At 72.1% G+C, this 56,444-nt stretch carries 48 protein-coding genes, 3 tRNA genes and 2 pseudogenes (2 of these 53 cut by a window edge); 24 read left to right on the top strand and 29 right to left on the bottom strand.

Annotation, left to right across the window (positions count from 1 at the left end):
- Together ACZ5C2_RS03160 and ACZ5C2_RS03165 are read left to right on the top strand one after the other, a co-directional pair.
- On the top strand, positions 1-369 hold the end of the coding sequence (locus ACZ5C2_RS03160; RefSeq protein WP_468785958.1) for an isoprenyl transferase. 471 nt of this gene lie to the left of the window's left edge; the window shows 369 of its 840 coding nt (coding positions 472-840); its start codon lies beyond the left edge, outside the window; its stop codon occupies positions 367-369.
- A gap of 32 nt (positions 370-401) precedes the next feature.
- Positions 402-932: a YcxB family protein gene (locus ACZ5C2_RS03165; RefSeq protein WP_468785960.1), complete on the top strand. Its 531-nt coding sequence runs from the start codon at positions 402-404 to the stop codon at positions 930-932.
- A 297-nt stretch (positions 933-1,229) separates the two neighbouring features.
- Here ACZ5C2_RS03165 and ACZ5C2_RS03170 read toward each other — a convergent pair whose 3' ends face one another.
- From ACZ5C2_RS03170 to ACZ5C2_RS03185, 4 genes are all read right to left on the bottom strand, one after another.
- Entirely contained in the window at positions 1,230-1,640 is a 411-nt protein-coding gene (locus tag ACZ5C2_RS03170; protein ID WP_468785962.1) for a Fur family transcriptional regulator, read from the bottom strand.
- Positions 1,641-1,702: 62 nt separating this feature from the next.
- On the bottom strand, positions 1,703-2,605 hold the full coding sequence (locus ACZ5C2_RS03175; RefSeq protein ID WP_468785964.1) for a metal ABC transporter permease: 903 nt from the start codon (positions 2,603-2,605) through the stop codon (positions 1,703-1,705).
- Positions 2,605-3,375 (bottom strand): metal ABC transporter ATP-binding protein, encoded by a 771-nt coding sequence (locus ACZ5C2_RS03180; protein WP_468785966.1) that lies wholly within the window; start codon positions 3,373-3,375, stop codon positions 2,605-2,607. The genes ACZ5C2_RS03175 and ACZ5C2_RS03180 overlap by 1 nt, the downstream gene beginning before the upstream one ends.
- Before the next feature lie 23 nt (positions 3,376-3,398).
- A complete protein-coding gene (locus ACZ5C2_RS03185; protein ID WP_468785968.1) occupies positions 3,399-4,397 on the bottom strand; it encodes a metal ABC transporter substrate-binding protein in 999 nt (332 codons plus the stop codon).
- A gap of 161 nt (positions 4,398-4,558) precedes the next feature.
- Between ACZ5C2_RS03185 and ACZ5C2_RS03190 the strand changes: the two genes are divergently transcribed.
- Complete coding sequence (locus tag ACZ5C2_RS03190) at positions 4,559-5,941, top strand: glycine--tRNA ligase (protein WP_468785970.1); 1,383 nt, start codon at positions 4,559-4,561, stop codon at positions 5,939-5,941.
- A gap of 359 nt (positions 5,942-6,300) precedes the next feature.
- Here ACZ5C2_RS03190 and ACZ5C2_RS03195 read toward each other — a convergent pair whose 3' ends face one another.
- Complete coding sequence (locus ACZ5C2_RS03195; protein WP_468785972.1) at positions 6,301-6,507, bottom strand: hypothetical protein; 207 nt, start codon at positions 6,505-6,507, stop codon at positions 6,301-6,303.
- A 166-nt stretch (positions 6,508-6,673) separates the two neighbouring features.
- Between ACZ5C2_RS03195 and ACZ5C2_RS03200 the strand changes: the two genes are divergently transcribed.
- Both ACZ5C2_RS03200 and dusB read left to right on the top strand, forming a co-directional pair.
- Positions 6,674-7,147, top strand: a complete 474-nt coding sequence (locus ACZ5C2_RS03200; protein WP_468785974.1) for a hypothetical protein — start codon at positions 6,674-6,676, stop codon at positions 7,145-7,147.
- A gap of 62 nt (positions 7,148-7,209) precedes the next feature.
- Positions 7,210-8,385: a tRNA dihydrouridine synthase DusB gene (dusB, locus tag ACZ5C2_RS03205; RefSeq protein ID WP_468785976.1), complete on the top strand. Its 1,176-nt coding sequence runs from the start codon at positions 7,210-7,212 to the stop codon at positions 8,383-8,385.
- Positions 8,386-8,469: 84 nt separating this feature from the next.
- On the opposite strand, the gene ACZ5C2_RS03210 is transcribed toward dusB, so the two are convergent.
- Positions 8,470-10,230, bottom strand: a complete 1,761-nt coding sequence (locus tag ACZ5C2_RS03210; RefSeq protein ID WP_468785978.1) for an alkaline phosphatase family protein — start codon at positions 10,228-10,230, stop codon at positions 8,470-8,472.
- 597 nt (positions 10,231-10,827) lie between these two features.
- Here ACZ5C2_RS03210 and ppdK point away from each other — a divergent pair.
- The gene (gene ppdK, locus ACZ5C2_RS03215) at positions 10,828-13,590 is read left to right on the top strand and encodes a pyruvate, phosphate dikinase (RefSeq protein WP_468785980.1); all 2,763 of its coding nucleotides are present in this window, start codon (positions 10,828-10,830) and stop codon (positions 13,588-13,590) included.
- 467 nt (positions 13,591-14,057) lie between these two features.
- A complete protein-coding gene (locus tag ACZ5C2_RS03220) occupies positions 14,058-14,678 on the top strand; it encodes a hypothetical protein (RefSeq protein WP_468785982.1) in 621 nt (206 codons plus the stop codon).
- A gap of 31 nt (positions 14,679-14,709) precedes the next feature.
- Here the strand turns inward: ACZ5C2_RS03220 and ACZ5C2_RS03225 are convergent, their stop codons facing one another.
- A complete protein-coding gene (locus tag ACZ5C2_RS03225) occupies positions 14,710-15,150 on the bottom strand; it encodes an excalibur calcium-binding domain-containing protein (protein WP_468785984.1) in 441 nt (146 codons plus the stop codon).
- A 182-nt stretch (positions 15,151-15,332) separates the two neighbouring features.
- Here ACZ5C2_RS03225 and ACZ5C2_RS03230 point away from each other — a divergent pair, with 182 nt between their 5' ends.
- Positions 15,333-16,253: an oxidoreductase gene (locus tag ACZ5C2_RS03230; RefSeq protein WP_468785986.1), complete on the top strand. Its 921-nt coding sequence runs from the start codon at positions 15,333-15,335 to the stop codon at positions 16,251-16,253.
- Between the two features lie 8 nt (positions 16,254-16,261).
- On the opposite strand, the pseudogene ACZ5C2_RS03235 reads toward ACZ5C2_RS03230, so the two are convergent.
- The 4 genes and pseudogenes from ACZ5C2_RS03235 to ACZ5C2_RS03250 all read right to left on the bottom strand — a co-directional run.
- Positions 16,262-16,375: pseudogene (locus ACZ5C2_RS03235) on the bottom strand (superoxide dismutase); the annotation flags it as partial.
- 97 nt (positions 16,376-16,472) lie between these two features.
- Positions 16,473-16,823 (bottom strand): nitrite reductase small subunit NirD, encoded by a 351-nt coding sequence (gene nirD, locus ACZ5C2_RS03240; protein ID WP_468785988.1) that lies wholly within the window; start codon positions 16,821-16,823, stop codon positions 16,473-16,475.
- Positions 16,820-19,417: a nitrite reductase large subunit NirB gene (nirB, locus tag ACZ5C2_RS03245; protein ID WP_468785990.1), complete on the bottom strand. Its 2,598-nt coding sequence runs from the start codon at positions 19,415-19,417 to the stop codon at positions 16,820-16,822. Before nirB ends, nirD begins: the two co-directional genes overlap by 4 nt.
- Positions 19,417-20,643: an NAD(P)/FAD-dependent oxidoreductase gene (locus ACZ5C2_RS03250; RefSeq protein ID WP_468785992.1), complete on the bottom strand. Its 1,227-nt coding sequence runs from the start codon at positions 20,641-20,643 to the stop codon at positions 19,417-19,419. The genes nirB and ACZ5C2_RS03250 overlap by 1 nt, the downstream gene beginning before the upstream one ends.
- 206 nt (positions 20,644-20,849) lie before the next feature.
- On the opposite strand from ACZ5C2_RS03250, the gene ACZ5C2_RS03255 reads away from it, so the two are divergent.
- Positions 20,850-21,632 carry a sulfite exporter TauE/SafE family protein gene (locus tag ACZ5C2_RS03255; protein ID WP_468785994.1) on the top strand — a complete coding sequence of 261 codons (783 nt, stop codon included), beginning with the start codon at positions 20,850-20,852 and terminating at the stop codon, positions 21,630-21,632.
- Between the two features lie 117 nt (positions 21,633-21,749).
- Complete coding sequence (locus tag ACZ5C2_RS03260; protein WP_468785996.1) at positions 21,750-22,181, top strand: hypothetical protein; 432 nt, start codon at positions 21,750-21,752, stop codon at positions 22,179-22,181.
- A gap of 89 nt (positions 22,182-22,270) precedes the next feature.
- Here the strand turns inward: ACZ5C2_RS03260 and ACZ5C2_RS03265 are convergent, their stop codons facing one another.
- The 6 genes and pseudogenes from ACZ5C2_RS03265 to ACZ5C2_RS03290 form a co-directional block, all read right to left on the bottom strand.
- Entirely contained in the window at positions 22,271-22,921 is a 651-nt protein-coding gene (locus ACZ5C2_RS03265) for a class F sortase (RefSeq protein ID WP_468785998.1), read from the bottom strand.
- 117 nt (positions 22,922-23,038) lie between these two features.
- Positions 23,039-23,596 carry a hypothetical protein gene (locus ACZ5C2_RS03270; RefSeq protein WP_468786000.1) on the bottom strand — a complete coding sequence of 186 codons (558 nt, stop codon included), beginning with the start codon at positions 23,594-23,596 and terminating at the stop codon, positions 23,039-23,041.
- A gap of 350 nt (positions 23,597-23,946) precedes the next feature.
- Positions 23,947-24,354: a gamma-glutamylcyclotransferase family protein gene (locus ACZ5C2_RS03275; RefSeq protein ID WP_468786002.1), complete on the bottom strand. Its 408-nt coding sequence runs from the start codon at positions 24,352-24,354 to the stop codon at positions 23,947-23,949.
- An 88-nt stretch (positions 24,355-24,442) separates the two neighbouring features.
- Positions 24,443-27,064 (bottom strand): molybdopterin oxidoreductase family protein, encoded by a 2,622-nt coding sequence (locus tag ACZ5C2_RS03280; RefSeq protein WP_468786004.1) that lies wholly within the window; start codon positions 27,062-27,064, stop codon positions 24,443-24,445.
- A 116-nt stretch (positions 27,065-27,180) separates the two neighbouring features.
- Positions 27,181-27,435: pseudogene (locus tag ACZ5C2_RS03285) on the bottom strand (DNA-binding protein); the annotation flags it as partial.
- Positions 27,436-27,490: 55 nt separating this feature from the next.
- Complete coding sequence (locus ACZ5C2_RS03290; RefSeq protein WP_468786006.1) at positions 27,491-28,195, bottom strand: SanA/YdcF family protein; 705 nt, start codon at positions 28,193-28,195, stop codon at positions 27,491-27,493.
- A gap of 211 nt (positions 28,196-28,406) precedes the next feature.
- On the opposite strand from ACZ5C2_RS03290, the gene ACZ5C2_RS03295 reads away from it, so the two are divergent.
- On the top strand, positions 28,407-29,183 hold the full coding sequence (locus ACZ5C2_RS03295; protein ID WP_468786008.1) for a sirohydrochlorin chelatase: 777 nt from the start codon (positions 28,407-28,409) through the stop codon (positions 29,181-29,183).
- Positions 29,184-29,387: 204 nt separating this feature from the next.
- Here ACZ5C2_RS03295 and ACZ5C2_RS03300 read toward each other — a convergent pair whose 3' ends face one another.
- Positions 29,388-29,837: a hypothetical protein gene (locus tag ACZ5C2_RS03300; protein WP_468786010.1), complete on the bottom strand. Its 450-nt coding sequence runs from the start codon at positions 29,835-29,837 to the stop codon at positions 29,388-29,390.
- A 280-nt stretch (positions 29,838-30,117) separates the two neighbouring features.
- Here ACZ5C2_RS03300 and ACZ5C2_RS03305 point away from each other — a divergent pair, with 280 nt between their 5' ends.
- From ACZ5C2_RS03305 to ACZ5C2_RS03325, 5 genes are all read left to right on the top strand, one after another.
- The gene (locus tag ACZ5C2_RS03305; protein WP_468786012.1) at positions 30,118-31,389 is read left to right on the top strand and encodes a deoxyguanosinetriphosphate triphosphohydrolase; all 1,272 of its coding nucleotides are present in this window, start codon (positions 30,118-30,120) and stop codon (positions 31,387-31,389) included.
- Positions 31,390-31,550: 161 nt separating this feature from the next.
- Positions 31,551-32,816 (top strand): NAD(P)/FAD-dependent oxidoreductase, encoded by a 1,266-nt coding sequence (locus ACZ5C2_RS03310; protein ID WP_468786014.1) that lies wholly within the window; start codon positions 31,551-31,553, stop codon positions 32,814-32,816.
- Positions 32,817-32,963: 147 nt separating this feature from the next.
- Positions 32,964-34,886 carry a DNA primase gene (gene dnaG, locus ACZ5C2_RS03315; protein ID WP_468786016.1) on the top strand — a complete coding sequence of 641 codons (1,923 nt, stop codon included), beginning with the start codon at positions 32,964-32,966 and terminating at the stop codon, positions 34,884-34,886.
- 115 nt (positions 34,887-35,001) lie between these two features.
- Positions 35,002-36,369, top strand: a complete 1,368-nt coding sequence (locus ACZ5C2_RS03320; RefSeq protein ID WP_468786018.1) for an RNA polymerase sigma factor — start codon at positions 35,002-35,004, stop codon at positions 36,367-36,369.
- Between the two features lie 151 nt (positions 36,370-36,520).
- The gene (locus ACZ5C2_RS03325; protein ID WP_468786020.1) at positions 36,521-37,252 is read left to right on the top strand and encodes a hypothetical protein; all 732 of its coding nucleotides are present in this window, start codon (positions 36,521-36,523) and stop codon (positions 37,250-37,252) included.
- Between the two features lie 102 nt (positions 37,253-37,354).
- On the opposite strand, the gene ACZ5C2_RS03330 is transcribed toward ACZ5C2_RS03325, so the two are convergent.
- From ACZ5C2_RS03330 to ACZ5C2_RS03340, 3 genes are all read right to left on the bottom strand, one after another.
- A complete protein-coding gene (locus ACZ5C2_RS03330; protein ID WP_468786718.1) occupies positions 37,355-37,525 on the bottom strand; it encodes a hypothetical protein in 171 nt (56 codons plus the stop codon).
- Between the two features lie 101 nt (positions 37,526-37,626).
- Positions 37,627-39,081, bottom strand: a complete 1,455-nt coding sequence (locus tag ACZ5C2_RS03335; protein WP_468786022.1) for an FGGY family carbohydrate kinase — start codon at positions 39,079-39,081, stop codon at positions 37,627-37,629.
- Between the two features lie 73 nt (positions 39,082-39,154).
- Positions 39,155-39,460: a YtxH domain-containing protein gene (locus tag ACZ5C2_RS03340; protein WP_468786024.1), complete on the bottom strand. Its 306-nt coding sequence runs from the start codon at positions 39,458-39,460 to the stop codon at positions 39,155-39,157.
- 169 nt (positions 39,461-39,629) lie between these two features.
- On the opposite strand from ACZ5C2_RS03340, the gene ACZ5C2_RS03345 reads away from it, so the two are divergent.
- From ACZ5C2_RS03345 to ACZ5C2_RS03355, 3 genes are all read left to right on the top strand, one after another.
- Positions 39,630-39,702, top strand: a tRNA-Asn gene (locus ACZ5C2_RS03345).
- 5 nt (positions 39,703-39,707) lie between these two features.
- Positions 39,708-39,780 (top strand) — tRNA-Asn (locus ACZ5C2_RS03350).
- A gap of 177 nt (positions 39,781-39,957) precedes the next feature.
- Positions 39,958-40,034 (top strand) — tRNA-Ile (locus tag ACZ5C2_RS03355).
- Positions 40,035-40,179: 145 nt separating this feature from the next.
- On the opposite strand, the gene ACZ5C2_RS03360 is transcribed toward ACZ5C2_RS03355, so the two are convergent.
- Entirely contained in the window at positions 40,180-40,446 is a 267-nt protein-coding gene (locus ACZ5C2_RS03360; protein ID WP_468786026.1) for an Atu4866 domain-containing protein, read from the bottom strand.
- Between the two features lie 351 nt (positions 40,447-40,797).
- On the opposite strand from ACZ5C2_RS03360, the gene ACZ5C2_RS03365 reads away from it, so the two are divergent.
- On the top strand, positions 40,798-41,553 hold the full coding sequence (locus ACZ5C2_RS03365; protein ID WP_468786028.1) for an Atu4866 domain-containing protein: 756 nt from the start codon (positions 40,798-40,800) through the stop codon (positions 41,551-41,553).
- Between the two features lie 196 nt (positions 41,554-41,749).
- On the top strand, positions 41,750-43,141 hold the full coding sequence (locus ACZ5C2_RS03370) for an amidohydrolase family protein (RefSeq protein WP_468786030.1): 1,392 nt from the start codon (positions 41,750-41,752) through the stop codon (positions 43,139-43,141).
- Positions 43,142-43,840: 699 nt separating this feature from the next.
- Here ACZ5C2_RS03370 and ACZ5C2_RS03375 read toward each other — a convergent pair.
- Together ACZ5C2_RS03375 and ACZ5C2_RS03380 are read right to left on the bottom strand one after the other, a co-directional pair.
- Positions 43,841-44,680 (bottom strand): SDR family NAD(P)-dependent oxidoreductase, encoded by an 840-nt coding sequence (locus tag ACZ5C2_RS03375; RefSeq protein ID WP_468786032.1) that lies wholly within the window; start codon positions 44,678-44,680, stop codon positions 43,841-43,843.
- Between the two features lie 461 nt (positions 44,681-45,141).
- On the bottom strand, positions 45,142-46,017 hold the full coding sequence (locus tag ACZ5C2_RS03380) for a helix-turn-helix domain-containing protein (RefSeq protein WP_468786034.1): 876 nt from the start codon (positions 46,015-46,017) through the stop codon (positions 45,142-45,144).
- Positions 46,018-46,256: 239 nt separating this feature from the next.
- Between ACZ5C2_RS03380 and ACZ5C2_RS03385 the strand changes: the two genes are divergently transcribed.
- Positions 46,257-47,084, top strand: coding sequence for a helix-turn-helix transcriptional regulator (locus ACZ5C2_RS03385; protein ID WP_468786036.1), 828 nt, complete (start codon positions 46,257-46,259; stop codon positions 47,082-47,084).
- Positions 47,085-47,221: 137 nt separating this feature from the next.
- Here the strand turns inward: ACZ5C2_RS03385 and ACZ5C2_RS03390 are convergent, their stop codons facing one another.
- Together ACZ5C2_RS03390 and ACZ5C2_RS03395 are read right to left on the bottom strand one after the other, a co-directional pair.
- A complete protein-coding gene (locus ACZ5C2_RS03390) occupies positions 47,222-47,377 on the bottom strand; it encodes a hypothetical protein (RefSeq protein WP_468786038.1) in 156 nt (51 codons plus the stop codon).
- A 57-nt stretch (positions 47,378-47,434) separates the two neighbouring features.
- Entirely contained in the window at positions 47,435-48,052 is a 618-nt protein-coding gene (locus ACZ5C2_RS03395; RefSeq protein WP_468786040.1) for an ANTAR domain-containing response regulator, read from the bottom strand.
- A 265-nt stretch (positions 48,053-48,317) separates the two neighbouring features.
- On the opposite strand from ACZ5C2_RS03395, the gene ACZ5C2_RS03400 reads away from it, so the two are divergent.
- Both ACZ5C2_RS03400 and ACZ5C2_RS03405 read left to right on the top strand, forming a co-directional pair.
- Positions 48,318-48,668 (top strand): STAS domain-containing protein, encoded by a 351-nt coding sequence (locus ACZ5C2_RS03400; protein ID WP_468786042.1) that lies wholly within the window; start codon positions 48,318-48,320, stop codon positions 48,666-48,668.
- Entirely contained in the window at positions 48,668-49,621 is a 954-nt protein-coding gene (locus tag ACZ5C2_RS03405) for an anti-sigma factor RsbA family regulatory protein (protein WP_468786044.1), read from the top strand. The genes ACZ5C2_RS03400 and ACZ5C2_RS03405 overlap by 1 nt, the downstream gene beginning before the upstream one ends.
- A gap of 18 nt (positions 49,622-49,639) precedes the next feature.
- Here ACZ5C2_RS03405 and ACZ5C2_RS03410 read toward each other — a convergent pair whose 3' ends face one another.
- The 3 genes from ACZ5C2_RS03410 to ACZ5C2_RS03420 form a co-directional block, all read right to left on the bottom strand.
- Positions 49,640-50,677 carry a rod shape-determining protein gene (locus ACZ5C2_RS03410; protein ID WP_468786046.1) on the bottom strand — a complete coding sequence of 346 codons (1,038 nt, stop codon included), beginning with the start codon at positions 50,675-50,677 and terminating at the stop codon, positions 49,640-49,642.
- Between the two features lie 140 nt (positions 50,678-50,817).
- Positions 50,818-55,764 (bottom strand): SAV_2336 N-terminal domain-related protein, encoded by a 4,947-nt coding sequence (locus tag ACZ5C2_RS03415; RefSeq protein WP_468786048.1) that lies wholly within the window; start codon positions 55,762-55,764, stop codon positions 50,818-50,820.
- A protein-coding gene (locus ACZ5C2_RS03420; protein WP_468786050.1) for an AAA family ATPase crosses the window boundary here: on the bottom strand, positions 55,754-56,444 show its 3' portion. 371 nt of this gene lie beyond the right edge of the window; 691 of the gene's 1,062 nt are visible here — the last part of the coding sequence; its start codon lies off the right edge, out of view; it ends in the stop codon at positions 55,754-55,756. The genes ACZ5C2_RS03415 and ACZ5C2_RS03420 overlap by 11 nt, the downstream gene beginning before the upstream one ends.

The following is a 56,444-nucleotide window of genomic DNA, read 5'->3' on the forward strand; positions in this document are numbered from 1 at the left end:
TTCTGCATGAACTACGGCGGGCGCGCGGAGATCGCGGACGCCGCGCAGGCGCTGGCGGAGGATGTGCGGGCCGGGCGGCTCGATCCGTCGAAGGTGAACGAGAAGACGCTGCAGAAGTACATGTACTACCCGGACATGCCGGACGTGGACCTGTTCCTGCGGCCGAGTGGCGAGCAGCGTACGTCCAACTACCTGCTGTGGCAGAGCGCCTACGCCGAGATGGTCTTCCAGGACGTGCTGTGGCCGGACTTCGACCGGCGTGACCTGTGGCGGGCGTGCCTGGAATTCGCTTCCCGGGACCGGCGGTTCGGTGGGGCGATTCCGAACGAGGAGCTGCTGGCCATGGAGGGTACGCAGCCCGACGGCTGACGCCGGGACCCGGGACGTTAGGGTTCCGCCCCATGGATCACCAGGGGCGGGACATGATCGAGGACAGCGGCACCGACGTCGTGGAGCTGGCCTACCGGCCGACGCGCACCGACATCCTCCGGGGCATCCAGGTCCGTGCCCGTGTGCGCGGGCTGGCGCCGGTGCGGTGGATCTTCGTCGTGCTGTTGGCCGGATTCGCCGCGTTCACGGCGCTCGCAGGGGCGGACGCCGCGGTGCTGACCGCGCTCCTGCTGCTGACCGCGGCACTGATCTGGGGCACGCCTCGCATCCAGGCCGGCCAGGTGTTCCGGGCCGTCTCGTGGCAGGGCGAGTACCGCGTCACCGTGACCGACGCCGGGATCACGGTCGAGAACGAGTACACGACGGTGGTGCAGCGCTGGACGCTGTTCCGCGGCTACCGCGAGACTCCCGAGCACGTGGTGCTGCTCAGCCGCGACCCGGGTCTTCTGGTGGTGGAGGTCGAACCCAAGCGCGGGCTGGGCGGCGAGGAGGACCTCCAGCGCCTGCGGGCCCTGCTCGACCGGCACCTCGCCCGGGTCTGACGGTTTCCCGCGTCGCGCGCGGAGACGCCGCGGCGGCTGTCCTTGCCACCGTGCGGCGGCGCCGGCCGTGCCGCCGGCCGGCTGGGGTGCTGCCGGGGTGCGGTGCGCTGCCCGGCGCTCGCGGGATGCCGCTGCCCGCCCGTGCCGCCCTCGGGGTACCTTCCGGGCCTCCAGGTACTGGGGGAGGCACGATGGGCCGCAGTGGGCCGCAGTGGGCCGCAGTTGGGTGGAGGAGGGTGCCCGCGGTCGGGCGGGGACGTGCCCCGCGGTCGGGCGGAGGAGCGGTGCGGGGTGCCGCTACGCCGCCGCGCAGTCGGCGCAGGTGCCGAAGATCTCCACCGTGTGGGCCACGTTGACGTAGCCGTGTTCGGCCGCGATGGCTTCCGCCCACTTCTCCACCGCCGGGCCCTCGACCTCCACCGCCTTGCCGCAGCTGCGGCAGACCAGGTGGTGGTGATGGTCGCCGGTGGAGCAGCGGCGGTAGACGGACTCGCCGTCGGCCGTGCGCAGGACGTCGACCTCGCCGGCGTCCGCGAGGGACTGCAGGGTGCGGTAGACCGTGGTGAGCCCGACCGAGTCGCCCTTGTGCTTGAGCATGTCGTGGAGCTCCTGCGCGCTGCGGAACTCGTCGACCTCCTGAAGGCACGCTGCCACGGCGGCACGCTGCCGGGTGGAGCGGCCCTTCACGGGCGGTCCTGCGGTCGTCACGGGGTTCCCTCCTCGCATCTGGCCTCTGCCCGGGCCATTGTGCCAGCCCGGGCGGAGGGCAGTCAGGCGCCGACCCCGCCCCCGGCCGTGCGGCTGGCCGGAATCGCGCACTCCGCGGGATCGCCGCCCGGTTGTGCGGCGGTCAGTGCCCGGGCGCGGCGGCGGGACAGCGGAGTGGCCAGCGCGGTCAGCGCGATGAACGCGGCGATGGTCAGCAGCACGATCGTCGCGCCGGGCGGCACGTCCTGGTAGTACGAGGTGACCGTGCCGCCGATGGTCACGCTCACGCCGATGGCGACGGCGATGGCGAAGGTCGCGGCGAAGCTGCGGGTGAGCTGCTGGGCCGCCGCGACGGGCACCACCATGAGCGCGCTCACCAGCAGCAGGCCGACCACCCGCATCGCCACGGAGACGGTGACCGCCGCCGTGACCGCCGTGAGCAGGTTGAGGAAGCGCACCGGCAGGCCCGTCACCCGCGCGAACTCCTCGTCCTGGCTGACCGCGAAGAGCTGCTTGCGCAGGCCGACGGTGACGAGGATCACCAGGGCGGCCAGCAGACAGATCGCGGTGACATCGGACTCGGAGACCGTGGACAGGGAGCCGAAGAGGAACGAGGAGAGGTTGCCCGTGGAACCGCCGGGGGCGAGGTTGATGAGCATCACGCCGCCGGCCATGCCGCCGTAGAAGAGCATCGCGAGGGCGATGTCGCCGCGGGTCTTGGCGTACCAGCGGACCAGTTCCATGAGGACGGCGCCGAGGACGGAGACCAGGGCCGCCATCCACACCGGGGACCAGCTGAGCAGGAAACCGAGGCCGACGCCGGTCATGGCGACGTGGCCGATGCCGTCACCCATGAGGGCCTGGCGGCGCTGGACCAGGTAGATGCCGACGGCGGGGGCGGTGATGCCGACCAGGACGGCGGCGAGCAGCGCCCGCTGCATGAAGGCGTAGTCGAGGATCTCCATCAGCTGAGCAGTCCTGTGCGGATCGGCCCGGCGCCTGCGGGAGCGTGCGGGTGGACGTGGTCGTGGCCGGGCAGGGCATGCTGGCCGACGGCCTTCGGTGGCGGGCCGTCGTGCGTGACGCAGCCGTCGCGCAGGACGACAGCCCGGTCGATCAGGGGCTCCAGGGGGCCCAGTTCGTGCAGGACGAGGAGGACCGAGGCGCCCTTGGCAACCTGGTGCCTCAGGGTCTCGGCGAGGACCTCCTGGCTGGCCAGGTCGACGCCCGCCATCGGCTCGTCCATGATCAGAAGTTCGGGGGCGGCGGCGAGCGCGCGGGCGATCAGGACGCGCTGGTGCTGGCCGCCGGAGAGGGCGTCCACGGAGTCCTTCGCGCGGTCCGCCATGCCGACCAGGTGCAGGGCATGCCGTACGGCCTCGCGGTCGGCCTTGCGGAACAGGCCGAAGCGGGTGCGGGCCAGGCGGCCGGAGGAGACGACCTCGGCGACCGTGGCGGGCACGCCGCCGGCGGCGGTGGTGCGCTGCGGGACGTAACCCACCCGCGCCCAGTCGCGGAACCGGTGCCGCGGGGTGCCGAACAGCTCGATCTCACCGGCGGTGACCGGTACCTGCCCGATGACGCCGCGCACGGCCGTCGACTTGCCGGAGCCGTTGGCGCCGAGCAGGGCGACGACCTCACCGCGGTGCACGGTGAGGTCGATGCCGCGCAGGACGGGACGGGAGCCCAGCTCGGCGTGGACGCCGCGCAGGGAGATGACGGGCTCGGTCGTCATGCCGTCCTCCGGTGGTTCGCCGTTCACTTGGCGCCCAGGGCCGTCTGCAGCGCCTTGAGGTTGGCTTCCATGACCTGGAAGTAGTCGTCGCCGCGGGACGTGTCCGTGATGCCCTCGAGGGGGTCGAGGACGTCGGTCTCGAGTCCGGTGTCGGCGGCGAGGGTCTTGGCGGTCCTGTCGCTGACGAGCGTCTCGTAGAAGACGGTGGTGACACCGTCGGCCTTTGCCATGTCCCCGAGCTCCTTCACCCGCGCGCCGCTGGGCTCGGACTCGGGGTCCAGGCCGCTGATGGCCTCCTCGGTCAGGCCGTAGCGCTCGGCGAGGTGGCCGAAGGCCGCGTGCGTGGTGATGAAGACGCCGGTCTTCCTGTCCTTCAGGCCGGTCGCGAACTTCTCGTCCAGGGTGTTCAGCTTGCCGACGAGGGCGTCGGTGTTCTTCTTGTAGTCGGCGGCGTGGTCGGGGTCGGCCTTCTCGAAGGCCTTGCCGACACCCTCGGCGACCTCGGCGTACTTGACCGGGTCGAGCCAGATGTGAGGGTCCTGGCCGTCCTCGTGCTCGTGGCCGTGCTCGTCCTCGTGGGCCTGCTCTTCCTCGTGGCCGTGCTCCTCGCCGTGCTCCTCCTCGTGGCCGCCGGTCTCGCTGCCGTGTGACTCCAGGGAGGTCAGGGTGGCCGCGTCGATCTTCGTCTTGACCTCGGACTGACCGATGGCCTCGTCGACGGTGGGCTGGAGGCCCTTGAGGTAGAGGGCCGCGTCGGACTCCTGGAGCTGCGCGGTCTGTTTGGCGCTGATCTCCAGGTCGTGCGGCTCCTGGCCGGGCTGGGTGAGACTGGTGACGTTGACGTGCTCGCCGCCGATCTGCTCGGCGAGGAAGGCCATCGGGTAGAACGACGCGACGACGTCGAACTTGTCGGTGTTGCCCGCGGCGGCGCTGTCGGAGGAGCAGGCGGTGAGGGTGCCGAGCCCGAGGGCGGTGACCGTGGCCAGCGCGGCCGCGGATATGTGGTGTCGTCGTACGTTCATGACAGTCATTTTCAACGAATATGGAAACGGTTGTCAACAACGCACGTGAGGGCCCTGGAGGCGGCACCGATTTGGCCGGGAGGCAGTCCCCGCCGGTAACCTGGGTCATTCGCTGGAAGCAATCTCGCTTCGTCGCCCGTCGTCGTAATGAAGAGAGCACCGTGGCCGCCGACAAGATCGACACCATCGTCAGCCTGAGCAAGCGCCGTGGCTTCGTATTCCCCAGTAGTGAGATCTACGGCGGTACGAAGGCCGCCTGGGACTACGGACCGCTGGGTGTCGAGCTCAAGGAGAACCTGAAGCGCCAGTGGTGGCGCTACATGGTCACCTCGCGCGAGGACGTGGTCGGTATCGACTCGTCCGTGATCCTGGCCCCGGAGGTGTGGGTCGCCTCCGGTCACGTCGCGACCTTCACGGACCCGCTGACCGAGTGCACCTCCTGCCACAAGCGGTTCCGCGCGGACCACCTGGAGGAGGCGTACGAGGAGAAGAAGGGTCACGCCCCGGAGAACGGCCTGATCGACCTCAACTGCCCCAACTGCGGCAACAAGGGCACCTTCACCGAGCCCAAGCAGTTCTCGGGTCTCCTCTCCACCCACCTCGGCCCGACCCAGGACTCCGGCTCCGTCGCCTACCTGCGTCCCGAGACCGCCCAGGGCATCTTCACCAACTTCGCCCAGGTGCAGATCGCTTCGCGCCGCAAGCCGCCGTTCGGCATCGCCCAGATGGGCAAGTCCTTCCGCAACGAGATCACGCCCGGCAACTTCATCTTCCGCACCCGCGAGTTCGAGCAGATGGAGATGGAGTTCTTCGTCAAGCCGGGCGAGGACGAGAAGTGGCAGGAGTACTGGATGGAGCAGCGCTGGAACTGGTACACCGGTCTCGGCCTGCGCGAGGAGAACATGCGGTGGTACGACCACCCGCAGGAGAAGCTCTCCCACTACTCCAAGCGCACCGCCGACATCGAGTACCGCTTCCAGTTCGGCGGCAGTGAGTGGGGCGAGCTGGAGGGCGTCGCGAACCGCACCGACTACGACCTGGGCGCGCACTCCAAGGCCTCCGGCCAGGACCTCTCCTACTTCGACCAGGATGCCGGCGAGCGCTGGACGCCGTACGTCATCGAGCCGGCGGCCGGTGTCGGCCGGGCGATGCTCGCCTTCCTGCTCGACGCCTACATCGAGGACGAGGCGCCCAACGCCAAGGGCAAGATGGAGAAGCGGACCGTGCTGCGGCTGGACCACCGCCTCGCCCCCGTGAAGGCGGCCGTGCTCCCGCTGTCCCGCAACGCGGAGCTGTCGCCGAAGGCCAAGGGCCTCGCACAGGCGCTGCGGCAGAACTGGAACATCGAGTTCGACGACGCCGGCGCGATCGGCCGTCGATACCGCCGCCAGGACGAGATCGGTACGCCGTTCTGCGTCACCGTCGACTTCGACACCCTGGACGACAACGCGGTGACCGTGCGTGAGCGCGACACCATGAAGCAGGAGCGCGTGTCGCTGGACCAGATCGAGGGGTACCTCGCCTCGCGGCTGATCGGCTGCTGACGTTCGTCGGACGTGCCCCGGCCGGGGGCTCCGCCCTCTGGAGCCCAGGCCCTCGCCCACCCTCCACCGACCGGGTCGGTCGGAGGGTGGGCGTTCGTGTGTCGGTGGTCGATGTGGCCGGCGGTGGCGATGACGGACGACGGATGACAGGTCCGGGGCGCCGTGCGGGATCGCCGAGGGCGAGGAGACCGTGAACCAGAGTCCCGGCTGCGTGACTGGCTCGCCACGCCGTTCGCCGCCGAACGCCGAACGCCGAACGCCGGGTGGCGAACGCCGAGCGGCGGGTGGCGGGTGGCGATCCGTAGCCGTTCGCCACGTACCGCGTCCTGACCGGTGAGCAGGGTGATGCGGTCGCCGGGTCACGCCGCGGTCGGGTCCACCGTCGCCTGGTGGGCCTCCGCCAGGTGCTCCTGAGCCTTGAGCCACGGCAGGAACTGGGCGCCTATGCGCCAGCCGCAGGTGTCACATCTGATCGTGCGCTGCACGCCGGTGCGCTGTACGTGCACGGTGTGCTCCCGGCCGTGCAGGTCCCAGCGGCTGACCTTGCTGGTGTCGATCTGCGGCATGACGCCTCCGGCGGTTCGCGTGTGGGTGGTGCCGTTCTTGTGCCCCGGTTCGGGGACGACAAGGAGTGTGCAGCACGAACAACATCAACAGGTCTTCCCGCGAAGGGAATTCCGCGACGGGAACGGACGGGGTACGGTGTCGCCGCTGCTGTGGAGGAGCGGGGAGGTGGCGGGCCGGGTGTCGGTGGAAGCGGTGGGTGCCTTCGTGGCCGCGCTCGCACTGGTGGTGTCCGTCCTTTCCGTGCTCTACGCGGCCAGACAGACGAAGGCCGCCACCGAGCAGACCAGGACCAGCAACGCGGTGGCAGCCGTCTCGGCGAACGACATGGCGCTCCGGTCACTGCGCGAGGTGCACCTCCTGATGCTCGAACGACCCGGATCACGCGCGTACTTCTACGGCGGCCGGCCGCTTCCCGAGCGGCCGGAGGAACGGGAAGCGATCCTCACCATCGCCGAACTGCTCGCCGATGTGCTGTGCAGCGGTGTCCACGTCCACCGGCAGCTGCCCGGCAGCACCAGCGCAGGGGCCTGGGACGACTACTGCCGGGTCACCCTGGCGAACAGCCCGGCCCTGCGCGACCTGGTGCGGGAGCACCCCGCGTGGTGGCCCACCCTGGTCGGTCTGCTTCCGGCGGAGTGATCACGCACTCGCCTGCACGATCACCGCGCCGAGTACCCCGCGGCATGCGGGACAATGGGGGAATGCCCACGCCCTCGCCGACCATGAGCACGACGACGAACGCCGTGAACACGACCCTGCCCATCGGACCGCACGCGGTGCGGCCGCCCGTCGTGCTGGCCCCGATGGCGGGGATCACCAACGCGCCGTTCCGCACCCTGTGCCGCGAGTTCAGCGGCGGCAAGGGCCTGTTCGTCAGCGAGATGATCACCACCCGGGCGCTGGTCGAGCGCAACGAGAAGACCATGCAGCTGATCCGGTTCGACGCGACCGAGCAGCCGCGCTCCATCCAGTTGTACGGCGTCGACCCGGCGACCGTCGGCAAGGCCGTCCGCATGATCGCGGAGGAGGATCTCGCCGACCACATCGACCTCAACTTCGGCTGTCCGGTCCCGAAGGTGACCCGCAAGGGCGGTGGTTCGGCCCTCCCGTACAAGCGGAACCTGCTGCGGTCCATCCTGCGCGAGGCGGTCAGCGGCGCCGGGGACCTGCCGGTGACGATGAAGATGCGCAAGGGCATCGACGACGACCACCTGACCTACCTGGACGCCGGCCGGATCGCTGTCGAGGAGGGCGTGACCGCCATCGCGCTGCACGGCCGTACCGCCGCCCAGCACTACGGCGGCACCGCCGACTGGGACGCCATCGCCCGGCTGAAGGAACACGTTCCGGAGATCCCGGTGCTCGGCAACGGCGACATCTGGTCGGCCGGGGACGCGCTGCGGATGGTGCGCGAGACGGGCTGCGACGGTGTGGTCGTGGGGCGCGGGTGCCTCGGCCGGCCGTGGCTGTTCGCGGACCTGGTCGCGGCCTTCGAGGGGCGCGGCGACGACTGCGCACGGCCCACCCTCCGCGAGGCGGCCGATGTCATGGTCCGGCACGCCACACTGCTCGGTGAGTGGATCGGCGACGAGTCCCGCGGCGTGATCGACTTCCGCAAGCACGTCGCCTGGTACCTGAAGGGCTTCGCGGTCGGTTCCGAGATGCGCAGGCGACTCGCGGTCACCTCCTCGCTGGAGGAACTGCGGGCCGGGCTCGACGAACTGGACCTGGACCAGCCCTGGCCCACCGGCGCCGACGGCCCCCGCGGCCGTACGTCCGGCAACAACCGGGTGGTGCTGCCGGACGGCTGGCTGAAGGACCCGTACGACTGCGCGGGTGTCGGCGAGGACGCGGAACTCGACACCTCCGGCGGCTGACCCGGCACCTCCGGTGGTTGACCCGGCATGTCCGGCGGCTGAGTTGGCACGTCCGGCGGCTGACCTGACACCTCCCGTCGCCGGTCACTCTCCGGTGGGGTGGGGGACGGAGCCGTAGGCGGTCAGGAAGCGATCGCGGAAGGCGCTCATCTTCCACACGGGCGCGTCCTTGGCCGGCCGGAGCCCTTCGGTCCAGTTCCAGTCGTCGATCTTCTCCAGCACCTCCGGGTCCCTGGCGACGACCGTCACCGGCACGTCACGGTTGGCGCCGTGGCCGCTGACCCGGGCGATGGGCTGGTGGTCGCCGAGGAAGACCAGCAGGGTGTCGTCGGTGCCGTAGCGCTCCAGCCACTGTGTGAGGCTGGTGACCGAGTACTGGATGGACCGGCCGTACTCCCGCCGGGACTCGGCGGAGTCGGCGATGACGTCGGACGACTTCCTCCCCGCCTTCTGGACGGCGTCGAAGATCGAACCGTCGCCGAGGCCGTCCCAGTCGACCAGCTCGGGGAGGGGTGCCCAGGGCTGGTGGCTGGAGGTGAGGATGACCTCCGACATCAGCGGTTTGTCGCGCTCCTGGCCGTGCTCCAGGCGCTCGAACGCCTCCAGGGCGTACTGGTCCGGCATGGTGGACCAGCTGAACTTCGGGCCGCGGTAGCCCAGTTCGAAGGCGTCGTAGACCCTGTCGAGGCCGTACCACTCCGCTTCCGGCCAGGCCTTCTGCACGCCGGGCATGATGCCGACGGTGTCCCAGGCGCCGGTCTTCTGGAACGCCTTGGTGAGGGTGAGGTGGTCGCCGTTGGTGACGGTGCGGTAGCGCTGCTGGTTGTCGATCCACAGGCCGGACAGGGCCGTGGAGTGGCCGAGCCAGCTGCTGCCGCCGTACGTCGCCGAGGTGAGCCAGCCGCTGCGCGCCCGGTAGCCGGCCTTCGCGAGCGCGGCGGTGCGGGTGTCGAGGGTGTCGGTGACACCGGGGGCGATGAGCGGGTCCTCGACGGCGCTGCGGCCGTAGCTCTCGACGAAGGCGAAGACGACGTCCTTCCCCCGCAGGTCGGGGACGAGCTGGTCGGGCGGAGTGGCGCCGAAGGTGTCCGCCCGTGCCTCCTTCGCGAACGCCGCCTCGTCGCGCAGGGTGTCCACCACACGCCGGGTCTGCCCCTTCACCGCCCCGGCGGCCCGGTCGGAGGCGACCGGCACCCCGGCGATCTGCACGCCGAGGGCGGTGCAGGTGATCCACACGGTGCCCGCGATCAGCGCGCTCCGGGTGGCGCGGGTGCGGTGCCGGGCCAGCAGGTTGCCGAGCCGGACGGTGGCCAGCGCCATGACGACCACGAGGAGCAGGGTGAGGAGGACCGCGCCGACGGTCGCGGCGGTGGCCGTCGCGCGGCCCATCGAGTCCTCGACGTAGGACTGGGCGTCGTCGAGCAGCCCCCAGTCGAGTACGACGTTGAAGCCCCGGCCCAGATACTCGGTGAACCCGATGTCCAGCAGGTTCAGCACGGTCAGCACACCGATGCCCGCCCCGTACAGCGCGGCCACGACGATGCGCGGGCGGCGGGGCAGGGCGAGCAGCAGTACGGCGCCGATGATGGCCTCGGCGGGAAGGCGCGCGAAGCGGCCGGGACGCAGGCCCGGAGCGCTGTTCGGCATCAGGAGGGCCCCGACGACCAGGACGGCGGCGAGGACGTGGACGGTCCACCGGAGGTTGCGTGCGGCGGTGGGGTGCGCGTCGCGTGCGTCGCGCAGGCGGGTGACGAGGCGCGGGCGTGCGAGGCCGTGCGGACGGGAGAGGACACGCAGGGGTGTGAGGCCGCGCAGGCGCGCGAGGACACGTGTGAAGGCAGGCAACCCGGAGGATCCTTCCGTACCGAGGCCGGTGAGGAGGCGGACCCGGCGTGGGGGTCCGGGTCCGCCGCCGTTCCGTACGGGCGGGCTGACCGGTGCGTTCATCCGACCGGGAATCGAGGGTGTGGGCCGGGTGCCCGGAGGGTGTACCCGGAGGGTGTCCCCGGCGGGTGTGCCCGGCGGGTGTGCCCGGGACCGGGCGGGCCGGTGCCCGGTGCCGGTCCGCATGGTGACATCGGGTGCCTTGTGGCAGCGTGATTCTCGCCACCCTTGATCAGGGTTGCGCTCAGATGAGCGGATCTTGAGCGACTGCACTTCTCAAAGGGTGGCACTCAGTGCCACCCTTTGATCGTTCATCGGGCGAAATCAAACGTGGAGATTGTTGCTCATGTGAGCGGATGGAGGTCCCTGTGGCGGGATGACGCGTTCAAGAAGTGAAAACATTCGACCGTGACCGCTTGCCGAGCTTTGACTTTCAATCCGCTGGCGCACGAGTGGTTACAGGCGCATGACGCGCACGTGGACGTACCCAGACGCCTTTGATCTGGGTACATTCCTCGCCGTCAGGGCAGCCACCGCGTCCTCGAGGAGTCGAGACCCGTGTCGGAAAACAAAGATCCCCACGTAGCTCAGCCGGGCACGAGCGTTGAGGGCGTGAAGTTCGTCTACGACTTCACCGAGGGCAACAAGGACCTCAAGGACCTGCTCGGCGGCAAGGGCGCCAACCTCGCCGAGATGACCAACCTGGGTCTTCCCGTCCCGCCCGGCTTCACCATCACCACCGAGGCCTGCAAGACCTACCTCGACAGTGGCGAGGAGCCCGCGGAACTGCGGGACGAGGTGAGTGCGCACCTCGACGCCCTCGAGGCGAAGATGGGCAAGAAGCTCGGCCAGGCCGACAACCCCCTCCTCGTGTCGGTCCGCTCCGGTGCCAAGTTCTCCATGCCGGGCATGATGGACACCGTCCTCAACATCGGTCTGTCGGACAAGTCCGTGCAGGGCCTGGCCAAGCAGGCCGGCGACGACCGGTTCGCGTGGGACTCCTACCGGCGCCTGATCCAGATGTTCGGCAAGACCGTCCTCGGCGTCGACGGCGACCTCTTCGAGGACGCGCTGGAGGCGGCGAAGGCGGCCAAGAAGGTCACCGTCGACACCGAGCTGGAGGCCGCCGACCTCAAGAAGCTCGTCACCAGGTTCAAGAAGATCGTCAAGACCGAGGCCGGCCGGGACTTCCCGCAGGACCCGCGCGAGCAGATGGACCTCGCCATCAAGGCCGTCTTCGACTCCTGGAACGGCGACCGCGCCAAGCTCTACCGCCGCCAGGAGCGCATCCCGCACGACCTGGGCACCGCCGTCAACGTCTGCTCCATGGTCTTCGGCAACCTCGGCCCCGACTCCGGCACCGGCGTCGCCTTCACCCGCGACCCCGCCTCCGGCCACCAGGGCGTCTACGGCGACTACCTGCAGAACGCGCAGGGCGAGGACGTGGTCGCGGGCATCCGCAACACCGTGCCGCTCGCGGATCTGGAGTCGATCGACAAGAAGTCGTACGACCAGCTGATGCAGATCATGGAGACCCTGGAGAACCACTACAAGGATCTCTGCGACATCGAGTTCACCATCGAGCGCGGCCAGCTGTGGATGCTCCAGACCCGTGTCGGCAAGCGCACCGCGGGTGCCGCCTTCCGCATCGCCACGCAACTCGTCGACCAGGGGCTGATCGACGAGGCCGAGGCGCTCTGCCGGGTCAACGGCGCCCAGCTCGCCCAGCTGATGTTCCCCCGCTTCGACGACGAGTACGCCCGCGGCGGGGAAGGGGTGGCGCAGGTCGGGCGCGGCATCGCCGCCTCCCCGGGCGCGGCGGTCGGCAAGGCCGTCTTCGACTCGTACACCGCCGTCAAGTGGTCCCGTTCCGGCGAGAAGGTCATCCTGATCCGCCGCGAGACCAACCCCGACGACCTCGACGGCATGATCGCGGCCGAGGGCATCCTCACCTCGCGCGGCGGCAAGACCTCCCACGCGGCCGTCGTCGCCCGCGGCATGGGCAAGACCTGTGTCTGCGGCGCCGAGGAGCTCGAGGTCGACACCAAGCGCCGCCGCATGACCGTCCCGGGCGGGCACGTGGTGGAGGAGGGCGACGTCGTCTCCATCGACGGCTCCTCCGGCAAGGTCTACCTCGGTGAGGTCCCGGTCGTCCCGTCCCCCGTCGTGGAGTACTTCGAGGGCCGGATGCACCCGGGCGCCGACGACGCCGACGAGCTCGTCGAGGCCGTGCACCGGATGATGGCCTTCGCCGACCGCAAGCGCCGCCTGCGCGTACGCGCCAACGCCGACAACGCCGAGGACGCGCTGCGCGCCCGCCGCTTCGGCGCCCAGGGCATCGGCCTGTGCCGCACCGAGCACATGTTCCTCGGCGACCGGCGCGAGCTGGTGGAGCGGCTGATCCTGGCCGACACCGAGGCGGAGCGCGAGGAGTCCCTGAAGGCCCTGCTCCCGCTCCAGAAGCAGGACTTCGTGGAGCTCTTCGAGGCGATGGACGGCCTCCCGGTCACCGTCCGCCTGCTCGACCCGCCGCTGCACGAGTTCCTCCCCGACATCACCGAACTGTCGGTCCGCGTCGCCCTCGCCGAGTCCCGGCAGGAGCCGCACGAGAACGAACTGCGCCTGCTCCAGGCCGTGCACCGGCTGCACGAGCAGAACCCGATGCTGGGTCTGCGCGGCGTCCGTCTCGGCCTGGTCATCCCCGGCCTGTTCACCATGCAGGTGCGGGCCATCGCGGAGGCAGCCGCCGAGCGCAAGGGCGCCAAGTGCGACCCCCGCGCGGAGATCATGATCCCGCTGGTCGGCACGGTCCAGGAGCTGGAGATCGTCCGCGAGGAGGCCGACCAGGTCATCGCCGAGGTCGAGAAGGCCACCGGCACTTCGCTCAAGCTCGCCATCGGCACGATGATCGAGCTCCCGCGCGCCGCCCTGACCGCCGGCCAGATCGCCGAGGCGGCGGAGTTCTTCTCCTTCGGCACGAACGACCTCACCCAGACGGTGTGGGGCTTCAGCCGGGACGACGTGGAGGCCTCCTTCTTCACGGCGTACCTGGAGAAGGGCATCTTCGGGGTGTCACCGTTCGAGACGATCGACAAGGACGGCGTCGGCTCCCTGGTGAAGCTGGCCGCCAAGGCCGGCCGAGCGACCCGCCCCGACCTCAAGCTCGGCGTCTGCGGCGAGCACGGCGGTGACCCGGAGTCCGTCCACTTCTTCCACGAGGTCGGCCTGGACTACGTCTCCTGCTCCCCGTTCCGCATTCCGGTCGCCCGCCTGGAGGCCGGCCGCGCGGCGGTCACCTCGGCGGGCAGCGACCACCGCTGAGCCCTCCGGGGCGTTTGAACCCCGGAGCCGTCGTCTGTCACCCGACCACCCTCACCGATCGGCGACGGCTCCGGATCACGAAGAGAGAGGGCGGCACCCGTGCGGGGGTGCCGCCCTCTCCCGTGGACCTGCTCCGTGGGCGACATCGTTCGCGTTCGTATCCGGTGGCCTGTGCGTGCCGAACGCGCCCTTTCGAGCAGGACCTTGGCGACGAGTTCGCCGAACTCCTCGTCGGCGAGCCCCTGCTGGGTCAGGGCGGAGCCCCGGAGGTGCTTGATGCGCTTGCCGTTCGTCAGGTCGGCCCAGTTGCTCACGGTCACCCCGGTGCGTTTGCTCGGGCTGCTGTCCTTCGATGGTAGGTCCCGATGTAGTGTCCCGTGCCGGACTTGTACAGCCGCCACCGCGGGAACATGGGGGACACAGTGCCGTTTCGGATACGCAGGAGCACCGTCAGGCCGCTGAGCAGTATGGGTGGGTACGCCGTCGACCCGTGGCGGTCGCTGTGGCGCACGGTCGGGGTGGTGCTGTTCGGGTGGGCCGCCGCGGCCCTCACGGCGGGGGCGTCCTACCTGGCGCTGCGCTGGGTCGCGGTGCCCATCGTCGTGGGGGTCGTGCTGTGCCTGGCGTTCGTCATGATGCTGGCGCTGCTGCACCGCGCGGGGTGGATCGCCCTGCTGTCGCTCGTGCCCGGGTTGTTCATCCTCGTCGGGGCCGTCCAGTACGCCCCCGAGGCGGCGCTGGAGGTGCGCGGGGTGCGCGAGAGCGTGGTGATCGTCGCGGACAGCGCGACCGGGAAGGACGGCAAGAACCACCGGCTCACGCTGCGTACGGCGGACGGTGGGGAGCTGGAGGAGCGGCTCACCTACAAAGGCTCCGGGGCCCCTCGGGTGGGCGAGCGGCTCGACGTCATCCATGACCCGGACGGCGTGGTGCCCATGGAGCGGGCGGACGAGGTGGACCCCGCGGGGCGGCTCGGCGGTCTGATCGCAGGCCTGGTGGCGTGGACGCTCATGGCGGTTCTGGCCGGTTGGCGCGGGCATGTGCGCCGTCGGCAGGGGAAGACCGACTCCCTGCTGCTGTCCCTGTAGGACGGGGAGTTGGTCTCCGCTGGGGACTGCGTCAGCGGGCGTCGTCGCGCCGCTTGCGGGCCGCGATCATCACACCGCCGCCCAGGAGGACGACGGCCGCACCGCCCGCCGCGATGTACGGGGTGGTGTCGCTGCCGCCGGTCTCGGCGAGGTCGGTGCCGCCGCCGCTCTCCCCCTTGGCGCCGCTCTCCTCCTTGGCGCCGGTGTCCTCCGCGTCCGAGCCGGTGTCGCCGGTCTCCTCGTGCGGCGTGAAGTCCGCGGGCGGCTGGTCGCAGCCGATGCCGTCGTTGTCGCGGTCCAGGTGCTTGCCGTAGTGGTCGTCGCCCTTGGAGATGTTGCTGTACCCGTTGTCGTACGCGTCGGTGCAGTTCTTGAACGGGTGGTTGCCGTCGTGAGCCACGGCGGTGGCCGGTACGGCGGCCATGGCCAGGGCGGCGAGGATCGCGGCGGCGGAGGTACGGAACGGGTTCATGGTGAGAAGCCCCCCAGATTGGGCGTAAGTGTGTGCTTGGTGCGAGGGGCTCGAAGCTACTGGTGCGTGTAGGGGGAGTGGCGGGAATATGAAGGTCCTGTGATACGAACGTTACGTGACCGGGGGGTAGCTCTCCGCCATGAAACCCGGCGCCGCGCCCGTCCGCCTCGTAGGCTGGAGCCATGTCCGGTTGGAAGGCGCACGACATCCCCGACCAGAGCGGGCGGCTTGCCGTGGTCACCGGGGCGAACGGCGGGCTGGGCCTCGTGGTCGCCCGGGAGCTGGCCCGCAGGGGCGCCCGGGTGGTGCTCGCCTGCCGCAGCGAGGCGCGGGGGAGCCGGGCCCTCGAGCGGTTGCTCACCGACGTGCCGGGAGCCGAGGCGGAGGTGCGGCCGCTGGACCTCGCGGACCTGGGCTCCGTACGGGGTTTCGCGGCCACGCTGCCGTACGGGCGGATCGACCTGCTCGTCAACAACGCCGGGGTCATGGCACTGCCCCACGGGACGACCGCGGACGGATTCGAGACGCAGTTCGGGGTCAACCACCTGGGACACTTCGCCCTCACCGGGCTGCTGGCGCCGGCGCTGCTCGCCGCGCCGGGGGCGCGGATCGTGACCGTCTCCAGTTTTATGCACGTGCTGGCCAACATCGACCCCCGTGACCTCAACAGCGAGCGGAGCTACCGGCGTTGGGTCGCCTACGCCCGGTCCAAGTCCGCCAACCTGCTGTTCACGCACGAGCTGGCCCGCAGGCTCGCCGCCCACGGCAGTGACGCGGTGGCCGCCGCCGCCCACCCCGGGTACGCGGACACCGGCCTCCAGGCCCAGGGACCGCGCGCCGAAGGGCGCCGGACGGCCGAGCGGGTGGTGCGGCTCGGCAACCGGCTTCTCGCCCAGTCCGCCGAGGCGGGCGCGCTGCCCGTGCTGTACGCCGCGACCGCGCCCGGCGTCCGCCCCGACGCGTTCGTGGGCCCGTCCTTCGCCATGTGGCGCGGGGCGCCCGCGCGGTCCTGGCGGGCGCCCTGGACCCTCGACGACAGGTCGGGGGAGCGGCTGTGGGCCGCTTCCGAGGAGCTCACGGGCGTCACGTACGACGCCCTGTGACGGCTACGCGGAACCGCCACCGCCGTGAACGTCGTCTCCGGCGTCTGCGGGCTGGTGAAGCGGGCGTTGACCAGGGAGAGGCGGTCGCGGAAGCGGGCGGCGGTGGCGGGGACGTCGAAGCGCGTCGACCACGTTCTCCGCGCCGGACAGGGTGATGCACCCGGACCGCCGGGCGCAACGACCCGAAATCGACAGGAAGTCGACAGCCGACCCGCCGGTTCAGGCCGCCTTCACCTCGTACGCCGCCACCCGTACCGCCTCGTCGTCCAGACACCGCCCCGACTCCAGGTCGAAGCGCTGCTTGAGGAGCGGGGAGGCGACGAAGGGCCGGCCCCGGTGGGTGCCGGTCAGGCCGCGGGAGAGGACCGCCGCGCCGGTGAAGGGGTCGCGGTTGTCGATGGCGTAGAGGCGGCCGGCACGGTCGGCGAAGAGGGCGACCTGGCGGCCGTCGGGCAGGAGCGCCGCCACCCCGCGGCCCGGGAGCAGGGTGCTCAGGTCGCAGACCGTGAACCACTCGTTCGTCAACCGGAGTTGAACCTTCAGGTCGGTGGTCTCGAGTGCCAGGGTCATCGCGTCGCGGTTCCTTCCAGGATGTCGTCGGCAGGGCGCAGGCCGATGGTCAGCAGCGGCAGGTCGGGCTTCATCTGGTCGCGCTCCGGGACGAAGGCGACCACCGGGTCGGGGGTGTCGGGCGCGTTCACGAAGGACACGAACCGGGCCAGCTTCTCCGGGTCGTTGATGGTCTCGGCCCACTCGTCGCGGTAGTGGGCGACATGGGCGGCCATCAGGGACTCCAGCTCGTCGCAGATGCCGAGGGAGTCGTGGACCACCACGTCCCGCACGTGGTCCAGGCCGCCGGGGATCCGGTCCAGCCAGACGCTGGTGCGCTCCAGGCGGTCGGCGGTGCGGATGTAGAACATCAGGAACCGGTCGATGAGACGGACGAGTTCGGCGTCCGAGAGGTCCTGGGCGAGCAGGTCGGCGTGGCGCGGGGTGGCGCCGCCGTTGCCGCCGACGTAGAGGTTCCAGCCGTTCGCCGTGGCGATGACGCCGAAGTCCTTCGACCGGGCCTCGGCGCACTCGCGCTGACAGCCGGAGACCGCGGACTTGAGCTTGTGCGGGGAGCGCAGACCCCGGTAGCGCAGCTCCAGGTCGATCGCCATGCGCACGGAGTCCTGGACGCCATAACGGCACCAGGTCTGCCCGACACAGGACTTCACGGTGCGTAGCGACTTGCCGTAGGCGTGTCCGGACTCGAAGCCGGCGTCGACCAAACGGGTCCAGATCAGCGGGAGTTGCTCGACACGCGCGCCGAACATGTCGATCCGCTGGCCGCCGGTGATCTTCGTGTAGAGGCCGAAGTCGCGGGCGATCTCGCCGATGACGATCAGCTTCTCGGGAGCGATCTCCCCGCCGGGGATGCGCGGCACGACCGAGTACGAGCCGTTCTTCTGCAGGTTGGCCAGGAAGTGGTCGTTGGTGTCCTGAAGGGCGGCCTGTTCGCCGTCGAGGACGTGCGTGCCGGCGCCGATCGCCGGGGCGAGGGAGGCGATGATCGAGCCGACCGCCGGCTTGCAGACCTCGCAGCCGTCACCGCCCCGTGCGGCCTCACGGCCGTGCCGGTCGAGCAGTTCCCGGTAGGAGGTGATGCGCAGGGCGAGGACGATCTCGTACAGCTCCTCGCGGGTCCGGGAGAAGCAGGCGCACAGGCCCTTGTCGACCTCGACGCCGCTCGCCTCCAGTTCGGCGTTGATCAGCTGGCCGAGGACCTTGACGCAACTTCCGCACGTCGTACCGGCCTTGGTGCACTTCTTCACCTCGGGCACCGTGGTGCACCGGTGCTCGGTGACCGCCTCGCGGATGGTGCCCTTGCGGACGTTGTTGCAGGAGCAGATGATCGCGTCGTCCGGCAGGGCGGTCGGGCCCAGCTGGACGGGCGCCCCGGTGCCGGCCGGCAGCACCAGCGACTCGGGCGGGACCGGGGGCACCGAGCCGGTGAAGGCCTTCAGCGTGCCGTACGCCTCCGCGTCGCCGACCAGGATGCCGCCGAGCAGCGTGCCGTCCCGGCCGATGACCAGCTTCTTGTACAGGCCGGCGCGGGAGTCGGAGTAGACGACGTCGAGGCAGTCGTCGGCGGTGCCGTGCGCGTCGCCGAAGGACGCCACGTCCACGCCGAGCAGCTTCAGTTTGGTGGACAGGTCCGCGCCGGTGAACGCCGACTCGTCGGCGGCGATGGTCGCGGCGGCCGTCTCGGCCTGCTCGTAACCGGGCGCGACCAGTCCGTACACCCGGCCGTCGGCGGCCAGCGCGCACTCGCCGATCGCGAACACGCGCGGGTCGGCGACGCTGCGGCACTGCTCGTCGACCGCGATGCCGCCCCGCTCGCCGACCGTCAGGCCGCAGTCCCGGGCCAGCTGGTCACGGGGGCGGACACCGGCGGAGAACACCACCATGTCGGTGGGCAGTTCGCTGCCGTCGGACAGCTTCATGCCGGTGACGGCGCCGTCCTCACCGACCACGATCTCCTGCGTGCCCACACCCGTGTGCACGTTCAGGCCCATGTCCTCGATGGTGCGCAGCAGCGCCGCGCCCCCGCCCTCGTCGACCTGCACGGGCATCAGGCGCGGAGCGAACTCCACGATGTCGGTGTTCAGCCCGAGACCCTTGAGCGCGCCCGCCGCCTCCAGGCCCAGCAGTCCGCCGCCGACCACCGCGCCGGTCGTCGACCTCTTCGCGTACTCCTCGATGGCGAGCAGGTCCTCGATGGTGCGGTAGACGAAGCAGCCCTCGGCGTCCTTGTTCGGCACCGGCGGCACGAACGGGTAGGAGCCGGTGGCCAGGACCAGAACGTCGTAGCCGACGACCAGCCCCGAACGGGCGGTCACCTCCCGCGCCGCACGGTCGATGGTCTCCGCCGGGTCACCGACGCGCAGCTCGATGCCGTGGTCCTCGATGAGCTTCAGGTCCGTCAGGGACAGGTCATCGGGGGTCTTCCCCGAGAAGTACGAGGTGAGCTGTACGCGGTCGTACGCCGGACGCGGCTCCTCGCACAGCACGACCACGCGGTGCGTGGCGGTCAGGCCGCGCTCGGCGAGCGCCTCGAGGAAACGCTGGCCGACCATGCCGTGGCCGACGAGCACGATGGTCGGTGTGTCCGTGGACATCAGGAGCCTCCGTCGTTGGTGAGCAGGTGGAGCAGGGGCCCGCCGGCGGACGGGAGCGGCTCTGCTCCCTCCCAGGCGCGCGCGAGGGCGCCGACGGTGCCGAGTTCGCCGACCAGAACCCCGCCCACCAGGCGGTCGTCGCGGACGACGACCTTGCGGTAGGTGCCCCGGGTGGCGTCGGTGAGCTGGACGACGTCGTCGCCCGGCAGTGCCTCGGTCTCGCCGAACGCGGCCAGGTCGAAGGGACCGAAGGGGCCGTCCGAACCGGTGAGGGTGAGCCGGGTCAGGGAGCGGGTGCCGGTGTAGCGCGCGCCGGTGTCCCCGGCGAGCAGTGCGGCGAGCGCGTCGGCCTGTTCCAGGGCCGGCGCGGCGAGCCCGTAGACCGTGTCCGCGTGCTGGACGCAGTCGCCGATCGCGTGGATGTACGGGTCGGAGGTGCGCAGCCGGTCGTCGACGACGACGCCCTTGCGTACCTCCAGCCCCGCCGCCTGCGCGAGACCCGTCCTCGGGTGCACCCCGCAGGCCAGGACCACGAGGTCGGCGCCGAGGGCGTACCCGTCGGCCATCTCCACCGAGCGGACCGCGCCGGCGACGCAGCGCACGTCCCGCACACGGCACTCGGTGTGCACCTCGACGCCGAGGCCGGTCAGGTGCCGCCGGACGAGCGCGGAGGCGGCGGGGTCGAGCTGGCGTTCCATGAGCCGCTCGGACTGCTGGGCGAGGACGACCTGCGCGCCGCGCACGGCGAGCGCGCGGGCCGCGGAGACCCCGAGGAGCCCGCCGCCGATCACCACCGCCCGCACCCCGGGCCGTACCGCCTTGGCCAGGCCCAGGCAGTCGTCCATGGTGCGGAAGGCGTGCACGCCCTCGGGCAGCTCGTGGTCCGCGGTGAACAGTCCGCGCAGCGGCGGCAGCACCGGGTTCGATCCGGTGGCCAGCACCAGCCGGCCGTACCCGGTCACCGAACCGTCCGCGCAGGCGACGGTGCGCGCCGCGCGGTCGATGCCGGTGACCCGGGCCCGGGTGAGCTCCGCGGGCGCGGGCAGGGCGATCACCTCGGGGCTGTAGCGCCCGGCCAGCACCTCGGCGAGCAGCACCCTGTTGTACGGGCGGTGCTCCTCCTCGCCGATCAGCGTCACGGGCGTGCCGTGCTCGCCGAGCCGCCGGGCGAGTCGTACGCCCGCGAGGCCGGAGCCGATCACCACCACACGCTCGTTCGAGGTCATGTCCTTGAGCGTGCGGTGCGGGTGTTACCCGGCAGCATCCCCTCTGTTTCCCGCGCGGAACGCTGCCCTCAGCGGGGGCGGAGGCGGGATGTGAGGGTTCCGGGCCCCGACGGGACGGCGGGTGTGAGGAGGCCGACGCGGCGGCAACCTCAACAAACGCTCATCTTGATGGACGCACCATCTATCGCGTCCATAGGCTCACGACCATGCCCGACATCTCCCTGACCACGGTCGTTCTGCTCTGTCTGGCCGCCCTAGCCGCCGGCTGGATCGACGCGGTGGTCGGCGGCGGCGGACTGCTCCTCCTGCCGGCCCTGCTGCTCGGCCTGCCCGCCGGCACCCCGGCCGCGCACGCCCTGGGCACCAACAAGGCGGTCGCGATCGTAGGCACCACGGGCGCCGCGGTGACGTACGCCCGCAAGGCACCGGTGGACGTGAAGACCGCCGTACGCATCGGCCTGGCCGCTCTCGCCGGCTCGTCGGCCGGGGCCTTCTTCGCCGCCGGGATGAGCACCGAGGTGCTCAAACCGGTCATCATGGTGGTGCTGCTCGCGGTGGCCGCGTTCGTCATCCTGCGCCCCGCCTTCGGCACGGCCCCCGCGACCGGCCCGGTCACCCGCCGCCGGAGAGTCGCCGCGATCGGCCTGGCCGGCCTCGGCATCGGCTTCTACGACGGTCTCATCGGCCCCGGCACCGGTACGTTCCTCGTCCTGGCGCTCACCGCCCTGCTCCACCTCGACCTGGTCACCGCCTCCGCCACCGCCAAGATCGTCAACTGTTGCACCAACGCCGGCGCCCTCGCCATGTTCGCCTGGCAGGACGCGGTGCTGTGGCAGCTGGCGGCGCTGATGGCGGTGTTCAACCTGGCGGGCGGCACGCTCGGCGCCCACACGGCCCTGAAAAAGGGCAGCGGCTTCGTCCGCGTCGTCCTGCTGACGGTCGTCTTCGCGCTGGTGGCGAACCTGGCGTACGAGCAGTGGCTGGCGTAGGCGCGGGGCGGGCCCGGATTCGGACCCGGACGCGGACCCGGTGGGTGGACCATGAGCAGGTGCGTGGACGATGTCCGTCGGCACGGATCTCCCTGTGCCGGAACGGAGGGGGACACGATGATTCCCCGGGTCGGCGACGAAGTGGTCGTCTCCTGCGAGCCGGCGAAGGCCGAAGTCGTACGCGTCGACGCGCGGTACATCGTGGTGAAGTGGCCGTGGGGAGCGATCGACGACTCCTCGAATCTCCGGTGGGACGGAACGAGCGCCCTGCCGTACGGCGAGCCGCACCGGGAATGGGTTCCCTACCGGATCGAGCCCGCGCCGTCCGGGCTCCGGGCGGGAGACAGCTGCACGGTGTCCATTCCGCCGACCCGTCTCCACGTCGGGCATTACGAGGAATACGACCCTCCACGAAATCTCGGCTGGTCCCCGGCGCCCACCGCGGGAATCCACGTACTCCCCCCGGAGAACCCGGACGACGAGGAGGCGGGGTGCATGCTGTATCTCGGCGGTGCCGAACCCACCCGCCTGGAGCCGGTCGAGGACTGAGCCGCCGGCGGTGTGCGGCCGCCCGGAACGGTGGTACGCCCGGAACGGTGGGTCCGGCCCTCGACGGTGATCCGCCCGGTTCGGCCGGCTCATCGGCTGCCCGTCAGATGGGCGTAGACCACGACGTTGCCCCGGTAGCCGGTGGTCGGCGAGTAGCCGCCGCCGCAGGTGATGACCCGCAGCTCGGGGCGTGACGCCGGGCCGTACACCTTCTTGTCGGGGAAGTCCCGCGCGTCGTACACCTCGACCGCGTCCACCGTGAACACGGCGACCCGGCCGTCGCGCCGGTCCACCTCGATGGTGCTGCCCTTGCGCACCGCGCCGAGGGAGTAGAAGACGGCCGGACCGTCGGCGTTGTCGACATGGCCCGCGATGATCGCGGTGCCCCGCTCGCCGGGAGTGGTGCCGGCCTCGTACCAGCCGGCGAGGTTCTTGACGTCGGCGGGCGGCACGTCGAGGCTGCCGGTCGGCGTCAGGGCGAGGCCCGTCAGGGGCGCGTCCACGTCGATCGCGGGGATGCGGACGCGGTCGGGCGGGGAGGGTGGCAGCGCGGGGGCCGAGGACCCCGCGCTGCGGTCGTCGGCGCCGGTGTGCGCCTGTGCGGCGGACGGCTGCGGCGGGGCATGCGGCACGGTCCCGTCGCGCAGCAGCCACATCCCCGCGCACAGGGCACACACCGTGACGGCGGCTATCGCTGCGTTGCCCGGGCCCCCCGGCCGGCGGCGGAACCTGCGGCGCATCTCGGACTGGACCTCATCTCGGATCGGCCCCGTTCCCCCTCCGGGCCGCGAGGGGCGTCGGACCCGGAGGAGGAGGGGCATGCGGTACCGGCGGGGACGGGCAGCGGAGGGCGCCCGTCAGATCCCGTCGCCTCTCGCCCGGCGATGCAGGAGCCAGGTACCGCCCGCGGCGGCGACGGCGAGAGCCGTCACACCGGCCGCGGTCTGCACGGGGTCGGGGCCCAGCGCGCCCCCGACCCCCGTCTTCACACCTCCCCGGGGATGCACGTGCTGTGCTTCGGGCGTCAGTGTGACCATGAGGTCACCTGCCACCCGCCGGCCGCTCCCGGCGCACGCCGCGACGATCTCGTACGTCCCCGGCTGCGCGCTCGGCGGTACCTGGAACTGACCGATCGCGTCCCGCTCGTGTGCGCTCGGGGTCAGCGTGAACCGGCCGGCGCCCACGGCGGAGGCGTCCCCGGCCGCCGTTCCCTCGTCGCCGCACGCCGACGTGTTCACCGTGACCTGCGCGCCCGGCGCGACCGACGACGGGTACACCTCCAGGCTCCCGGCCGACGGTCCGCGGGACTCCGCGGCGTGGGCGGGCGGCGCGGCGAGCAGCCCCGCGGTGGCCACGGCGAGCGCGGCGCCGGTCAGACCGGTGACGCCGGTCAGCAGCCGGGCGGTACGTCGCATCGATGCTCCCTCGAGCTCACGGAGGGGACCCGGCCCGCGGCACCCCCATGTGCCGCCGTCGGACGCGTCCCTGCCTTTCCGAGGTAAGTGCCACCGGGCCGCCGCCGCTCCCTGAGGAAGCGTCAGAGGGCGGGCTGAACGGGTGTCAGACACACCCGTACGGCGGCAGTCCTCGCCGCGTTCCAGCAGGTCACGGGGGCCGTGCCGAACCGGTCAGGGAGAAGCACCCGAAGGGGGCCCGGCGCGGGGGTGAACGGGTGACCGGGACAGGTGCGGCGCGGGCGGCCAGGGTCGTGGGGCGTCCCTGAGGCGTCCGGCCGACGCCTCGGCCGAGGGGGTGCGTCCGGCCGTCAGCCCCGCCACTCCCCGCCCTCGACCGGTTGTCCCCCTGTCCGCAGACGCGCGGCGACGGCGGGTGCGGCGACGTACACCCAGGCTCGTACCGCCACTCCGTCCGCCTCCCGGACGACATGCCTCACCACCCGCTCGTACAGGTTGCGCGGACCGCCCGGTACGTACTCCTCCAGCCGGTCCAGCTCCGCGAGCAGCCCCGGATACGCCTCCGGCAGCGCGGTCACCAGCTCCCCGCTCACCACCGCGCCCGGTATCTCGACGGCGTACGGGTATCCGGGCCCCTCGTACAGCACCGCTCCCCGGAGCCGGCCGGGCTGCACGCTCAAGGTGCGGCCGCGCAGGAACAGGTCGTGGTTGCGCGCACCGGGGCGGAGCGTGCCGTAGACGAAGAAGGGAAGGATCACTGATCACCTGGGAGGACGGTCGGTGGAGCTCCGGCGCGCGCAAGCGCCGCGGGGCCTTGCGAGACGATTCCCGCCTCTCGCACGAAGGCTATTCGGGCCGTCCGGCCCGCACGGTTTCCACGCGTACCGCGCATGCCTTGAACTCCGGCATCCGGGAGGTCGGATCGAGGGCCGGGTTGGTGAGGGTGTTGGCGCGGCCCGCGCCCGCCCAGTGGAACGGCATGAACACCGTGTCGGGACGGATCGCGGTGGTGATCCGTGCCGGCGCCACCGCCCGCCCGCGCCGGGAGACCACGGTCACCGGGTCGCCCTCGGCCGCGCCGAGCCGCTCCGCCAGCCGGGGGTGCAGCTCCACGAACGGGCCGGGCGCGGCGGCGTTCAGCTCGTCGACGCGCCGGGTCTGGGCCCCGGACTGGTACTGCGCCACGACCCGTCCGGTGGTCAGCAGCACGGGGTACTCGTCGTCGGGCTCCTCGGCGATCGCCCGGTGCGAGACCGGTACGAACCGGGCCCGCCCGTCCTCGGTGGCGAACCGGTCGAGGAAGAGGCGCGGGGTGCCGGGGTGGACGCCGGCAGCGGTGCCGGCGCCGTGGTTGCCGGCCCGTGCCGGGTTGCCGGCCCGTGCCGGGTTGCCGGCCCGTGCCGGGTCGTCGGCCAGGGGGCCGGTCGCGGTGACCCCGGCGCCGGCGGCTGCCGGGGGAGCGGCTCCGGTGCGGGTACCGGTGTCGGCGGTGGTGGTGTTGGCCCCGGCCTTGGTCTCGGCCTCGGTGTCGGGACCGGCTTCGGCCTCGGTGCCGGTGCCAGTGCCGGTGCCGGTCCCGGCCTTCGTCCCGGTCCGGCTCAAGGCCTTGGTCCCGGTCCGGCTCCCGGCTTCGGTCCGGGTCCCGGCTTCGGCCCCGGCCTCGGTCCCGGCCTCGGTCCCGGCCTCGGTCCCGGTCCCGGTGTCGGTACCGGCCTGGGTGTCGGTCCCGGCCTCGGTCCCGGTCCCGGTGTCGGTACCGGCCTGGGTGTCGGCCTCGGTCCCGGTCCCGACCCCGGTCCCGACCCCGGTCCCGGCCCCGGCCCCGGGCCCTGGCGGGTCGTCCGCCGGCGCCGGGCACGGCCAGAAGACGCCGTTCTCCTCGGCCAGCCTCCGGTAGGTGATCCCGGAGTAGTCCGCGGGGCCGCCCGCGCTCGCCCGGCGCAGTTCCTCGAAGACCTCCTCGGGATCGGTCGGGAAGCCCCTCTCCAGGTTCCGCTCCCCGCCCAGCCGCGCGGCGAGCCCGTGCAAGACCTCCAGGTCGGTGCGGACGCCCTCCGGCGGTGTGATCGCGCGGCGGCGCAGCAGCACCCGCCCCTCCAGGTTCGTCGTCGTCCCCGTCTCCTCCGCCCACTGTGTCACCGGCAGGACGACATCGGCGAGCTCGGCCGTCTCCGACAGCACCACGTCGCACACGGCCAGGAAGTCCAGCGAGCGGATCCGCTCCTCGACGTGCGCGGCACGGGGCGCCGACACCACCGGGTTGGACCCCATCAGCAGCAGCGAGCGGATGTCCGAACCGAGCGCGTCCAGCAGCTCGTACGCGCTGCGCCCCGGCCCGGGCAGTGAGTCGGGGTCCACGCCCCACACCTCGGCCACGTGCGCCCGCGCCGCCGGGTCGGTCAGCTTGCGGTAGCCCGGCAACTGGTCGGCCTTCTGACCGTGTTCGCGCCCTCCCTGTCCGTTGCCCTGCCCCGTGAGGCACCCGTACCCGGACAGCGGCCTCCCCGCCCGCCCCGTCGCCAGGCACAGGTTGATCCACGCCCCCACCGTGTCGGTGCCCTTGGACTGCTGCTCGGGCCCGCGCGCGGTCAGCACCATGGCCGCCTCCGGCTCACAGAACAGGCGGACCGCTTCCCGCAGTTCGGGCACGGACACGCCCGTGATCCGCTCCACGTACTCCGGCCAGTGGGCCATCGCGGCCGCCCGGGTCTCCTCCCAGCCGACGGTGCGCTCCCGGACGTACGCCTCGTCGGTGCGTCCCTCGGCGACGACGAGATGCAGCAGACCCAGCGCCAGCGCGAGATCCGTGCCGGGGCGTGGTGCCAGATGCAGATCGGCGTGCTCGGCGGTCTTCGTGCGGCGCGGGTCGACGACGATCAGTGTGCCGCCGTTCTCCTTCAGCTCGGTCACGTACCGCAGGAACGGAGGCATGGTCTCCGCCGGGTTCGACCCGACAAGGATCACGCAGCCGGTCCTCGGGATGTCCTCCAGCGGGAACGGCAGCCCGCGGTCGAGCCCGAATGCCCTGCCTCCCGCGGCGGCCGCCGAGGACATGCAGAACCGCCCGTTGTAGTCGATCTGGGAGGTCCCCAGCACCACCCGGGCGAACTTCCCGAGCGAGTACGCCTTCTCGTTGGTCAGCCCGCCCCCGCCGAAGACCCCGACCGCGTCCGCCCCGTACTCCGCACGCGTCCGCCCGAGCCCCTCGGCGACCCGCTCCAGCGCCTCCTCCCACGAGGCCGGCACCAGTGCGCCCCCCTCGGACCGTACGAGCGGTGAGGTCAGCCGCACGCCCGACGACAGCACCGCCGGCGCCGTACGCCCCTTCCCGCACAGCGCCCCCCGGTTCACCGGGAAGTCCGCGCGCTCACTCACCTCGACGGTGCTCCCGTCCGGGGACGGCGTCAGATTCATCCCGCACTGCAGCGCGCAGTAGGGGCAGTGCGTGGGCGTCACGGTGTCTCGCATACGACCAGGCTGCGTCCCCGGTGTTACGCACCGCACCGGCCCCTGTTACACACCCGGAACGGCGACCTCCCCGCCGCCGGGGGCCCACGGTGAGGCGGTGGTCGGCTCCCCGCTCGGACGCCGACGATCCGGACGCGGTCACCGCACGGGCGGGACATGTCGTCCGTGTCGGAGGTCAGCGTGACCACCGGCCCCGGTTGGCGCAGTGCCATCTCGGCCACCGTGGCGCCGATCGCGTACTTGTGTCCGTGCGGACCGGCGGCCTTGAGCAGCGCCGCCGGCGCCTTCGCTGCCCGCTCGGTCACCGGCTCGACCTTGACGCGGGACAGTGCCCACCGCAGCCGGGCCGTGCTCACCTGTGCGTGGCTGACACCGTGATGCGCGTCGTATCCGCCATGCAGCGAGCATGCCGCAGTATGCGGCCCGTCAGTCCGGCGTTCCCGGGTCGCGGGCCTCCGTCAGCGCCCGCTCCACCCCCGGCTCCTCGGGGCCGAGGAAGTGGGGGTCGGGCCGGAACACCGCGTCCGTCGCCGCCTTTCCCGCCGCGAGGACCTCCCGGGCACCCCCGTAGTACCAGGTGGCGTCGTGCGGCTCGTCGACACCGACTCCGTACGAGGAGACCCCGGCCGTCTCGCACAGGGCCACCGCCCGCCGGATGTGGAAGCCCTGGCTGATCAGCACCGCGCGGTCCACCCCGAAGACCTTCTTCGCGCGGACGCAGGAGTCCCAGGTGTCGAAGCCCGCGTAGTCGCTGACGATCCGGGTCCCGGGCACGCCGTGCCGGGTCAGGTACGTGCGCATCGCGTCCGGCTCGTCGTAGTCCTCGCGGCTGTTGTCGCCGGTGACCAGCACCACCTCGACGCGCCCCGCGCGGTACAGCTCCGCCGCCGCGTCGAGCCGGTGCGCGAGATACGGAGACGGCTCCCCGTCCCACAGTCCCGCGCCGAAGACCACGGCGACCTCGGTGCGCGGTACGTCGGCCGTGGTGCGCAGCCTGCCGTCCGTCGTCAGGCGCAGCCAGGTGGCCGGCAGCAGCGCCAGCACGCACGCCGCCACCACCACCCGCACCAGCCGCCGCTGCCCCGCGCGGGTACGCGGCAGACGCGGACGGCGGACTTCGAAACGGCGCATCGGACGGGCCCCTCCCGGTCGCTCCCCGACCCGGAGAGACGCCCCGCAGCGCCCACCGGTTCACCTCACCCCTGTGACCAGCTTCACGCCGCCGCACGAAACCACAGGTCGAACAGCTTCACACCCGCCGCCGTCCACATGGTGAACCGCCGGAAAACGCTCGTCACACCCGCGCAACGGGACGGCAACGTCCCCCGGTGACGATCGACGCATGACGGCGTACACCACGCATCACCGCAACGCCCGGCCCGCCCTCGTCGTCGTGGCCCACGGCAGCCGCGACCCGCGGGCGCTGAGCACCGTACGGCAGCTCCTGGACGGGGTTCGCGCACTGCGCCCCGCCCTGCCCGTGCACCTGGGTCACATCGAGCTGAACGCGCCGCTGCTCCCCGACACCCTCGCCGGGCTGGACGCGTGCGGCACCCGGGCGGCCGTTCTCGTACCGCTGCTGCTCAGCCGGGGCTACCACGTCAAGCGGGACATCCCCGGGATGGCCGCCGCGGCACGGCTGCACGCGCGCGTGGCCGCACCCCTCGGCCCGCACCCCCTGCTGGTGGACGCCCTGCACGCACGCCTCACCGAGGCCGGCTGGCGCACCCCGGCCGACGAAGCGGCCCGCCGCGCGAGCGGCGTCGTCCTGGCCGCCGCCGGATCCCGCGACCCCGAGGCGGGGGCCGACACCGGCCGCACTGCGCGGCTGCTCGCCGAACGCCTGGGCGTCCCCGTCGTCCCCGCCTACGCCTCCGCCGCCGCACCCGCCGTCCCCGACGCCCTGCGCGCCCTCGCCGCCCGCGGCCGGACCCGCGTCGCCGTCGCCTCCTACTTCACGGCCCCCGGCCGCTTCGCCACGGAGTCCGCGGCGGTGGCCCCGTGGATCGCCTCCGCCCCCCTGGGCACCCACCCCGCCATGGCCCACCTCCTCCTCCACCGCTACGACCAGGCCGTGAGAACTCCGTCCACCACCGTGGAACTGGCCCAGGCTTCCTGAGAGCGCGGGGACACCTGCCGAGGGGCGCGGGGCTGTATCGACGCGGCCCCCGCCGCGTGGGCGCGAAGGGGGTCCGGGGCGGTGCGCCTTCTTAAGGGTGGGTAGGCCTGACGTGCGAAAACGAGAGTTTCAGGCTCAGTTTCGAGCCCTGGCAGAGTTCACGGAGTCGTGACCCCGGTAACGACTGGCTGCGATGTCGACCTCTTACGGCAATCGCATGCCCGCATGCCTGAGAAAGGTCAACAGGTCTGCGTCAGAGACTCCGCCGACCCCTTGGGGCCGCTGGTTACTCAGGGCCGAGAGCGGGACGGGTTCGCGGTTCAGGGCACGCGTCGCGTCGAGGTTCAGCGCGGCGGGGAACTCCCACAGGAACCCGTCGGGGTCGTTGTCGATGTCGTACGGTTCGCGCTCCACTTCGGCCATGGCAGCGACCTTGCCAAGGGGGAGCTTGAAGTACACCCAGAGGCGATCACCAGGCTCGATGTGACGCTTCGCTCTGAGTCCCCAGAACGACGTGCGGCCTGCCTCGGCGTATTTCAGGTAGCGGTCCGGCGTGGGCAGTTCCCCGTCCCTGTCCGTCGTCTTCGGGTCCACTGGGTACAACCATTCCCGCATCGTGTCGCCGTCCTCTCCCGCGCGGTTCTGTGCGCCCATTGAACCGTGCTGATGGCGCGAGTTGGCCCCCTCTGCACACTGCGTCGCGGAGGGGGCGCTCTCCGCCCTGGCCGGGGGTGTCAGGACGGAGGTCTGGCGTTGCTGCCCTTGCGCCTCGCAGCGCCCCGGAGCGGCAGCCATCGGGGGTGTTGCTGCGCGCTCGGGCGCGCTGGGTGCGCCCGGCGTAGGGGTTGCCGGGGGCAGGGGTCACGGCCCCGACGCATGCCGCACCGCACGACCATGGTCCCCCGCTGTCACACCACCCCCGTACTGTCGGGGCATGGAAGGCACACCCCCCACCGCATACGACCCGACGTCAGTCGCCCGCTGGGCCCCCGAACCCGACAAACGCCCCGGCCGCACCGCCTTCCAACGCGACCGCGCCCGCGTCCTGCACTCCGCCGCCCTCCGCCGCCTCGCGGGAAAGACGCAGGTCGTCGCCCCGGGCGAGCACAACCAGATGTGGGACGCCAGCCCCCGCACCCGCCTCACGCACTCCCTCGAATGCGCACAGGTCGGCCGTGAGCTCGGCCTCGCCCTCGGCTGCGACCCCGACCTCGTCGAGGCCGCCTGTCTCTCCCACGACCTGGGGCACCCGCCCTTCGGGCACAACGGCGAACAGGCGCTGAACGAGTTCGCGGAGGACTGCGGAGGCTTCGAGGGCAACGCCCAGTCGCTGCGCCTGCTCACCCGTATCGAACCCAAGCGGTTCACCCCCGAAGGTTCCGTCGGCCTCAACCTCACCCGCGCCACCCTCGACGCCGCCACCAAGTACCCCTGGCCCCGCGGCGCCCACCCCGCCGACCCGGCCTCACCGAAGTTCGGGGTCTACGAGGACGACCGGCCCGTCTTCGACTGGGTCCGCGAGGAGGCCCCCGGCACCCGTATCTGCTTCGAGGCCCAGGTCATGGACTGGTCCGACGATGTGGCCTACTCGGTGCACGACGTGGAGGACGGCCTGCACGCCGGCCACATCGACCCCAACTGTCTGCACGCGGACCCCGAACGCCGGGCGGTCTTCGCCGTCGCCGTGGGCCGCTACGTCCCCGCGGACACCGACCCCGCCGAACTGGCGGAGGCCCTCGACCGCCTCCTCGACCAGGAGTGGTGGCCGCACGGCTACGACGGCACCGCCGTCGCCCAGGCCCGCCTCAAGGACGCCACCAGCCAGCTCATCGGCCGCTTCTGCCTCGCCGCCGAGGGCGCCACCCGGCAGGCCTTCGGCAGCGGGCGTCTCACCCGGTACGGGGCCGAGCTGGTCGTACCGCGCAGCACCCGCATGGAGTGCGCGGTCCTCAAGGCGGTCGCCGACCGGTACGTCATGCAGCGCGCCGAGCAGGAACTGCTCCGCGCCGACCAGCGCATCGTCGTGGCCGAACTGGCCGAGGCGCTCACCGCCCGCGCCCCCGACGGCCTGGACCCGCAGTTCCGCAGCCTGTTCGACCGGGCCCCGGACGACCGCGCCCGCAAGCGGGTGATCGTCGATCAGATCGCGTCCCTCACGGACGCCTCGGCCCGCTCGCTCCACGCCCGGCTCAGGGGGCAGACATGAGCGGACCGGCCCGAGCGGACCGACCCGAGCGGACCGGCCCGAGCGAACCGGCCCGAGCGGATCAGGCGTGACCCGCATGGCCTGATCGGCCCAGTCCCCCTTACGGCATCATTCTGCGTGCGGGACTCTCAGGTGGCGACACCCTTACGAGGAGGCATCACGTGGTCGACGCGGATCAGACATTCGTCATCGTCGGAGGCGGACTGGCCGGCGCCAAGGCGGCCGAGACGCTGAGAACGGAGGGCTTCACCGGCCGCGTGATACTGATCTGCGACGAACGCGACCACCCCTACGAGCGTCCGCCCCTGTCCAAGGGCTACCTCCTCGGCAAGGAGGAGCGCGACAGCGTCTTCGTGCACGAGCCCGCCTGGTACGCGCGCCACGACATCGAGCTGCACCTCGGCCAGACCGTCGACGCGATCGACCGCGCCGCGAAGACCGTCCGCTTCGGCGACGACGGCACCACCGTCCGTTACGACAAGCTGCTGCTCGCCACCGGTGCCGAGCCGCGCCGCCTGGACATCCCGGGCACGGACCTCGCGGGCGTCCACCACCTGCGGCGCCTCGCCCACTCCGAGCGACTCAAGGGCGTGCTCGCCTCCCTCGGCCGGGACAACGGCCATCTGGTGATCGCCGGCGCCGGCTGGATCGGCCTGGAGACCGCGGCGGCGGCGCGGCAGTACGGCGCGGAGGTCACCGTCGTCCACCGGGGGCAGACACCGCTGCACTCGGTCCTCGGCCCCGAGCTCGGCACGCTCTTCGCCGACCTGCACCGCGACCACGGGGTGCGCTTCCACTTCGGTGCCACGCTCACCGGAATCACCGGCCAGGACGGCATGGTCCTCGCCGCCCGCACCGACGACGGCGAGGAGCACCCCGCGCACGCCGTCCTCGCGGCGATCGGCGCGGCCCCGCGGACCTCCCTCGCGGAGGCGGCGGGCCTGGAACTCGCCGACCGCGCGGCCGGCGGCGGCGTCCTCGTCGACGAACGGCTGCGCACGTCGGATCCCGACGTCTACGCGGCCGGCGACGTCGCGTCCTTCCCGCACGGCCTCTTCGGCACGCGGCTGCGGGTGGAGCACTGGGCCAACGCGCTGAACGGCGGCCCGGCGGCCGCACGCTCGATGCTGGGGAGGGACGGGATCTACGACCGCGTTCCCTACTTCTTCACCGACCAGTACGACCTGGGGATGGAGTACTCCGGGTGGGCGCCGCCGGGGTCGTACGACCAGGTCGTCATCCGGGGTGATGCGGGGAAGCGGGAGTTCATCGCGTTCTGGGTGAAGGAGGGGCGCGTCCTCGCGGGGATGAACGTGAACGTGTGGGATGTCACGGATCCGATCCAGGCGTTGATCCGGTCGCGGAACGCGGTGGACACGGAGGCGTTGGCGGACCCGCGTGTGCCGTTGGAGGGCCTTGTCGCCTAGGCGTCCGCCCGGTTCCGCCGATCGCGAGTGCCGCGCCGTCCGGGCTGGTCGCGCCCACGCGGCCTGGCCGCACACGTCACGGTCCCGCGCCCCCTCGAGGGCGTCGCCCGCCCCGGAGATGTCACAGCGGCCCCGTAGAATTCACGCGTGGCTGGGCGGATCAATGACGAGGACGTGAAGGCGGTTCGGGACGCGGTCCCGATCGACGCCGTGGTGTCCGAGTATCTCCAGCTGAAAGGCGCGGGCGGCGGAAACCTCAAGGGTCTCTGCCCCTTCCACGACGAGAAGTCGCCGTCCTTCCAGGTCAGCCCGAGCAAGGGACTCTTCCACTGCTTCGGCTGCCAGGAGGGCGGCGACACCATCACGTTCGTGATGAAGATCGACCACCTCTCCTTCTCGGAAGCGGTCGAGCGCCTCGCCGGACAGGCCGGCATCACCCTGCGCTACGAGGAGGGCGGGTACAACCCCACCCACCAGCGCGGCGAGCGCATCCGCCTGGTCGAGGCCCACAAGATCGCCGCCGAGTGGTACGCGGAACAGCTCGCGACCTCCCCCGAGGCGGACACCGGCCGGATCTTCCTCGCCGACCGCGGCTTCGACCAGGCCGCCGCCCTGCACTTCGGCGTCGGCTACAGCCCCCAGGGCTGGGACCACCTCACCCGCTTCCTGCGCGGCAAGGGCTTCAGCGACAAGGAGCTCATCCTCTCCGGCCTCGCCCAGGAGGGCCGCCGCGGCCCCATCGACCGCTTCCGCGGCCGCCTGATGTGGCCCATCCGGGACATCGGCGGCGAGGTCGTCGGCTTCGGCGCCCGCAAGCTCTACGAGGCGGACAACGGCCCGAAGTACCTGAACACCCCGGACACCGCCATCTACCGGAAGTCCCAGGTCCTCTACGGCATCGACCTGGCGAAGAAGGACATCGCGAAGGCGTCCCGCGCGGTCGTCGTCGAGGGCTACACCGACGTCATGGCCTGCCACCTCGCGGGCGTCACGACCGCCATCGCCACCTGCGGCACCGCCTTCGGCGGCGACCACATCAAGATCCTGCGCCGGCTCCTCATGGACAACGGCAGCGCGCGGGTGATCTTCACCTTCGACGGCGACGCGGCCGGCCAGAAGGCCGCCCTGCGCGCCTTCGAGGACGACCAGAAGTTCGCCGCCGAGACCTACATCGCCATCGCCCCCGACGGCATGGACCCCTGCGACCTGCGCCTCGCCAAGGGTGACGAGGCCGTCGCCGACCTGGCCGAACCCCGCACCCCGCTCTTCGAGTTCGCCCTCCGCCAGGTCGTCCGCCGCTACGACCTGGACACCCCGGCCGGCCGCGCCGGCGCCCTCGACGAGGCCGCCCCGATCGTCGCGCGCATCAAGAACAGCGGCGCCCAGCACGAGGTCGCCGTCGAACTCGCCGGGATGCTCGGCATCCTCGACACCCAGTTCGTCGTCAAACGGGTCGCCCAGCTGGCCCGCTGGGCCCGCGACCGCGGCGGCAGGGGCCCCGCCCCCGACCGGCAGCAGCGCGGCGGTGGCCCGCAGCAGTACGCGCCGGACCGGGCCACCCCACGCGGCCCCGCCCTCAACCTCCGCAACCCGGTCTTCGCCACCGAACGCGAACTGCTCAAACTCGCCCTCCAGCGCCCCGAACTCGTGTCCCCGGCCTTCGACGCGTACGGCCTCGACGAGTTCACCGCCCCGCCCTACGCGGCCGTACGCCAGGCGATCCTGGACGCGGGCGGTGCCGAGTACGGCGTCCGGGACGGGCAGGAGTACCTGATCCGGGTGCGCGACGCCGCCCCCGACGACACCGTCCGCGCCATGGTCACCGAACTCGCCGTCGAAGCGATCATGCTGCACCGGGGCGTCAAGGAGGTCGACGAGACCTACGCGGGCGCCCAGCTGGTCACCGTCCGCCGCCGTGCCGTCGAGCGCCGTATCCGCGACATCACCGGCCGCCTCACCCGCCTCGGCGGTCACGGCGACCCGGCGGAACTGACCTCGGTCCAGAACGAGCTGTGGATCCTCCAGCAGTACGACCAGGCACTGCGGGAGCACGGGGCGGCGGCGCTGTGAGGCCGGCCGGGGCGCCACCACCCCGGCCCCTGTAACCACCCGGTCACGCACCGGACGCAAAAAGTCACCGCACGCCCCTCGTGGGGACGATGTGTCGTACCCCACACTGGACCAGGTGCCTGAGTCCTCGGAGCGCGGCCGATCCGTCGTCGACGGGTCCCGGACATCCGCGGTTCCGCTCATCGCGTACGGGACGGACAGCGGCGAGGCCGCCGACTCCGCCCCCGAAGTACCGCTGCCCCACCCCCTGGCAGCGATCATCCTGGAGGTCGCCCCCGTGCAGACCCAGACCCTCACCCAGCCCGACGCCGACGTCCTCGTCGCCGGGTCCGCGTTGGGCCGCGTCGCGCACCACCCCGAGACCCCGCCCGAACCGGCCGGCCCCCCGGCCGGGGCTCCGGCGCCGGCCGAACCGCCCGTCGAGCACGCGGAGCCCACGGAGCACGCGGAGCCCGCAGAGCACGTAGAGCCCGCGGAGCACGTAGAGCACGTAGAGCCCGCGGAGCACGTAGAGCCCGCGGAGCACGTAGAGCACGCAGAGCCGCCCGCGCCCGTCCGCCCCGAGACCGGCAGCCCCTCCTCGGACCTGTTCCGTCAGTATCTGCGCGAGATCGGCCGCATCCCGCTGCTCAACGCCGCCGAGGAGGTCGAACTCGCGCGCCGTGTCGAAGCGGGGCTCTTCGCCGAGGAGAAGCTGCGCCGCACCCCCGACCTGGACAGCCGGCTCGCCCTCGACCTGGACCGGCTCGTCGTCATGGGCCGGATGGCCAAGCGGCAGCTGATCGAGGCGAACCTGCGGCTCGTCGTCTCCGTCGCCAAGCGGTACGTGGGCCGGGGACTGACCATGCTGGACCTGGTCCAGGAGGGCAACCTCGGGCTGATCCGGGCGGTGGAGAAGTTCGACTACGCACGCGGCTACAAGTTCTCCACGTACGCCACGTGGTGGATCCGCCAGGCCATGTCCCGGGCGCTGGCCGACCAGGCCCGCACGATCCGCGTGCCCGTCCACGTGGTCGAGCTCATCAACCGCGTGGTGCGGGTTCAGCGGCGCATGCTCCAGGAGCGCGGGTACGAACCGACGCCGGGCGAGGTCGCCGCGCACCTCGACCTGCCGCCCGAGCGGGTCGGCGAGGTGTTGCGGCTCGCGCAGGAACCGGTGTCGTTGCACGCGCCGGTGGGCGAAGAGGACGACGTCGCGCTCGGTGATCTCATCGAGGACGGGGATGCGGCGAGTCCCGTCGAGTCGGCGGCTTTTCTGCTGCTGCGGGAGCACCTGGAAGCGGTGCTGTCCACGCTGGGCGAGCGGGAGCGGAAGGTCGTGCAGCTGCGCTACGGGCTGATCGACGGGCGTCCGCGCACCCTGGAGGAGATCGGCCGCATCTTCGGCGTGACGCGGGAACGGATACGGCAGATCGAGTCCAAGACCCTCAACAAGCTCCGCGACCACGCCTTCGCCGACCAACTCCGCGGCTACCTGGACTGAGGGGCACCCCGGCGTCCCGCGCCCTCGAACTGGCCTTCTACGTAGGGGTTATACGCCGTTTCGCTGACGCCGCACCCGTCGTGTTCTGACACCGTCTCCCAGAGATGACCTTGGTACGGACGTGCCGGGGACGGATGTCTGAGGAGCGAGAATGCGCGTGGACGGATGGCGGCGGTTCCCGGCGGTCGTGGCGATGCTGGCGACGGCGGCCCTGCTGGCCGGCTGTGGAGGCGGCGACGAGGAGTCCCGGGACGGCGGGAACGGTGCCGCGGCCGAGAGCTCGGGGAAGGGAACGGGGAAGGCGGGCGGCGGCCCGCTGGACGCGGCCGGTCTGGAGAGCGCGGCGATCACGGAAGCCGAGCTGCCCGACTACACCTTCACCGTTTTCAAACAGGGCACCGTCCTCGGCAGCAAGGGCACACCGGCCGACCCGGCGCTCTGCCAGCCCATCGAGGACATCCGGCTGCGCTCCCCGGAACCGGAACCGGCCGCTGCGGCGGCCCGCTCCGTCCATCCGAAGACGGACACACAGGCCACCGAGATCACGCTGTACGCCTACGACAAGACGGCCGGTGCCGAGGAACTCCTCACCCGCGTCCGCGAGGCGGCGAAGAACTGCCCCGCCGGCTACGAGGACGACACCGGCCTGAACCCGACCGTCACCGCACTCGCCGACCCCGACCCCGGCCCCGGCGACGAGGCGGTCGCCTACAAGCGGGAGCTGTCCGGCACGGCGCACTGGTACCGGGTGGTGCGCAGCGGCTCCAACGTCGCCGTCTTCGGCTGGAAGAGCCTGGTCGCGCACAAGAACGCGGGCGAGGCCCCGGACGAGGTGATCACCGCCCAGATGAAGAAGCTGACGGAGACGGCGGGCACGGGCTGAGCCGGGCGGCGCCCGGGAAGCCGTGACGTCTCAGGGCCTCGGTACCCCTGCTCCCCGCACGCCGGACGGGCCGGCCCGGCCCGTCCGGCGCGTGAGGACGGCTCAGTCGACCTCCGCCACCGCCTCCGCGAACTGCGCCTTGTACAGGCGGGCGTAGGCACCGTCCGCCGCCGGCAGCTCACCGTGCGCGCCCTGTTCGAACTGCAGCAACACCAGCAGGGCGATGGGTCTCCGGCAGGGCCTGAGGTGGGTTCGCAGGAGTCGTATGAGCACGCCGGTTCCCTCGGGTGGTCGGCGAGGGCGTCTGGTTGCCCGTGGCCCCATCGTCGAACGCTCCACCCGCGTTGCCTCAACGGAAGCGACCGGCGCGCCCGCTACGGTCGCAGCGCCCCCGGGTGCGTCTGCTCGCGCACCGACACGAACTGCTGGCGTACCGCCTGTCCCACCGCCAACTCCTCGCCGGGGTCCAGCACCTGGGCCACCGGGCCCTGCCAGACGGGCGGGGTCCGCGGATCGAGGGTGCCCTGTGACACCCCGAGCGCCCACGCAGCCTGCCGGGCGGCGCCGGTCGCCGCGTAGTCGGCCGGTTGCGGCACCACCACCTGCGCCCCGAACAGCGAGGGTGCCGCCGCCTGCACGGCGGGCAGTTCGGCGGCCTGCCCCAGCAGGAAGACCCGCCGCACGTCCACGCCCCGGCCGCGCAGCACGTCCAGCGCGTCCGCGAGCCCGCACAGCATCCCCTCGAACGCGGCCCGTGCCAGATGCTCCGCCTTCATCGACTCACGCCGCAGCCCCGCCAGTGTCCCGGCGGTGTGCGGCAGATTGGGTGTGCGCTCACCCTCCAGGTAGGGGAGCAGCACCAGCCCGTGCGCACCCGGCGTCGACTTCATCGCCAGCTCGGACAGGCTCTCCAGATCGGGCAGCCCCAGCAGTTCCGCGGTCCCGCGCAGGGCCCGTACGGCGTTGAGGGTGGTCACGACGGGCAGGTGCATGCCGGTCGCGTCGGCCAAGGAGGTGATCATGCCGTACTGGTCGACGAGGGCCTCGGGGTGCACGGCCATCACGGACCCGGACGCGCCGAGCGACACCACGGCGTCGCCCAGCCCGATCCCGAGTCCGAACGCCGCCGCCATCGTCTCGCCCGTGCCGGCGGAGATCAGCAGCCCTTCCGGCGTCGTACCGGCCGCGTCCGACGGGCCGATCACCTCGGGCAGCATCGCCTGGTGCCCCAGGGCCATCTCCACCAGATCGGACCGGTAACCGCCGGTGGCCGCCGCCCAGTAGCCGGTGCCGGACGCGCCGCCCCGGTCGGTGGTCCGCCGCACCGGCCGACCGAGCAGCTGCCACACCAGCCAGTCGTGCGCCTGCAGCAGTACGGCGGTGCGCGCCGCGTTCTCCGGTTCGCTGCGGGCCATCCAGCGCAGCTTGGTCACCGACTGCGCGGCTCCCGGCACACAGCCCACGGCCTGTGCCCAGGCCTCCCGCCCGCCGAGTGCGTCGATCAGATCGGCCGCCGCGACCTGTGCGCGCTTGTCCCCGCCGGTCATCGCCGGCCGTACCGTGTTGCCCTGTGAGTCCAGCGGCACCAGCGCGTTCGCCTGCGCGGACACGCCGATGGCCTGCACGCCCTCCAGCAGCCCGCCGCCCGCGGCCTCGCCCAGCGACAGCAGCCAGGCCTGCGGATCGACGTCGGAGGGACGTCCGCCGCCGTCGGGACCCTGGGCCGGGTGCGGGGCGTAGCCCTGCCTGACCACGGCTCCGGTGTCCGCGTCACAGACGACGATGCGAGTGAAATCGGGCGCACTGTCCAGCCCGGCGACTATCCCCATGAGGCAATTTTGCCGCACGCTTCCCCCGGGGTGGGGGTGCGGGCGCCGTTGGAGTGACGGTGGAGCGGTACCACTAGGTGTTGCTGGTGCCCCAGTCGTCCTCCGCCGGGTGGTGGTTCGTGCGTTCGCGGAGGGCGGAGACGCGCTGGGCGACCGAGTCGGGCATGCGGTCGCCGACCTTGTGGCTCACCGCCTGGTAGGCCTTGTCGGCGAACTCGCGGCTCTGCCGGCCCGCGCTCTCCGCGGTGTTGCGGACCGCGGGGTTCTGTGTGAGCTGCTGCGCGGACCTCCTCAACTGCTCGTATCGCTCCCGCCCGGCTTTCGTGCCCAGCACGTAACCCAGGGCTGCTCCGGCGACGAACGTGAGCCGGTACTTCATGGCGGCCACCCTTCCCGTTGTTCCAGTCTGTGAAGGTCTCCGGTACGGCGACGGCGCTGGGGAGTACCGATTGGCGGAGCACCCCCCTGCTTGCGCTAATGTATGTGTCGCAGCGAGCGCGCGCCCCCTGGCGAATACCCAGGTGGATGCGTTCGATGCAACGAGGCATTCCTCCGTAGCTCAATTGGCAGAGCAGCCGGCTGTTAACCGGCAGGTTACTGGTTCGAGTCCAGTCGGGGGAGCTCGGTCCTCCGTAGCTCAATTGGCAGAGCAGCCGGCTGTTAACCGGCAGGTTACTGGTTCGAGTCCAGTCGGGGGAGCATGCTGAACGAGGACCCCGCAGGGGTCCTTTTTCATGTCCGGAGGAACCGTGCGAGGCCCGTCGCGGTCTCCATGGTCACGAGGGCCGTACGCAGCCGACCATCCGAAGCAGGAGATCGTATGAGCGGCTATGCTGCGGCAGACGGCGCGCACACATGTACGCGACACGCCGTTATGGGGCGGTAGCTCAGCCGGTTAGAGCAGCGGACTCATAATCCGTCGGCCGTGGGTTCGAGTCCCACCCGCCCCACCAGTACAGGCTCCTGACCTGCGAATCCGCTGCTCGCGCGTTCGACAGTGTGACCGCCGAAGAGTGTCGGAACTGCTCTGATCTGCACAGATGTCTCGGCTCGCGGCCCGAAGTCGCCGCGGGTGGCCTCTGCGAGTGGCGGGGAGCCTCATTCGTCGCCCTTGCGGTAAAGCACCAGGTGCTCGTGGAAGAGGACGCCGTCGCGGACGTCGCCGGTGGCGGTGAAGCCGGTGTCGTCGACGTAGTCGATGTGGTTGCCGGTGACGGTGTAGCTGCCGGTGTAGGCGCTCTGGCGGCTGCCGCGGGCTTCGTCGTAGCGGCCGTCGGGCAGGAGTTCCTGACGGATGTGTCCGTCGGCGGTCACCCACATCCCGACATACGGGTGCGGGTCGCGGGGCGTGTCGTTGAGGGTCATGGCTCCACGATCGCCCCGGCGGCCGGTGACAACCAGGCCGCCGTCTCCCCAGGTGAGGGCTTCCTGGGTGCCGCGCACCCAGCGTCGCGAGCGACGGCTCCCTTCCTGCCGGGCGGCAGCGAAGCGTGCCGTCCTGGGCTTTCCCCACGGCCTCCGCGGTCGTAGGCGCCGGGACGGATCGTGGGTGCCGGACACCTGGGATGACGGCGGCCTGGTTCCGCATCCGCCGCGCGACGAACCTGGTGGTCAGGCAGCCGCTGTAGCTGCCGGACTCTCACCTCTGACCTGAACCGGCACGCTCATGTCGCGCAGCGGGGACGGCGATGAGGCGACTCCACCTAGGAGCACGCAATGACCATCACCGACACCGGCACCGTGCGTTGGAACCCCGAGGCCCTCGACGAGATCCTCTCGGACGACGAGGGGCGGCCCATCCTGTTCACCAACGCCCGCATCCTGACGATGGACCCGCTGATCGGGACCACGACCGGCGCCGACCTCCTGTTCGTCGGCTCCCTGCTCGTGGGCGCCGGCCCGGGCATCATCACCGCCGCGGGCGACGACAACGCCATCGTCGTCGACTGCACCGGACTGACCATCGCCCCCGCCGTCGTCGACACCGTCGCGCTGGCCGGCGGCCGTGGCCACCGCGCGGAGTACGTCGCGACGCTGACTCCGGGCAACACCCCCGACTTCCTGGTGGTGCCCGACGAACTCGCTGCCGACGTGCCGAACGCGGTGGCCGTGCTCATGAATCGGCCGGAGCAGGTCCGGGCGCTCGTCGCGGCCGGCCGGCCGGTCCTGTGGTCCGGCACCGACGTCCCCGGCCGGGCCGCCGCGCCCGAGGCGGGCATTCCGGCCGCCGAGGACCTGACCGGCAGCCCGCGAGTCGGCGTCTGGACCGACAGAAACGGCTTCCTGCACCAGGAGCTCGCCGCCGACGGCCGCTACGACGAGACCCGGGGCGGGCGCCCGCACGCCTACCAGGGCCGGTACTGGATCGACGGCGACCGCATCGACTACCTGGACGACCTCGGCTTCTGGGCCTACGGAGAGTTCCGGGGCGACGAACTGCACCACGCGGGTTACGTCATGAAGCTCGGCTGATCCTGCCCCGGTCCACGCCTCCCTGGTTCCGATGCTGCACGGCACCTGGGGAAACCACGGCCCGGTTGCCGCAGCGGCACGGCCGGGGCTCGTGCTCGAGCACCTCGGCCCTCCCCCGGCGACCCAACTTCCCAGCCGTCTCCAGCGGACGGCCCATCGTCGCGGCCCTGTCCGCCGTACGGAAAGAAGACCTCTCATGAACGTCAACGACACCACCAGTGCCGCCGTGCTCGAAGAGCTCCGGCGCCGGCCCGCCGACCGGCGGCGCATCCTGTTCACCGGCGCGACCATCGTCACCATGGACCCCGACCTCGGCCCCCTCGACGGCGGCGACCTCCTCGTCGAGGGCGACACGATCACCGCCGTCGGCCGTTCCCTCGACGCCGGCGACGCGGTGGTCGTCGACGCCGCCGGCACGATCCTGACCCCCGGTTTCGTGGACACGCACCGGCACGCCTGGGAGACCCAGCTGCGCCGGATCATGCCGGACGTCGACGACCTCGGCGGCTACGTCATGGCCACCCTGGCCGGCTACGCCACCGTCTACCGGCCGGAGGACATGTACATCGGCACCAGACTGGCAGCCCTGACCGCGATCGACAGCGGCATCACGACCATGCTCGACTTCTCCCACAACTCCCGCACCCGCGAACACTCCGACGCCGCCATCGAGGCCCTCCGCGAGACCGGCATCCGCGGCGTGCACGCCTCCATGGGCCCGCACTTCGGCGACTGGGACCGGCAGTGGCCCGGTGACCTCACCCGCGTCAAGGGGCAGTACTTCAGCAGCGACGACCAGTTGCTCACGCTGCGTCTGGCGGCCCTGGCCACCGACGAGATCGCCGGACCGGCCCTCGCCTACGGCCCCGAACTCGCCCGTGTCGCCGCGGAGGTGGGCATCGGAGTGAGCGTGGACGCCGTCTTCGGCACGTCCGGCTCCGAGGCGGTGCTGCGCTGGGCCGAGGAAGGCGTCCTCGGCCCCGACGTCACCCTCATCCACTCCACCGGACTGACCTCCGAGGCATGGAAGGCGATGGGGGAAACCGGCACCACGGTCGCCCTGGCCCCCACCTCCGACGCACAGATCGGCCTGGAGACCGCCATCCCCGCCGTCGACGAGGCCCTGTCCGCCGGCATCCGCCCCGGACTGAGCATCGACGTCGAAGTCGCCCTGGCCAGCGACATGTTCACCCAGATGCGGGCCCTGCACGCCATCCAGCGGATGCGCGCGGTCAACGCCGCCTACGGCACCGGCCGGCAGCCCTCTCGCATCACCACCCACGACGTCCTCGACTTCGCCACCCTCCAGGGTGCCCGCACCAACGGCCTGGCCGCCGTCACCGGGTCACTCACTCCGGGCAAGAAGGCCGACCTGCTGGTCATCCAGGCCGAAGATCTCAACAACATGCCCCTCAACGACCCCATCGGCACGGTCGTGCTCGGCTCCGACGCCCGCAACATCAGTGCCGTCCTGATCAACGGCGAGCCCCGCAAGTGGGACGGACAGGTCCTCGACGTCGACCTGACGGCCCTGCGCGGCGAGGTGCACGCCTCACGCGAGTACGTGCTCAACACCCCCGCCGCTTGAGCGCCCGCCCCTCCCCTCCACGTCCCCCGGCCGTCCCTCCACGGCCGGGGGCACCCACCGCATCCCTCTCCGCCCACGCGTCATGGCGGGGGGGGGGGGGGGGGGGGGGGGGGGGGGGGGGAGGGTGGGGAGGGGGGGGGGGGGGGGGTGGGGGTATAGAGGCAGGGGTAGCCCCTTTCCCCCCCTCCCTCCCCCCCCCCCCCCCCCCCCGCCCTCCCCCCCCCCCCCCCCCCCCCCCCTCCCACCCCTCCTGCGGAGCACGCCCCCCCCCCCCCCCCCCCCCCCCCCCCCCCCATGACGGGACGGACCGCAGACGGCCTGGGCGGTGGGCATGATGGTGATCTCGGTGAGGCTGACGTGGCGCGGGACGGCGGCCATGAAGGCGACGGTTTCCGCGATGTCCGCGGACTGCGGACAGCCGATGTCGTGGATGAGGCGGGCCATCAGCCGGGAGGCGTCGGGTCGGTGAGGTGGCCGGGGAGTTCGGTGTCGACCACGCCGGGTTCGATGGTGGCCACGCGGACCATCTTCGGGCCGAGTCCGACGCGGAGCAGCCGGGCGGGGTGGCTGATGTACGCCTTGGTGCCGTGCCGTGCCGTGCCGTGCCGTGCCGTGCCCGGCCGGCCAGGGTGTTTCCGACCGGCCGGGCTGTTTGAGAGGGCTGCGGGTGCCCGGAGGCGAGGGCGCCCGGAGGGGTGTTCAGGCGGCGTCGTCGTGGGCGGTGGCGGCGGACTTCTCGCGCCACGGGGCGAGGTCGTCCTGCACCTGCTGGTACTTGACGTCCAGCCGTTCCAGGGTGTCGCGCCCGAGGTAGAGGTGGGTGGGCAGCTTCTCGGTGGAGGCGACCTCGACGATGAGTGCGGCGCCCTTGACGGGGTCGCCGAGCTGGGCGTGGTTGGCCTCGTCGATCCAGTCCAGCGTCACGTGCGCGGGAGTGTCGTCGTAGTCGGCGATGCGGTCCGCGGCGACCGACAGGGAGCTGGCGTCGAGAAAGTCGGTGCGGAAGACGCCCGGCTCGACGACCATCGACTGGATCCCGAACGGCGCCATCTCGGCGGAGAGCGCCTCGCTGATGCCGGCGACGGCGAACTTCGACGCGCAGTACAGGCTGACACCCGGCTCGCCCTCGAAACCGGAGCGGGAACCGATGTGCACCAGCCGGCCCGAACCCTGCTTGCGCATGATGGGCAGCACGGCGCGGGTGACGTTGATCAGACCGAAGACGTTGAGGTCGAACAGCGACCGGGCCTCCGCGTCGGTGATCTCCTCCAGCGCGCCGAGCAGGCCGCGGCCCGCGTTGTTCACCAGCACGTCGATGCCGCCGAACCGGTCCACGGCGGCCTCGACGGCCTGCGGGATGCCGTCGTTGTCCGTGACGTCCAGGGCGACCGCGACGACCTTGTCCGAGTTCTTCAGATCGTCCGGCAGGCGTTCCGGGTTCCGCACGGCGACCACGACATTGTTACCCCTTGTCAGAGCAGCGCGGGCGATTTCCGCACCGATTCCACGGGAAGCGCCGGTCACGAACCACGTAGCCATGGGGAAAACCTCTTCCGTCGTTTCCCCTGTTCGGGGATTTCCTGTTGACGTATGTGAGTGTGCCTGCCCGCTGCGGAGCCATGAAGGCCGCGCTTTTCCTGGGAGTCCCACACCCAGGAAGACGAGGCGCACCTCCGGCGAAGCACCGAAGGCCGCGCGGCGGCCACCAGTGGGGCCACGACGCCCAGCCGCAGCAGCAAACGGCTCAGCCACGGACTGCTTCCTCCGGGATCGCAGCCGCCCTCCCAGCAGATCAGACGCACGCGGAAAGGGCGGCTCACAGCGCGCACGAGGCATACCGTTGGCACCCACGGAATCATGCGCAAACGGAAAGACCGGGAAGCGGTCGAAAAGCCGCAGCCGAGGGCGCGGGAAACGTGTGACAGTGGGCTCTCGATCCACCGGAACCCGGCTGGGTATGGATGTACGGCGGACTCCCGTCCAGAATTCCGGGGTCTGGTTCAGGCGCCGCGTCCGGGATTCTGCTGGTGGGGTACCTCGGGTGCGCTGAGGGAGCCCAGCAGAGCCAGACCGTCGGCGGAGGCCGAGCCCGGCTGGGCCTGCAGGATGATGAGCTGCTGTCCCGGGACGCTGCGGATGGTGAGGGCCTCGTGCCTCAGCTCCAGGTCTCCCACGACGGAGTGGTGAATCTGCTTGACCTCATACGGCCGGACCCGGGTGTACTCACGTGCCCACAGCGAGCGGAACTCGCTGCTGCGCACCGACAGTTCACCGACCAGCTCCACAATGCGAGGATCATCCGGCGCCCTCGCGGCGGTCTGCTGAAGGTCGGCGACCGCACGATCACGGGCCCGCTCCGGGCTCCGGTAGAAGGTCCTCGCCGCGGGGTCCAGGAAGAGCATGCGCAGCACGTTGTCGTGCTGCGCGAAGTCGCGGTAGAGAGCGTCGGCCAAGGCGTTGGTGGCCAGCAGGTCCTGGGCGTGGCCGATGATGAAGGCCGGAGTCCGGGTCCAGCTCTCGATCAGTTGCCGCAGGTGCGGGCGGACCCGTTCGACCCGGGAGGGAGACTTCGCGCGGCGGGCCGTCGGCCGGGCCAGATGGAACAGTTCCCTCTTGTCCTCGTTCCCGAGACGCAGCGCGCGGGCGATGGCATCCAGCACCCTGTGCGAGGGGCCGAGTTCGCGGCCCTGCTCAAGCCGGCTGTAGTAGCTCAGGCTGACACCTGCGAGTGCCGCGACCTCGTCCCGCCGCAGGCCGGGCACCCTTCGCCGGCCCGCGCCGGACAGTCCTGCCGCGCCAGGGCTCAGGCGCTCTCTGCGGGAGCGGAGGAACTGACCCAGCCCTCCAACCGGGTCAGGGTGTGTGTTGTCGTCCATGCCGCCAAGGCTAGGCGGAGAACGCCGGGCGAAGGCCGGCCGACGGTGGGTGCGTTACACCCAGGAACACGGGCCCCGGTGTGGAAGGCACGCGGCGTACGCCGGGAGCCCGTACCGGCGCCTCGCGAGGGTGACGTCCGGGCAAGACCCGCGGCTACCCTGCGTGAAGGGCTTTCGGCTTGGCGTCATTGCGTAAAGCCCGAAGCTCCCGTCGGCTGAAAGGCATCTAGGCTTGCCGCATGAGCAATGGGACACCTTTGGGTGATTTCCTCAGAGCCCGCCGAGAAGCCCTGAAGCCACACGACGTCGGTCTTCCCGAACACGGGCGACGCCGGGTGCCAGGACTGCGCAGAGAGGAAGTCGCACTGCTCGCCGGAGTCAGCTCCGACTACTACATCAGGCTGGAACAAGGACGCGAGAACAATCCCTCGCCGCAGGTACTCGATGCCGTGGCGCAGGCACTGAAACTGGACGCGGAGGCCGCCGACCATCTCAACCGCCTCTGCCTCACCGCCTCGCAACGCCCGCGCGACCGGGGAGAGACGGACGTCAGCCGGCAGTTGTTGCGGCTGATGGACGGATGGGACCACACTCCGGCCTTCGTCGTGGGCCCGGCCCTCGACATCTTGGCGGCCAACTCCCTCGCCAGGGACCTCCACAGTGGGTTCGAGACGTTCGACAACCTCGCCCGCATGGTGTTCGTCGACCCCGCCGGGCGCGAGTTCTACCAGGAATGGGAGCGAGCCGCGCACTCCTGCGTCGCCGAGATCAGGGCCGCCTACGGACACGACCCCGAATCGGCTCGCATCGCCGAAGTCGTGGCGGAACTGACCGTTCAGAGCGAGGAGTTCGCCCGGATCTGGCAGATGCACGAGGTCAAGAGCAAGTCCCAGGAAGGCAAGCACCTCAAACACCCCGAAGCCGGAGAGCTGCACATCACCTTCACGGCGTTCACCGTCAACGGAGCCCCGAGCCAGCAGCTCGTGGTCTACCAAGCCGAACCGGCAAGCCCGACGGCCGACGCCTTCGAGCGAGGACGCTCAGCCCGGAGACGACGCCCGGCATGAAGCGGACCCGTCGACGACGCCGGTGATTCATGCCGACGGCCTGCACCAGACCGTCGGAGGCGAACCGGCTGAGGCCCGCCTCCCGGACGGCAACGACCGCGCTGGCGTTCCTGGCCACCACCAGGATCTCGCCGCCCTCAGCCGTGCTCCGCGTTGTCGTCGGACGGGTCGGTGGCGTCCGCCGGGTCGCGTTCACCCTCTGCCTGCGAGGGGGTGGTGTGCGGGATGTCGGGGGTGGTCCATTCGGCGTCGTCCCGGTCGCCCTCGGCCTGGGAGGGAGTGCGGTCGCTCATCGTGCTCCTCCTGATCGCGGGGGGTCGTGCCCGCCGGGTACCCCGCGCGGGCCGGGCTCACCGCGGCGAGCGGTGGGCCAGCGCCCGGGACAGCGCGATCCGGACCTCCTCGGGCGGGGGAGCGCCCTCCGCCTCCGTGCAGGCGGTGAGGGCCGCCGCGACGTCGCGGAGCTTGGTGTTGGACAGCTGGGACGCCTCGCGCAGGATGTGCCAGGCCTCGTCCGAGGTGCAGCCGTACGTGGCCATCAGGATCCCGCGGGCCTGGTCGATGACCGGGCGGGAGGCGATCGCCTGCCGGAGCTGCTCGACCTCCTCCTGGAGCAGATGCAGCCGCTCCTCGTGCTCCTGCGCCACCGCCGGGGAGACCGGCGACGGTGGACCGTCCGGGGCCGGGGAGCGCAGCGGGTCCGCGGTGTCGAGGCCGGCGAGTTCCAGGATGCGGCGCGGCTGGCCGTTCCAGCGGGTGGCCGTCACCGGCACCGACCACCGCCGGCTGTGCTCGCGCAGCACGTCGAGGAACTCCAGTCCCGCCGTGTCCATGAAGTACACACCGCTCATATCCAGATCCACCCGGGCAGTGCCGGAGGGCAGCTGGTCCAGCTTCTCGGCCAGGGCCTGGGCGCACCCGTGGACCAGCTCGCCGCGCGGGGCGAGCAGCGCCCGGTCCGCGTCCATGCGACCGCCGATGACCAAGGTGTCCTGCCTTCCCGGCGAGGGAGGGATGCCGCGGAGGTCATGTCACCCGCCTTGTCGGTGCTCGTGAATCGTCGGGGCGTTCGGGGTGAGTCCGGCCGCCGCCGGCACCGGAGCGGTAAGCTGCGCACGGTCCCGGCTGCGCTGCGGTGCGCCTGCCCACCTTGCGGCGCAGTACACACTGTGGCGGGGCATGGCCGGGAACCAACGGGGTATGCGCGGTCCCAGGAGCGTGGGGAGACGGGTGTTGGGCAGTCGGCATCGGACACCGTACGGCCCCGGACGTCCGGGGCCGTCCCTGACGGTGCGCCCGCTGGAGGGGTGCCGGGGAATCCGCGCGGCCGGAGAGATCGGTCTGGCCACGCACACGATCTGGGAACGCGTACTGGAGCAGGCGGTACGCGAAGGTGAGGACGTGTACTACCTGGAACTGTCCGAGGTGACGTTCGTCGACGTCGCGGGCGCCGGCGCGCTGGCGGCCGCCGCCGGACGGCTCGGCGACGGACACCGGCTCGTGGTGCGCCGGCCGCCGCCGGCGCTGCCCAGGGTCCTGGAGACGTTCTGGCCCGGCCTGTCGACGATCGAGGTGTCGATGTGATGAGGACCGCGGCCGCGGCCCCCCAACCCAGCACCGATCCCTTCGTCCACCCCGCCCTGTTCTACCGGGACGACCAGGAGTACCTGGACGGCACCGTCCCCTTCGTCCGCGAGGGACTCGTGGCGGGAGAGCCCGTGGCGGTCGCCGTGCCCGGCGACCGGCTGCGGCTGATCCGGGACGCGCTCGGCGCCGACGCGGAGCGGGTCAGGCTCCTGGACATGCGGGAGGCCGGACGCAACCCCGGCCGGATCATCCCCGGCGTGCTGCGCGCCTTCGCCGACGGCCGGCCGGACGGACGCCGGGTGCGGATCATCGGCGAGCCGATCTGGGCGGGCCGCTCCGCGAGCGAGTACCCGGCCTGCGTCCAGCACGAGGCGCTGATCAACGTGGCCTTCCAGGGCCGTACGGCGACCATCCTGTGCCCCTACGACGCCGCACGGCTGCCCGGGCACGTCCTCGAGGACGCCCACGCCACCCACCCCACCGTCATCCCCGCCGGTTCCCGCCCGCAGCTGCACAGCGGGGCCTACGCCCCCGACGCGGCCGTCGCCCGGTACAACGAGCCGCTGCCACTCGTGGCGGACGCCATGACCTTCCCGTTCGTGGACGAGTCGCTGCCCGATGCCCGGTACGCCGCCACGGACGAGGGACGGCGGCTCGGCCTCACCGGCGTCACCCTGGAGGACCTGGCCCTCGCCACGGCCGAGCTGACCACCAACAGCGTGCTCCACGGCGGCGGTGCGGGGGTCCTGCGGGTCTGGGGCGAGGACGGCCATGTGCTGTGCGAGGTCCGGGACACGGGGCGGTTCACCGATCCGCTCGCCGGACGCCGGCCCGCGTCCCGCGACCAGCGCGGCGGGCGAGGGCTGCTCATGGTCAACCTGATCGCCGACCTGGTGCGGGTGCGCACCGGGGACGAGGGCACCACGATCCGCTGCTGGTTCTCCCGCTGACGACGTGCCCCGCGCCGATCAGGTCCCCAGCGGGTCCAGCACCATCGGCGCGATCCTGCCCTCCAGCATCGCGCCCAGCCCCTCCACGGCGCACAGCTCCGGCCGCTCGGCGATGTTCACCGGCATGCCCGTCGCCTGGCGCAGCATCTGGTCCAGGCCCGGGAGCAGGGCGCTCCCGCCGACCATCATGATCCCGCGGTCGGCGAGGTCGGCGACCAGATCGGGCGGGCACCCCCGCAGCACCGTGCCGATGCCGTCGAGGACGGCGGTGAGCGGTGTCTGGATGGCCCGCCGCACGGCGGCCGTGTCGACCTCCACGGTGCGGGCCAGACCGGTGGCGACGTCCCGGCCGTGGATCTCCGTCGTCTCCGGGCCCTGCGGGGTGAGCCCGTTGCCGGACAGGGTGAGCTGCAGGGGCCGTACGGACTGGCTCGGCAGCATCAGCTCGTGCTGGTGGCGCAGGTGCTGCACGATCGCGTTGTCCACCGCCTCACCGCCGACGGGGATGCGCTCCGCACACACGATCGCCCCGAGGGAGAGCACCGCCACCTGGGTGGCCGCCGCACCGCACACCATGATCATGGTTGCCTCGGGCTGCTCCACCGGCAGACCGCAGCCGACGGCGGCGGCGATCAGTGTGTCGACCAGCTCCACCCGGCCGGCACCGAGGCCGACCAGTGTCTCGATCGCGGCGCGCTGGGCGAGCGGATCGGCGTCGTGCGGGGTGCAGGCCGCGGCCCGCAGCCGGGGCCTGCGGCGCAGCGCGCGGCGGGTCCGGTCGCCGATCAGCTGCCGCAGCATGCGCTGCGCCATCTCGATGTCGACGACGGTGCCGCCGGACACGGGCCGCACGACGCGGATGTAGGCCGGCGTACGGCCCGTCATCTTCTCCGCGAACTCGCCGACCGCGATCAGCGCACCCGTACGGGTGTTCACGGCGGCGACGGACGGCTGGTCGACGACGAGTCCGACGCCCTTGACGAACACCCGGGTGCGGGCCGCCCCCAGGTCGACGGCGAAGTGGCAGCGGCGCAGCTGCTCCAGACGTGCGGTCACGGCAGACCCTCCCGAGTGCGGCCCGGCGGCCCGCCGGGCGGCGGACCTCTCAGGCATCGTGCGCGGGGGGCGGGGCGGACGCCTGTCCTGGGGGGCCGGGTGGGGGGCCGCCGAACGGGGGTGAGGGTCTTTCGTCCGGGTCAGGAGTCACCGCGCGGCGGCAGGGAGCGGACCGCGTCGAGCAGCGGGCGCAGTCCCCCGACGGTGAGACTCGCCGGGCCGGACCGGCGGAGGACGCCATCGGTGTGCCGGCAGCCGATGAAGGGCACACCCGCGGCCCCGGCGGCGGCGCTCTCGACGGCCGTCGACCCGATCATCACGCAGCGGGCCGGGACGGTGCCGAGCCGGTCGAGGGCGCGGTGCAGGACGTCAGGGTGCGGCATCAGCCGGGCGAGGTCGGCGGAACGGCCGTGCACGCCGCCCGCCAGGTAGGGGGTGAGGGCCTGCCGGTCCAGGAAGGTCTCTGCCGCGCCGGCCGCGTGATCGGTGACCACGGCCAGGCTCGTGTACCGGAGGGACAGCGCGCGTACCAGATCGACGGCCAGGCGCGCCGGCCGGGCGGTGCGGGCGGCCCGTGTCTCGTAGCGGTTGAGCTCCACGCGCAGTTCCTCCACCGAGGGATGGGCCGCGAGCGCGCGCAGCAGTTCGACGGGGGTGATGTCGTCCCCCGTGAGTGCCACCGGCCGGCCCTCCGGCGTCAGCGGGCGCCCGCCGGACAGGGCGTCCCTCGGATCTCGCGCCTCGACGGCGAGACGGGCGAGGTCCCGTACGATCCCGGCCGCCCCGTCGTCGTCGAACAGCCTGGTGAGCGTGGTGTCGAAACCGAGGATCACGACGTCGGCGGGGAGGAGCACCTCGGTGAGGCCGATCGCCGTGTGCTGGGTGCGGGGCGAGGTGAGGGCGGGGCCGGCGCTGACCAGGATCTCCCAGCGGACGGTGCAGCCGGGTACGTCGTGCGGTCCGAGCCGGTCCAGGAGTGCCTGCCGCAGCCGCCGTGAGGCGGCGAAGGGAAGGCGGTCGGCGGCTGCGCGCAGGCGTGTCACGACGTGCCGGCGGATGCGGTCCTCCACGTCGTACGGGCCTTCCGCGACCAGGGCGACCGGGTCGGACACCTGCCACTTCACCTCGCCCCCGACCACGGCGACGGACCCGTCCGGCAGCTCCGGGCCCCGCTCCGCCAGTGCCGTGCGGTGCTCGGTCAGGTCGACTTCGTAGTAGTGGTCGGCGCCGGGGACGCGGCTGGTGCTCAGCCAGCCGCCGGGCGAGGCGTAGACGACCGACCTCGTCAGGCCCTGCGACGGCGGGAGGTGGGCGGCCGGCAGCGGATAAGGGCCCAGCGCGGGGTGTGCGGGGCCGGTGTCGCGGAGGAAGAGACCGTGCCAGCCCTGCGCCGGTTCGCCGCCGAGGGGTTGGAGCGACCCGGTGACGTCGGGGTCAGCCGTCAGAAGTGCGTCACGCAGGGACGGTGCGAGGGCGAACACGCCGTGCGCCTCGGACGAGTCCAGCGCCGCACGGACCGCTGCCCCGGCGGGCTGCTCGGCCCGCCCTTCGTCCCCCATGCGCCGGACGGTGACGATCAGCCGGGGCCCGCCCACCTCCCTGAGCATGTCCGGGAATCCCCGCAGCGCGGCACGCAGCAGCGGCGCCGTCGGGCCACCCGGCGGTGTGAGAACCGTGTAGCCCTCGTTCCGCCGGAGGAACTGGTACGCCTCTGCGGGCACTCCGGCGGCCGTCAGCACCCGGGTGACCGCCCGCCCCAGGGCCGTGAGCGTGTCGGAGGGCACGGTACCGTCCGCGCAGTCGAAGGAGAAGCAGGTGGTGCGGGCGTCGGCGTGGTCCGCCGGGCCGGGCGCGAAGGGCTCGGCCGGGGCGTCGTCCGGCGGGGAGGCGTATGCGGGCGGGTCGCCGAGCGCATCCGGGGGCGAGGACGACGTCGGGTCCCAGGCGGGGTACGTGCCCTCCGGCAGCTCGTCCGGTGCGGCGAGCGGGTCGTACGCCGGGTCGTCGGACGGCAGGCCGAGCGCGGGGTCCGACGCGTCCTGTACCGGATCTCCGGTCTCCCCGCGCAGTTCGTGCCCCAGAGCCAGCAGCTCCGGGTGCCGGCCGCCGGCCAGCTCGTACTCCTCGTACGCGGCCAGGGCTTCCTCTGTTCGCCCCTGACGTTGCAGGGCGAGGAGATAGAGGCGACGGAAGTCCTCGCGGAAGGGGTGGGCGCGTACCAGGACCTCCAGGTCCGCCGACGCGCGCTCCAGTTCTCCGAGATCCAGGTCGACTTCCGCGCGTTGACGGTGGAGGTTCAGGCGGAGCTGGACCAGCCGGGTCCGGGCGGTCCGGGCCGCGGGGCCGGGTACGTCCGCCAGGGGATCACCACCGCGCCAGAGCCCCAGTGCCTCGGTGAGCAGCGTGCGTGCCTCGGCGAGGGCGTCCCGTCGGCGTGCCTCGTCGGCCCTGCGCACCAGCTCGTCGCAGTGCGCCAGGTCCACGTGGTCGGCGCTGGTGTGCAGGACGAAGCCGTGGGACAGCGTCCCCAGCACGCCCGGACCCAGGGCATTGCGCAGCCGCGAGGCGGTGGCGCCCAGGACCGCCATGGCGTTGCCCGGTTCGTCGTGCGTGCTCCACAGGCCCCGCTCGAGCTCGTCGAACGTCACGGTGCGTCCGTGTTTGAGCAGCAGCATGGCCAGCATGCCGCGCTCGATCGGTCGCAGGTCGGGAGATCCGTGGCCGAGTTCAACGCCGAAGGGGCCGAGGGTGTAGTAGAAGCGCCGCTCGTACGCCGTTTCGGCCCGGCGCGGCAGTTCCGGGTCGAGGAGCAGGTCCCTGCCTTCGTTCTGTTGCCACAGGGAACGCGACATCAGCAGATCGAAGGCGTGCGCGTACGTCGCTTGCAGGTCGTGCGGGAGATGACCGAGATGGCGCGGGTTGACGGGGACCGTCAGCCGCGAGGTTCCCGACGCCAGTTGCAGCATCACCTCGCACAGCGCCCGCAGATCCTCCGACCGCCCCGCTCGGCCCGAGGTCCGGCCGGGTTCGAAGAGACTGAGCTTCACCGTTCCGTCGGGCAGCAGCACCACCCGGGACGGACCGAGCCCGCCGTGGGTCAGGCCCGCCGCGTGCAACGCGGTGAGGGCCCGTGCGAGCTGCGCGCCGACCGATACCAGCAGAGGGGTCGGCAGACGGTAACCGTTTGGCGCGGCGAGGGAGTTCAGGGCCACGCCGTCCAGATGCTCCATGACGACATACGGAACGTCGCCGTCGAAGCCGGCCGCGTGGACCCGCACCACGTTCGGATGGTCCAGCCCGCCCAGCAGCCGCGTGTCACGCAGGAACGCCTCGCGCCACGTCGGGTCGGTGATCCTCCCGTGCAGCCGGAGCGCCACCGTCCGGTTCGCGCCCGTGTCCTCGGCCTGCCACACGGTCCCGGCCGGGGTGATCCGCCGCACCAGCCGGTAATGGCCGTCCACCACACGCGGGGGCCCGCCGAAGTCGGGCGATGACGTCACGTCCCCACCGGTCAGCCGTCGTGCGCTGTCCGTGCTGACCGATGCGAAAGCCTCACCGTCCACATCGGCCGCCGTGCCGGACGGGGCCGGCACGAATGCCCGGAAGTCTCCCGGCACCCGGCCCGCCCGGTCGTCGATCAGGGCACCGAGGCGGTGCAGCAGGGCGGTGGTGTCGTACCGGGCCGAGCGGGGCAGGCCGCGCAGCAGCAGGTTCCGTACGCCGGGACGGAAGGCGTAGGAGCCGGGTGGCCCCGGGGTGGTGGTGAGCAGCCCGCTGAGGATCACCTCGGCGAGATGTTGGGGCCGCGGGGCCGGGTCGATGGCGGCCTGCACCAAGCGCATGACCGGCAGGTCGGGACGGCCCAGAGCCAGATGACCGGCCAGGCGGAAGGCCTCCGGGGAGGCGGTGGCACGGAAGCGGAGGACCAGGTCCTCGGGGGTGAGTCGGGCGAGGTCCGCGCGGCTGTCGACGTCCGCCGGGAGGGAAGGGCACAGGTCGGCCACGGCCGCCGGGAACGCCGTGCCGCCCGGCGAGGCGACCAGCCGGGCCCAGTTCGACAGCCACTCGGGGGCCGGTTCCAGCACGGGCAGCGGCAGCGTCCCGCCCGGTGGGTGCCGGTTCACCGGGCCGGAGGTGTCGTAGGGAGTGAATGTGAGCGTCGCGGCGGGTGCGGCGGGATGCGGGGCAGAGAGCAGGCCCGGGGTGGTGGGCAGGGCGGTGTCCCGCCACAGGTACTCGGGGAGCGGCTGGACGACGGCCAGGGGCATGCGGTGGGACCAGCGGCGGAGGGTGCCGTGCCACAGGTCGCCGGCGCGGCCGCTGCGCCACTGCGGGCCCATGCAGTCGCTGATCACCAGAGTGACGCCGCGGCCGTCGGCCGGGGCGTGCGCGCCGGGTCCGCGCACCGTGCCGTCGGGGCCGACGGAGAGCAGGGTCACGGTGCGGAAGATGCCGGACTGGGCGAGTGCCGTGTGCAGTTCGCGGATCAGCGGGCGCCACACCGGCATCGTGGGACCGGTGTCGTGCACCAGGTTCAGCCGCAGCCAGCGTTCCGGGACGGGGCGCATGACCGGCAGCCACCAGTCGGGGGCGGCGCCGAGGCGGGCGATGCGGTCGGCGGTCGCCCCCTCGTCCAGTTCACTGCCCAGAGGCGCCTCGACCCGGCGCTTGAGCGGACGCAGGGACCGCTGTAGTGCCAGGGGCCGGCGCAGCATCGGGGGTGCCGGGGCCAGGAGGGCGGCGTGGGGTCCGTCCGGCGGACCGGGGGACGGGTCCGGGGACGGCAGGCGGAGAGGTGCCCGCGGGGGGTCGGCGGGAGCAGCGGGTGGTGGCGAGTGCGGCGCGGACGGCGGGGTCCCGGAGGGCGGATGCGGAGCGGCGGGCTCGGGGCCAGCGGCCTCGGGCGGCCGGTGAGGCGGGCGCGGCCCGGCATCGGGCCGGGGCTCCATGGTCCGTGCCAGCCACAGCAGTTCGGCCAGTTCGAGAGGGGTCGGGCGCAGGTCCCCGGCCGCCCGGCCCAGTACGTCGGCCAGGCGGGCCAGCGGGTCCGGGGAGCCGGAGTCCTCCGCAGGCGGGTCAGAAGGCATCGGCCTGCGGGGTCTGCCCCAGGTACGGCATCAACTGCTCGGCCAGGTCGTCGAGGGACTCCGCGCCGAGTCCGGAGGCGTGGGCCAGGTAGATCGCGTTGAGGAGCTGGTCGGTGGCCAGGTCCCCGGCGCCCGACCGGGCCAGGAAGCGCTCGATCAGGCCCTGCGCGTACGCGTCGGGCTCTCCGAGGTGCGCGCGGACAATGCCGGCGAGTTGGCGGTCGTCCGGCTGGCGCAGGCGCAGCGTGACGCAACGGCGCAGGAAGGCGGGCGGGAACTCGCGTTCGCCGTTGCTGGTGAGGACGACGAAGGGGAAGGACCGGCAGCGGACGCGGCCGCGCTCGACCGGCACCCGGTCCCCGGTGCCGTCGACCATCACCTCGGCCTTCCCGAGGGGGCGCTGCCGGGAGGTACGCGCCAGTTCGGGAATCTCGTACTGACCCTCCTCCAGCACGTTCAGCAAATCGTTGGGCAGGTCGAGATCGCTCTTGTCGATCTCGTCGATGAGCAGGGCGCGGGGGCGGGCGTAGGGAAGGAGCGCTGTGCCCAGGGGGCCGAGACGCAGGTGGTCCTCGACACCCGAGTCGTCGGAGACGTCACCGGTCCCCCGGGCCGACGGGTCGCCCGACGGTTCGGCGCGTTGCCCGGCCGTGCGCCGTGCCGCGTACAGGCGGGAGAGC

This window comes from Streptomyces sp. NPDC031365 (genome assembly GCF_055569765.1).

Bases quoted from the DNA above. Each gene is read 5' to 3' on its own strand.
- ACZ5C2_RS03165 (WP_468785960.1), top strand. From the start codon at position 402: ATGGATCACCAGGGGCGGGACATGATCGAGGACAGCGGCACCGACGTC.
- ACZ5C2_RS03175 (WP_468785964.1), bottom strand. From the start codon at position 2,605: ATGGAGATCCTCGACTACGCCTTCATGCAGCGGGCGCTGCTCGCCGCC.
- ACZ5C2_RS03180 (WP_468785966.1), bottom strand. From the start codon at position 3,375: ATGACGACCGAGCCCGTCATCTCCCTGCGCGGCGTCCACGCCGAGCTG.
- ACZ5C2_RS03185 (WP_468785968.1), bottom strand. From the start codon at position 4,397: ATGAACGTACGACGACACCACATATCCGCGGCCGCGCTGGCCACGGTC.
- ACZ5C2_RS03195 (WP_468785972.1), bottom strand. From the start codon at position 6,507: ATGCCGCAGATCGACACCAGCAAGGTCAGCCGCTGGGACCTGCACGGC.
- dusB (WP_468785976.1), top strand. From the start codon at position 7,210: ATGCCCACGCCCTCGCCGACCATGAGCACGACGACGAACGCCGTGAAC.
- ACZ5C2_RS03220 (WP_468785982.1), top strand. From the start codon at position 14,058: ATGGGTGGGTACGCCGTCGACCCGTGGCGGTCGCTGTGGCGCACGGTC.
- ACZ5C2_RS03225 (WP_468785984.1), bottom strand. From the start codon at position 15,150: ATGAACCCGTTCCGTACCTCCGCCGCCGCGATCCTCGCCGCCCTGGCC.
- ACZ5C2_RS03230 (WP_468785986.1), top strand. From the start codon at position 15,333: ATGTCCGGTTGGAAGGCGCACGACATCCCCGACCAGAGCGGGCGGCTT.
- nirD (WP_468785988.1), bottom strand. From the start codon at position 16,823: ATGACCCTGGCACTCGAGACCACCGACCTGAAGGTTCAACTCCGGTTG.
- nirB (WP_468785990.1), bottom strand. From the start codon at position 19,417: ATGTCCACGGACACACCGACCATCGTGCTCGTCGGCCACGGCATGGTC.
- ACZ5C2_RS03250 (WP_468785992.1), bottom strand. From the start codon at position 20,643: ATGACCTCGAACGAGCGTGTGGTGGTGATCGGCTCCGGCCTCGCGGGC.
- ACZ5C2_RS03255 (WP_468785994.1), top strand. From the start codon at position 20,850: ATGCCCGACATCTCCCTGACCACGGTCGTTCTGCTCTGTCTGGCCGCC.
- ACZ5C2_RS03260 (WP_468785996.1), top strand. From the start codon at position 21,750: ATGATTCCCCGGGTCGGCGACGAAGTGGTCGTCTCCTGCGAGCCGGCG.
- ACZ5C2_RS03265 (WP_468785998.1), bottom strand. From the start codon at position 22,921: ATGCGCCGCAGGTTCCGCCGCCGGCCGGGGGGCCCGGGCAACGCAGCG.
- ACZ5C2_RS03270 (WP_468786000.1), bottom strand. From the start codon at position 23,596: ATGCGACGTACCGCCCGGCTGCTGACCGGCGTCACCGGTCTGACCGGC.
- ACZ5C2_RS03280 (WP_468786004.1), bottom strand. From the start codon at position 27,064: ATGCGAGACACCGTGACGCCCACGCACTGCCCCTACTGCGCGCTGCAG.
- ACZ5C2_RS03290 (WP_468786006.1), bottom strand. From the start codon at position 28,195: ATGCGCCGTTTCGAAGTCCGCCGTCCGCGTCTGCCGCGTACCCGCGCG.
- ACZ5C2_RS03295 (WP_468786008.1), top strand. From the start codon at position 28,407: ATGACGGCGTACACCACGCATCACCGCAACGCCCGGCCCGCCCTCGTC.
- ACZ5C2_RS03300 (WP_468786010.1), bottom strand. From the start codon at position 29,837: ATGGGCGCACAGAACCGCGCGGGAGAGGACGGCGACACGATGCGGGAA.
- ACZ5C2_RS03305 (WP_468786012.1), top strand. From the start codon at position 30,118: ATGGAAGGCACACCCCCCACCGCATACGACCCGACGTCAGTCGCCCGC.
- ACZ5C2_RS03325 (WP_468786020.1), top strand. From the start codon at position 36,521: ATGCGCGTGGACGGATGGCGGCGGTTCCCGGCGGTCGTGGCGATGCTG.
- ACZ5C2_RS03335 (WP_468786022.1), bottom strand. From the start codon at position 39,081: ATGGGGATAGTCGCCGGGCTGGACAGTGCGCCCGATTTCACTCGCATC.
- ACZ5C2_RS03340 (WP_468786024.1), bottom strand. From the start codon at position 39,460: ATGAAGTACCGGCTCACGTTCGTCGCCGGAGCAGCCCTGGGTTACGTG.
- ACZ5C2_RS03360 (WP_468786026.1), bottom strand. From the start codon at position 40,446: ATGACCCTCAACGACACGCCCCGCGACCCGCACCCGTATGTCGGGATG.
- ACZ5C2_RS03365 (WP_468786028.1), top strand. From the start codon at position 40,798: ATGACCATCACCGACACCGGCACCGTGCGTTGGAACCCCGAGGCCCTC.
- ACZ5C2_RS03370 (WP_468786030.1), top strand. From the start codon at position 41,750: ATGAACGTCAACGACACCACCAGTGCCGCCGTGCTCGAAGAGCTCCGG.
- ACZ5C2_RS03375 (WP_468786032.1), bottom strand. From the start codon at position 44,680: ATGGCTACGTGGTTCGTGACCGGCGCTTCCCGTGGAATCGGTGCGGAA.
- ACZ5C2_RS03380 (WP_468786034.1), bottom strand. From the start codon at position 46,017: ATGGACGACAACACACACCCTGACCCGGTTGGAGGGCTGGGTCAGTTC.
- ACZ5C2_RS03385 (WP_468786036.1), top strand. From the start codon at position 46,257: ATGAGCAATGGGACACCTTTGGGTGATTTCCTCAGAGCCCGCCGAGAA.
- ACZ5C2_RS03390 (WP_468786038.1), bottom strand. From the start codon at position 47,377: ATGAGCGACCGCACTCCCTCCCAGGCCGAGGGCGACCGGGACGACGCC.
- ACZ5C2_RS03395 (WP_468786040.1), bottom strand. From the start codon at position 48,052: ATGGACGCGGACCGGGCGCTGCTCGCCCCGCGCGGCGAGCTGGTCCAC.
- ACZ5C2_RS03405 (WP_468786044.1), top strand. From the start codon at position 48,668: ATGAGGACCGCGGCCGCGGCCCCCCAACCCAGCACCGATCCCTTCGTC.
- ACZ5C2_RS03415 (WP_468786048.1), bottom strand. From the start codon at position 55,764: ATGCCTTCTGACCCGCCTGCGGAGGACTCCGGCTCCCCGGACCCGCTG.